A 57,671-nucleotide genomic window follows, 5' to 3' on the forward strand; every position below is an offset into this window, starting at 1 on the left:
ACTCTGGTCACCAACAAAACGGTCCGTATCATAAAAGCCATCGAAGACGGTCCGTGGATCGCCCTGATGCTTGAGATGGAAGGTGCCGATTCAGCGTCGCGTAGACCGGTAAAAATGCGCTGGCAAACGTATATGCGCATTGAAAACGGCCAGATCATCGAAAACCATCCCAGTGTGAATTTCATCACGCTTTTCGAACAATTGGGCCAACTGCCCCCTAACAGCTTCGAACTGATGCTGGCTGGCACCGAATTGAAGTAAGCTCTGCAGATTGACCGGCGCTTCAGGCTGTGGCAGCCCTATGACACCTATCGCGTATGTTGTATCGGAAGACACAGTGTCTGAATTGCTCGCTCTCTTGCTTCCCCATAACGCCGAACGGATCATGCACTGATGGGCGCGCCATCGATGCGCGAACTGGCGCGGGTCTTTGGCCGGATTGGTGTATTGTCATTCGGCGGCCCGGCGGCACAAATCAGTTTGATGCACCGAGAGCTGGTAGATCAACGCGCGTGGCTTAGCGAGGCTGTATTTTTGCGTGCTCTGTCGCTGTGTATGATGCTGCCCGGACCGGAAGCGATGCAAATGGCCACTTATGCCGGTTGGCGGTTGCGGGGCACCATCGGTGGCCTGGTTGCTGGCGTGTTGTTTGTTTTGCCAGGCGCGGCAGTCATCACAGTACTCGCCTTGCTCTACGTCACGATAGGCGACTTACCCGCCGTGCAAGCAGCCTTTGTCGGCATTAAGGCGGCCGTTGTTATCATCGTGGTCCAAGCCCTGATCCGACTTTCTGCAAAAGCCTTGTCCGGTTCTGTTGCCTGGGTCTTGGCCGCAGCTTCCTTTGGCGCGGTCTTTGTGCTCGGCATGCCCTACCCTGCAGTAGTTGTCGCAGCTGCAGCTGTCGGCGCAGTTTTCCTGAACAAAACAGCACAACCTGCGGCTCCTACCACCCACGAAAAGGCCCGTCCGTTCACCACACTGCTAATGTGGATTGCGCTCTGGTCTGCGCCAATTTTGCTTTGGGCGTTTCTTGACCAGCAGTTCTTGCTTGATATCGCTTTGTTTTTTTCAAAACTGGCAATTGTCACATTCGGTGGCGCCTATGCTGTGCTGGCTTATATGACGCAGACAATCGTTTCCGACTATGGCTGGATCAGCACCACCGAAATGATCGACGCACTGGGACTGGCAGAGACAACGCCCGGCCCACTGATCCTTGTGACGCAGTTCGTCGCACTGATCGCCGGTTACGCGCAAGATGGCATCGGCATGGCTTTTCTGGCAGCGATCACCGCGCTCTGGGTTACCTTTATCCCATGTTTTCTATGGATTTTCCTTGCAGGGCCATACGTGGAGCGGATCGCATCGCGACCACGCCTTGCCGCGGCTCTGGACGGCATAACGGCGGCGGTTGTTGGTGTGATCCTTAATCTGGCGCTTTGGTTCGCAATACATGTTCTGTTTGGCAAGGTAACGCGCATCAGCGGTCTGGCCCTGCCAGTGCCGCAGCCATCAAGCATCGACGTCGCTGCATTGCTGCTTACGGCGGTGGCCGCCGTGTTGCTTTTGTGGGCCCGCCGCGGGTTGATCGAAACGCTTGGTATTATGGCGCTGAGCGGCCTCATTCTGGGCACTGTAATCTGAGCGTGGGTTTTCCGCGCATCGCCCCTTTTATCCGGCCGGGAATCGGCTATGCTCAAACTCAGCGTTCCAGTCACCTCAGAGGACGAGAATGACCCGCTCCATTGATTACGGCAATCTGATGCATGAAGCCATGCGCGGACTTATCCGCAAGGTATTGCAAGGGGTGTGCGAAAACGGTTTGCCGGGCGAGCATCATTTTTTCATAACATTTGATACCAGTCACCCGGATGCAGAACTGGCAGACTGGTTGAGTGATCGCTACCCGGGCGAGATGACCGTTGTGATGCAGCACTGGTATGACAATCTCGAAGTGTCCGAGGACGGGTTTGCCGTCACCTTGAATTTTGGCGATGCGCCCGAGCCGCTGTATATCCCCTATGATGCAATTAAGACTTTTGTCGACCCGTCTGTAGAGTTTGGTTTGCGCTTTGAAACGCAAGGCGACGACGAAGATGAGGATGCGACCGTGACACGGGCACCAGTTCCCGCGCCTGTGCCTAAGTCGGCCGAAACCGAAGACGCAAAAGCATCGGATGCAGGGGATGGAAAAGACGCAGAGATCGTTTCTCTGGACAGCTTCCGCAAATAAACCGGCTTACATACGTTTCAGAAACGTCGACACGGTTTTCTGAATTTGCCCGTTCCGCACGCTCTTGTAGTCCAGATTCAGGCCGCCCTCGACAACAGTACGGTCGAATTGCTGAATCTCGTAACCGCCGTCTTCAGCAACGAACAGCGAATACACACTTAATGTGTCACCGTCGAACCTGCTCCAGACATAGGGTTCGCCTTTCATGGGGTCCAGTTGAACATCGTGCCCGAATACGTTGCGTTTCATTGCTGACGCAAAAACTTCGGCACGATCGCTTGGTACAAACTCGATGGAGTATGATTTTTCCTTGGCGCGGCCGTCTTTGCGGTAGGTGATAGTCGACCAGTTGACGATGAAACCCTGTTTCGTTTCCTCGATCTTGACTGACATATCTCTCATCTGCGTACCGCCATCCGCGGTTGCAACCTCAGCCGTACCCTCGTAGCTGCCGACAAAACGTTCTATCTGGGCTTGCGCCATAGACGCTGTCATAAATAACAGCGCAACGCTTATCGCCAAAAACTGATGGTATCCAAAACCGTTCACGCGCCTGAACATCTGTAAATCCTCTCTGCGAGAACTGCCACGTCCGGCAGGACGCCGGCGCATCAGTTATACCTTTATATCAAGATAATATCTTCGCGCAGAGATACAATAACCGCAATTCAAGCTGTGAGCGCTAAACGCTGCAATCGTCATCGCCAGAGTGTTGCGCCGCCCCCTCTGGCCCGTTACACCGCAAACAAACAGTCCACGAATGGAGCGCAAGATGGCCCAGACCCGCACAGAAACCGACAGCTTTGGTCCCTTGGAGGTTCCGGCAGACAAATACTGGGGTGCGCAGACTCAACGTTCTATCATGAACTTTCCCATTGGATGGGAGCGTCAGCCAATCGCCGTAGTTCGGGCGCTGGGTGTCATCAAACAGGCCTGTGCTCAGGCAAATATCGAACTGGGAAAGCTCGACTCGGAACGAGGCAATGCGATTGTGGAGGCGGCCAGCGAAGTTGTTGCAGGCAAGTTTGATGACAATTTCCCTTTGGTTGTCTGGCAAACCGGATCCGGCACGCAATCAAACATGAACGCCAACGAGGTAATTGCAAACCGCGCGATCGAAATTCTTGGCGGGGTTATCGGCTCCAAAGATCCGGTACACCCAAACGATCATTGCAATATGGGGCAGTCCTCAAACGACACCTTCCCCACAGCAATGCATATCGCAACCGCGACCATGGCTCGCGATGTGCTGATCCCGGGCCTCGATAAACTGCACGGGTCACTGGCCAGAAAGACCAAGGAATTCGAGGGAATCATCAAGATCGGGCGAACACATACGCAGGATGCGACGCCGCTGACGTTGAGCCAGGAATTCTCCGGCTATACGCATCAGGTGGCCATGGGGCTGGCACGGGTAAATGCCGCTCTCGGACGCATCTACGAATTGGCACAAGGCGGTACTGCTGTGGGTACCGGGCTGAACACACCAAAGGGATGGGACGTCATGGTCGCGGCGAACATGGCCAAGATCACCAGCCTGCCCTTTGTAACGGCACCTAACAAATTCGAGGCGCTCGCAGCGCATGATGCCATGGTCGAAATGTCCGGTGCACTGAAAACCGTTGCCGCGAGCCTGTTCAAGATCGCCAATGACATCAGGCTTCTTGGGTCCGGTCCGCGTTGTGGCCTTGGCGAACTCATCCTGCCCGAAAACGAACCCGGGTCTTCGATCATGCCAGGCAAGGTCAACCCCACACAATGCGAAGCGCTGACGCAAGTCTGCGCGCACGTGATGGGCAATGACGCAGCCGTCGGCTTTGCCGGAAGCCAAGGGCACTTTGAATTGAACGTCTACAAACCGATGATGGCGTACAACGTGCTGCAATCGATGCAACTCTTGGGCGACGCGGCCTCTGCGTTCACCGACAATCTGATGGACGGGTTGCAAGCCGATGCCACACGTATCGACAAACTGATGCGCGAAAGCTTGATGCTGGTTACCGCACTCGCCCCGGAAATCGGCTATGACAATGCCACAAAGGTTGCCAAGACCGCACACAAGAACGGCACCACACTCGTTGAAGAAGCTGTAAACCTCGGTTTTGTTACCGAAGAACGCTTTAACGAAGTGGTTCGTCCAGAAGACATGGTAGGGCCGAAATGACCAAGCCGGTGAACCTCAACAAGGTTCGCAAGGCGCGGGCGCGCGCTGAAAAGCGCGCGTTGGCAGACCAGAACGCGATCAAGTTCGGACGGTCAAAAATTGAAAAAGACGCAGATCGATCCGAAGTGCTGCGCGCCGCGCGCCTGCTTGACGCGCAAAAGCGCGAGACATGAGCGGACGCCCGGTCAAACACTCTGTAACGCTCAACGGCCACCGCACCAGCGTATCACTTGAAGACGAGTTCTGGCTGGCCTTTCGCGAAATAGCCTCCGAAAAAAACATGCCAATCAATGCGTTGGTCGCCGAAATTGATGTAGAACGCGGAGCCGAGATAGGCTTGGCTTCTGCGATCCGCCTGTTTGTCTTACGACACCTTCAGGCGCAAATCGGCTGAACGTCAGATCGAGGCGCGATAAATCTTGTCGATATTGCTGCCAAGAGCTTCTTGAAATTCGGTGTCTGACTGATTGACATTCAGCCCTTCGGTCAACGCCCTGCTGAAACTGGCAATCATCGACGTGGCCTGTGTGAGCCGCACACAGGCTTCATCTGTAGAGTATCCGCCAGACAAGGCAACCACGCGCAAAACACGCGGGTGCGCCGCCAACTTGTCGTAGCGCCACGGCTCGTCCGGCAACGTCAGTTTGAGCATTACGTCTGCACCATCTTCCAACGTGTCGAGATGCCGGGCGATTTCCGCTTCGAGTTGTACTTCTGCCTCGCCCTTGGTGGCGGAATGGATATTTATCTCAGGCTCAAGGATCGGGACCATCCCAGCAGCAATAACGGTGCGCGCTACTTCGAACTGTTGCGCTACGATCGCAGCAACACCCGCTTCATTGGCTTCATTAATGACAGAGCGTTCTTTGGTGCCGAATATGCCCTTGCCCTTGGCTTCAACCAGCAACTCTTCCAGCCCCGGCATAGGCTTGAGCATCTGCACGCCATTTGCTTCAGCTTCCAATCCCTTGTCGATCTTCAGGAAAGGCACCACGCCGCGGTCATGCCACAAAAGGTCAGCGACGGGTTTGCCGTTGATCGTATCATTCATCGTGCGCTCAAAGAGAATGGCACCAATGACCTTGTCGCTGGTAAAGGCGGCAGCAAGGATGATGCGCGCGCGCATCTCGTGCATTTTTTGGAACATCTCTTCATCACCGGAGTAGTCAGAAGGTTCCACACCGTAAAGTTTCAGCGCTTTTGGTGTTGATCCACCCGATTGGTCCAACGCTGCGATAAACCCTGCACCCGATTCCATCTGGTCGCGCATTTTCGTGAAATCTGACATGTCTGTCCCTTCTTACTAATCCTGTTCCCCTGATAAGACACCGGACAGCGGGATGGTACATGTTAGCGACGGACAATCCGCAGCCGAATGCCCCCGGCGCTCCGCACAGTAAGATGCGCAACTGGGACAGGCGAGGTATCTTCGGCAAGCTCGACTTTGAGATGCCGCAGGATGGTTGCAAGCATCAATACTCCTTCGAGCATCGCAAAACCGGCACCGGGGCAGACACGCGGGCCCGCGCTGAAAGGCATATAGGCCGTGCGCGCTGATGCCTGTCCTTCGGGCGTTTGCCAACGGGCGGGGTCAAAATTGTCCGGATGATCCCAAAGTCGGCTGTGCCGGTGCAGATGCCACGGGCTAAGAACAATCTGAGCGCCGTGCCGCACCGTACGACCTCTGAAAACCTCAGTTCGGATTGACTGGCGCACCATCATTGGCACCGGCGGATAAAGCCGAAGTGTTTCCCGGAACACGTCGCGGGTGACACGCAAACGCGACATTCCAGAGATATCTTCTGGTCCGCCCTCGCCAGCTTCTGCAGCAATCTTTTCTTGCCACTCGGGATAAAGCGCCAGCAAATAAAGTGCCCACGCAAGACCAGACGCGCTGGTTTCATGTCCTGCGAGGAAAAAAATCGCGACCTGATCCACCATTTCCGCCGCCTCAAACAATGCGCCGGTTTCGGGGTCGGGTGTCGTCATGATCTTTGTGGCGAGGTCGTCCGGTGCCTGTCCTGCATCAATCATTGTCTGACGGTCTTGCACGAGCCTTGTAATCAATTCGCGGATTTCAGCGGCACTGGCGCGCGTTGTGCGACGGAACCCACGGGGCACCCAGTGCGGCAGCGGCAAAAACGCAGCAACGTTGAGGATAGGTTGGCTGCGTTGATAGGTTTGGAACGCCGCGTAGGTGCGGGCCGCAATCGTATCGCTGATCGGTAAGGAAAATAACGTACGAAAGATGACGTCTGCGGCAGCGTGGCTGGCTTCTGCTTCGATGTCGAGAACTTGGTCCGCCTGTTTCTCTAGCCGCGCTGCGGTCGCTTCAGCAGCCGCTGCAATCGCTGCGAAACTGTCGCGCAGTCTTCCGCGCTCAAAGGCAGGGTCAATAATGCGGCGTTGACGCGCCCATATATCGCCATTGGTCAGGAACACCGAGTTGCCTAAGAGCGGGCGCAACCCCTCGCCCACCCTGTCCGATTTGGGAAAATCCTCTGGCCGGTCGCGCAGCACCCGCTGGATCAATGTTGGATCGTTTGCGAGATAACTACGAAAAAAAGGCGTTTTGAACTCGGCCATCCATGCACGATAAAGGCGCTCCGGCTGCGCTGACAGAATATCACGGCGGAACAGTCGCATGTACTGCCAGAGCGAGACACGATCCGCGCGCGAAGCAGGCTTGGGTGGCAACGACGGGTCGATCACGGGCGCACCGACGTGTACTTACTGATGGATTTTTCCAACCGAGACTTGGATGGTGGCCGTCCCGCGTACCGCGCATGAAGTGTCCTTGGGCCTGCCGTGATCTGAAAGTAGTCGTAATCGCGTGGCTGATCAAAGGCGCAAAGGTATTGAAAATGCAGCCGAAAGAAACGCCACCGCAGTGCACGCCACCGTGCCGGAGAAAGGCTTTGACTAAAGGCCGCCGAAAAAACCAGCGGCGCTCTTTTCTTTTCGGTGCTCTGGCCCGAGACCGCCACAGGATCACACAGCGCAAAGCAACACCCGTCGCCCGGTGCAGTGACATCAACCCACGTCAGTTCGGACCGTGTCGAAAGGTATCGCAGGTCTGCGCGCAGCCGCTCTCCGTGCGGCAGGAACGACAGCATTGGCACAACATGCCCCAATGTCAGTAGCGCCAGACGGGGCCTGCCTGCAGGGATTTCTCGCCGGCGGATCAGATCAGCCAGCATGCTGATGCTCAGATGCGCGCCAGACGAATGGCCCACCACGAGCACCTCGTCAAAGTCGGCATCGAGGGCGGCGGCAACCTTTTCCCGAAACACAAGCAGACGGTTTTCAAGTTCGGTCGCGTACGCGCCTTGATGTGAAGCGCTGTAGGCAAAATCATGCATCAGGTAGTAGGCAAAAAATCTGCCATCGTTCCGCTGGAACCAGCGCAGAACCAAGTAAGCGACCAGCACAGCCAGACACAACTGGCCGACAAAAGGCACAGTTGGCTGAAGTTTTGCGACGATCTGGGCAGACGCCCACCCCGCACCAAGGGCCAGCACCAGTTGCAGGATCAATCCAAACAACGGGTAAAGCGCCGCGATGACTGGTCCCTTGCGCAGCCGCATGAGACGCCAGAGCGCACCCGTGGACAGGTAGATCCATGCGGTGCGGACAAGTGCGGCATAGGTGGCAAATATTCCACGCGGTCGACTGGCTTGAACGAGGTCTGACCACGACAGGACCTCTATCTGCACGTCAACCGCTTCGTCATCGATGACCGAAGTAACCTGCCAACCATAGCCCTCCCCGGGCAGAGGGCCTGCCATTGCGATCGAGTACCCCGACACAGATGCCTGCTCCTGTGCTTCGCGACGGTAAAGTTCACGGTATCTACGCGGCGGAAACGGGTCATAGCCCGGCAGGTAAAAGACCTTGCGTCTGAAGGGGCTTGCGCTCATGTTCTGGCCTTTTGTCTCTGCCGGCGGTGCCAGCGACACAATCACCTTAGAGGGATCAGCCCAAAGTTGCCAAGGCTGGGAACTGTTCGAGAAGCCACCACGAAAACCACGTGAAGGCACCCGTCACCATTGCAATCCCCACAAGCAGAAGCAATGCGCCCATTGCCCGCTCAATCGTTTTCATATGGCGTTTCAGACGGTTCATCACATCCATTGCCCGCGTGATGAAAAGCGCAGCCAGCAGGAATGGGATGCCAAGACCCGCAGCATAAACCCCTAGTAAAAGCGTGCCACGCCCAACAGATGCCTCTGAAGCGGCCAGAGAGAGGATCGCGCCCAGTTGCGGGCCGATACAGGGTGTCCACCCAAATGCGAAGGCGAGACCGAGAATATAGGCGCCAAAACTGGACCCGCCTTTATCGCCCGCGTCCATCCGCGCTTCGCGATCTAAAAACCCGATGCGAAAAACACCCAGAAAATGCAGCCCAAAGACAATGATCACGACACCGGATATGCGGGCGAACAACAGCTGGTTCTGAAGGAAAAACGCACCGAATGCCGATGCAGTAAACCCAAGGATCAAAAAGACAGTAGACAGTCCCATCACAAAGAAGAGCGCCGCGACGAACGCCCGGCGGCGCGCGGCAGTCTCACCCGCCATGTCATTCAGGCTGACCCCGCCCATGTAGGCAAGATAGGGCGGCACAATCGGCAGCACACAGGGGCTCAGAAAGCTGATCACCCCGGCTAAAAGTGCAACCACCATCGCAGGAACCAGCCCTGCATCTATGATCTCAATACCAAACACCCTTTTCCCCTAGCTGATCTTTTGCGGGCCGTCACCCCAGCAGGCGGTCACATCCTTGTGGACAGTTTGAAACATCACTCCTATGTCAGAAACATGGAAAACAATCCCAACTTTCTAGATGCCACAGGACTGCTCTGCCCCCTGCCCGTGCTCAAGGCCCGAAAAAGGCTACAGGCGCTGGCGAGCGGGGATGATCTCACTGTTAAAGCAGACGACCCTGCAGCAATTGTCGATGTGCCGCATTTTTGCGCAGAGACCGGGCATGAACTGGTTTCAAGCGACCTAGACGGTCCGGTCCAGACCTACGTAATCCGAAAAAAGTAATTCTATTGAAAAGAGGGCGAGAGTTGCCTCCACGCCCCCTATTCAGACTTAAATGCCGCGCTTAGCTGCCGAGCGACCACCAGCCTTTGCGTTTTGGCTTCGCTGGCGTGTCGTTGGCCGGCTCTGCCGCGACGGGTTCGGGTGTGGCCAGTTCAACTGCCGCTGGCTCAGGTGCCGCTTCTTTTGGTTCCGGCTGGGGTGCCGGCTCGGATACATCGCCCTTTGGAGCAACCGCAGCTTCCGTCACTTCGGCGACCGGCGCTGCGTCAGATGGCACAGCTTCAGCAGGCGCAGCTGCGTCCTTCTCTACGGGCTTTTTAGCGCGACTGCTGCGCGTGCGTTTCGGTTGGGCAGGCTTTTCCGCCGCCACCTCATCAGTCGCTACAGGTTCAGCCGAACTCTGCCCGTCTGCTTCAGTCGCTGTTGACTGGGCCGCGTCTTCGGCTGGCGCTTTCTTTTTCCGGCTTCGCGAACGGGTGGATTTGGCTTTCACCGGCTTTTCCTCGGCGGCATCATCGGATGCCTCTTCAGGTGCGGGTGTATTCGCGCCATCAGTGCCATTTACGGAAGGCTGAGGCGCCTCAGCGTTATCAGACGACACATCCTGATTTTCGCCGTTCTGCGATTCATCCCGCGTCGCCTGCTCGGTGCCGGAGGACTTGCTGCGGCTCCGACGGCGGCGGCGACGGCGCCGTTTGGGTTTGCCTTCGCCCTCTGCTTCAGTCGGCATCGGATCACCGGGTGCGGCTGGTGCTTCGTTTGCATCAACTTCGTCGGCATCCACTTCATCCATCAAAGAGGTATCGACAGACACGACCGGTGCTGCGACCGCTGACACAACGCGTGTCGCTGTCTTGAATTTCTCCATGGAGAAGTCGGGGCTCACCAAATGCGGGTCGCCCTCGATCCTTACAGATAGCCCGTACCGGCCCTCGATCTGCGCGATATGTTCGCGTTTCTGGTTCATGAGGAAGTTGGCAATACCGACTGGTGCTTTGATAAGCACCTCACGCGAACGCTTGCGCGTGCCTTCTTCTTCGATCTGACGCAGGATCGACAGGGCAAGATTGTCATCGGACCGGATGAGGCCGGTACCGTGACAGGCCTGACAGGGTTGCGTTGTCGCTTCGATCATGCCCGGCCGCAGGCGTTGGCGGCTCATTTCCATCAAACCGAAACCGGAAATGCGACCAACCTGGATGCGTGCACGATCCGTCTTGAGTTTGTCCTTCATACGCTTTTCGACGGCGGCGTTGTTTTTGCGCTCGTCCATATCGATGAAGTCGATCACGATCAGGCCCGCAAGGTCACGCAAGCGCAACTGGCGCGCCACTTCTTCGGCGGCTTCGAGGTTTGTTTTCAGCGCCGTCTGTTCAATCGAACCTTCCTTGGTGGCCCTGCCAGAGTTCACATCCACGGCCACAAGCGCTTCGGTCACACCGATCACGATATACCCACCGGACGGCAACTGAACGGTCGGATTGAACATCGATGCCAGATAACTCTCCACCTGATAACGGGCGAACAGCGGCAAGCCTTCGGTATAGAGCTTCACGTTCTTGGCGTGGCTTGGCATGATCATTTTCATGAAGTCCTTGGCGATGCGGTATCCGCGCTCGCCCTCGACATAGACTTCATCGATCTCGCGATTGTAGAGGTCGCGGATCGAGCGTTTGATCAGGTCGCCTTCTTCATAAATCTTAGACGGCGCAATCGATTTCAGCGTCAACTCGCGGATTTGCTCCCAAAGTCGTTGCAAATACTCGTAGTCGCGCTTGATCTCGGCCTTTGTGCGTTTCGCACCTGCCGTGCGAACGATAAGCCCTGCGCCCTGCGGTACATCGATCTCGTTTGCAATTTCCTTCAGCTTCTTGCGATCAGCCGCGTTTGTGATCTTGCGACTGATGCCGCCGCCACGGGCCGTGTTTGGCATCAGGACGCAATAGCGACCTGCAAGGCTTAGATACGTGGTCAACGCCGCGCCCTTGTTGCCGCGTTCTTCTTTGACGACCTGCACCAGTAGAATCTGGCGGACCTTGATCACTTCCTGGATCTTGTAGCGCTTGGGCCGTGGTTTTCGCGCAGGCCGGATATCTTCTGAATCGTCGTCATCTGCGACGGATTCGATGCTATCATCCTTGGCAGCAGCATCCGATTTACGCGGCGTTTCATCGTCGCCGTCATCATCACCCGGCGCTGCCTCAATGGCTTCGTCGGAGTCCTCCGCCTCTGCTGCAACAGTATCATCAGCTGTATCTGCCTCTGCGGCAGAATCATCAGCTTCCGCCTCGGTGCCGACAGATGCATCAGTTGCCGTGTCTTCTTCGGGTTCTTCAACTGGCGTTTCTGTCACCCGTTCCATCGGGGACGTGCCTTCCTCATCGTCGAGGTCGATGGTCTCCATTCCCTCGATCTGATCGGCATCTACCTCTTTGGTCGCTGTTGCGTCGTCGGTAGCAGCTTCTTCAGCTTTCGGTTTAGACCGGCTGCGCGAACGGCGGCGCTTGGGTTTTTCATCCTCGTCTTCCTTGGCGCGCTGAGCTTCCGCATAGGCACGCTCCTCCTCCATCAGGGCCTGACGGTCCGCAACGGGGATCTGGTAGTAATCCGGGTGAATCTCTGAAAACGCAAGGAATCCATGGCGGTTGCCGCCATAGTCTACAAATGCCGCCTGAAGCGACGGTTCGACCCGTGTTACCTTTGCGAGATAGATGTTGCCAGCAAGCTGGCGTTTGTTTTCGGATTCAAAGTCAAACTCCTCAACCTTGTTTCCGTCCACCACCACAACGCGCGTTTCCTCCGCGTGGGTGGCATCGATAAGCATTTTCTTAGCCATATTACCAAATTGCACAGCCGCAGCCTGTCCAAACCCGGGGGATCGGACAGATGCGGAATATGTCTTGTCAGGGCGATGTGAGACACGCGGACAGGCCGGGCCGCAGGGGTCCTCGGGTATCTGCTCAATATATTTGCGCGCGTCATCGCGGTTCTTCTCCGACACGGGCGCACATACGCAGCCTCGCATCCGTTTATTAACTGCGCATCACCGGGTTATTTCCCCATGTGGCACGTCAGCGGTTCGTTAGCCGTTTCCGGCTCAATCGGTCTGCACGGGGGGCTCGAAAATATCCGGCCTTGCGCCATACAGCGAAACTCTCTTCGACGCGCTACGCAATTCGCATGCGTCGATCCCCCTAATTAATGCGGATGGGTATCAAAATACAATGGGCAATCTATGCGGCAGCGCAGCAAATCTCTCGCATAGCGGGCATTAGGGCCTTTCGATACCGGTCAACGGTCACATCCGGCACAAGTGCCTTTGTCCAAAAGTCATCGAGTTCTGCGTTCACAGGCACAAACTGGCATCAGAAAGTGGTGGCAACGTCCGCCACAGTTGCAAGCCAATACAATAAAAGCCTGCGGGATGGTTCGCTGCTGGCAGTGGCAAAATAAATCTTTGAAAAATCGGGGCTGTCTCGGGGACGTTTCCAATACGTTTCTGAGAATTATTCACCTGCTAATATTTATGATACTTGGCATGCTCATCGCCTCGATCAGCACCTCATCTGCGGCGGCGGCCCTGACCGCGTCGCCTGTAAGTTCAGGTCAAGACATAGGGTTGATCACGCTGGAATTTGCGGACAGCAACGGAAACGGCCTGCTTGATTTCAAAGAAATAACTGGTTTTCCGCCAGTCTCAACCCGGCGCGATCCTCGCTGGAAACTTGGAAGCTATTAATATTCAGCAAGTTCCGAGCATCGACGGCCTTAGCGTCGTGGGAGGCAACTTTGGCAAAGCAAATGCGGGTTTGTGGGTGTTCGGCGTCGCAAACGGAAATTCGACGCTTGTCCACAAATCCGAATGGACCTATTCGCTGTCAGGGCTGGAACCAACGGCTGTTCCGCCTCCAGCGTCTATCGTATTTCTGTTGGTTGATCTCTTGGGGTTAACGAGGTTGCGGCGGCTTCAGACTTTCTGACACCAGCAGCTAAAGATAATCCGAACGCTGTAGCCCGTATTTGGCCATTTTTTCGTTCAGCGTTCGGCGCGGGAGACAAAGTTCGTCCATCACACTGGCAATCGATCCCCTGTGCCGACGCATGGTGTTGTCGATCAGCATCCGTTCGAATGCCTCAACATATTCTTTGAGAGGTTTCCCCTCGGTCGTCATAACAGGTTGCATTTCTTCCGGATCGGTCATGAGCAGCGATGCAATTGTGCCAGAGCCACGACGCGACTGGAGAACGGCACGTTCAGCCACATTGATCAGCTGGCGCACATTGCCCGGCCACGGTGCCTGCAAAAGCTGTGCGGCCTCCTGCGCCGTAATCTTGGGTGCATCGCATCCATATTCCTCGGAGAACTGTTCGCTCAGCCGTGTAAACAACGTCAAAATATCCTCACCGCGCGCGCGCAACGGCGGCACTGTGATCCGCAGCGCGGCGAGCCTGTAAAAAAGGTCTGGGCGCAGAACATCTTCTGTAGAACGTCCCACTTCCTGTAAATTCGAAATGGCAACGATTCGAGTTTCGGCAGGCGTCCCCTGATCGTTGATAACACTGAGAAGCCGCGCCTGCATCGTTTCGCTGAGTGCTTCGACGTCCTCAAGCACCAATGTTCCACCGCGCGCCTCTTCTACTGCGGGAAGTTGCGCATCCTCTGGCATCATCGGCCCGAACAGACGTTTGGCCAACGCGTCCTCTTCAAATGCTGAGCAGCTGACCAGAACGAACTTGCGCCCCGCACGGCTGCCAACAGCGTGTAATGCGTGGGCAACAAGTGTTTTGCCTGTGCCTGTCTCACCGTCGATCAAAACATGCCCATCAGCCTGACCAAGATCCAGAATATCTTCACGCAAACGCTCCATAACCGGGCTTTGACCGATCAGCTTTTTCATCAGCGTACCGCCATCGCTCAACTCTCGACGCAATGCACGGTTATCCATGACGAGACGGCGGGCGCCCGTGGCTTTCTTCGCCAGTTCCGACATGCGGTCCGGATTGAACGGCTTTTCAAGAAAGTCAAAAGCACCGACGCGCATCGCCTCAACCGCCATCGGCACGTCGCCGTGCCCGGTAATCATGATAACCGGCAGCGCGCTATCGTTGCCCATGAGCTTTTTGAGAAACTGCATCCCGTCCATACCGGGCATTCGGATATCCGAGATAACGATGCCCGGGTATTCTGGCCCCAAAGCCTTGAGCGCGTCTTCTGCAGAGCTGAATGTTTCCGTGTCATACCCCGACAATGCCAGCCATTGGCTGATCGACTGGCGCATATCCTGCTCATCGTCCACGATCGCGATCTTCATAGCCTGTGCCATGGTCTACTCCGCTGCCTGTGTTTTGGGTTCGTCGCCGGAAATCGGCAATTGCATTTCAAAAACGGCGCCGCCATTTTGTCCGTTTCGGGCTGTCAGGCGACCGCCGAGGTCTGTCACGATCTGGCTGGAAATGGCAAGACCTAACCCAACGCCATCGCCGGGTTGCTTGGTTGTATAAAAGGGCTCAAACAGCGATTCGAGGTCTTCAATGCCGGGGCCGTTGTCACGCACGCTCAGCGTTGCGGTCTCACCAGCCGACAGCATCACTTCGATTTTCGGGTTGCGCGCGGACTGTGTGGCGTCAATGGCATTGCGCAGGAGGTTCACGATGACCTGTTCGATGCGCAACCTGTCGCCCATGACAAGAACCGCACTTTCGGGAACGATCCGGCTGATTTGCACCTGTCGCTGGCGCAGTTGCGGTTCCATCATTGCAAGACTCGAGGCAAGCGCATCGCCCATATCCACAAGGGCAAATGCCTCCTGCCCTTTGCGCGCATAAGACTTGAGTTGCCGCGTTATACCTCCCATCCGCTCGATCAGGTCATCAATTCTGCCAAAGGAACTGAGCGCCTCATCCGGCCGGTTGCGCCGCAGCAACAAGCGCGCGCCCGCGAGGTAGGTTTTCATCGCCGCGAGGGGTTGGTTCAGTTCGTGACTAACCGCCGCGGACATTTCCCCCAAAGCGGCCAGCTTGCTTGATTGCTCCAGCGTCTGCTCGGCCACGGCAAGCGTTTCCTGAACACGTTTCCGCTCGGCGATTTCTCGCTGCAGCGCCGCGTTCAGTGACCGCAATTCGGCAGATTCCCGCTGGAAAAGCGCCATCCGCAACGCTGTGCGACGGCTCAATGCATAGAATGTCAACGCAAGGAGAATCGCAAAACCCATGATCTCAAGGGCAAGGACCCCGTTCACCCGCTCGCGCACAGAGGCATATGTCGTAAAACTGACCATCTTCCATCCGCGAAACGGAATGCGGCTCTCCAGCCGCATCACCGCTTCGCCCTGAAGGTAGGCATCCGGCGGCAGTGCCGTCCAGTCGGCCGTGGCTTGGATCGCGCGCTGGATCGCGTTTTGCGGTGTCTGCCGGGCCAGTGCTTCCTCTTCGGTACGGCCTCGCCACCGTGGCTCGGTTGTTAGAATAATGGTTCCGGTACTGTCCGTAACGATCACTGCATCCGAAATGCCCGCCCAGGCCCGGCCAAACTTTTGCAGATCGACCTCTACGGTGATGACGCCAAGCACATCCGGCCCCATCTGGACACGCCGGGAATAGACAAACCCATATCCGCCACCTTCGCGTTCTGCGACGCTAAAAATAGTTGCATTGGCACGGATTGCGTCGACGAAATAAGCCTCTGATCGGTGGTTCGATCCCAGTCGATTGCGGTCTGTGGCGGCCACGGTGCGCCCGTCAATATCCAGCAGCATCAAAGATGCGGCGCCGATCTCCTCGACGAAAGAGATCAACCGGCGTGTAGACGCGGTATAGTCGGCCGAATTCAGCGCCCCAATCAATTCGGGATCCCGCGCCAGCAACTGCGGTACGATGGCCGCCTGACGCAACTCGGCCAGCAGATTACCAGAGTACAGCGCGAGGCGCAGCTCGGCGCGGTCACGCGTGCTGTCAGTAAAACGATCAGTCAGCAATTTGTTCGTGACCGACACGACAATCACGGCGACAACCAGCAACACGGCCACAACCATGCGCATCCGCCACGTACTGGCGAACGTCTCATGCCCTGAAGTGCTTTGCGCTTCCATAGCGCGAGGTTACGCCAAAGCAGCAGCCGGGCTCAAGTCACACTGACGCCAGCGACCGTGTCAATGCGCGAAAGAGCGCTTGGCCATCCGTGCCGCCATGGGTTGGGTCCGCGGCGCGCTCAGGGTGCGGCATCATCCCCAGAACTCGGCGGTTTTCTGACAAAATACCTGCGATATCGGCGCGCGCACCGTTAGGATTGTCTGTATAGGTAAAGGCGACGCGATCCTCACCCCGCAGACGCGCAACAATGTCATCGTCGGCAAAGTAGTTTCCATCGTGATGTGCGATCGGAATGTTGATTGTGTCGCCTGCGTTGTACCCTTCGGTAAAGGAGGATGCAGAGGTTTCGACCTTCAATCCCACGGTCTTGCAGATGTATTTCAGTCCTGCGTTGCGCAGCAGTGCTCCGGGCAATAGGCCGGTTTCTGTCAAAACCTGAAATCCATTGCAGATTCCGATGACATAACCGCCCCGCTGTGCATGAGCGATGACCGATTTGCAAATCGGCGAGTTCGCGGCGATGGCACCACAGCGCAGATAATCCCCGAATGAAAAACCACCCGGAATGCCAATGATGTCAACGCCTGCGGGCAAATCGGTGTCCTTGTGCCAGACACGCGACACTTTCGCGCCTGCAGCCTCGAATGCCACGGCAAGGTCGCGATCACAATTTGACCCCGGAAACACCACAACCGCCGCATGCATCAGGCGATCTCCACGCTATAGGATTCGATAACAGTATTGGCGAGCAGCTTTTCACACATCGCCTCCACGTCAGCTTCCGTTGCGCCATCCTCAAGATCAAGCTCAATCACCTTGCCCTGACGAACGCCACGCACCCCATCAAATCCCAAAGCTCCCAGCGCATGCCGAACCGCCTCCCCCTGTGGGTCCAGCACCCCGTTCTTCAGCATCACGTGCACCCGTGCCTTCATCGCGCCCACCGCTCCCTTGTCATCTTGCCAAATAAACTCAAATTCGTATCGCCCGTCATCAGTTGATCAGTGTTGGCTTACTCACTGCAGGTGTCGTTTTAGGCATCACGCCCAAACGCTGCGCAACCTCAGTATACGCGTCTGTCAGGCTACCCAGATCACGCCGGAAAACATCCTTGTCCAGCTTCTGACCAGTTTCGATGTCCCACAACCGACAGCTGTCCGGGCTTATTTCATCAGCAATGATCAAGCGTTGGAAATCGCCGTCATAGACGCGACCAATCTCGATTTTGAAATCGACCAGGCGAATGCCCACAGCCATCATTACGCCGGACAAAAAGTCGTTAACCCGCAAAGCAAGACTGAGGATATCGTCCATGTCTTGCTGACTGGCCCAGCCAAAGGCAGCAATATGTTCCTCGGTCACGAGTGGGTCGCCCAACTTGTCGTCCTTCAGGCAGTATTCCACGACAGGCCGCGGTAACTGGGTACCTTCCTCAAGCCCCAAGCGCTTTGCCATAGTGCCCGCGGCATAATTCCGGACGATCACTTCCAACGGAATAATCTCTGCCGAGCGCACAAGCTGCTCGCGCATATTCAGCCGCTTGATGAAGTGTGTAGGAATCCCGATCTGAGCCAGTCCGGTCATAAAGAACTCGCTCAGACGGTTGTTCAAAACGCCTTTGCCCTCGATCACAGCCTTCTTCTCCGCATTAAATGCGGTGGCGTCATCCTTGAAATACTGCACGATCGTGCCCGGTTCGGGGCCCTCATAGAGGATCTTTGCCTTACCTTCGTAGATTTTCTTGCGCCGGGCCATGGGCGTCCTTTCGCGATCACAGGCCCCATCCAGCGGGGGCGTGTCTGCGCTCCTCTTAGTGCAACTACCTGGGTGCTGCAAGATTGCAAGGCTTGCGTCCCTGCGCGCAAACTTCCATATGTTAGAAAATATCTCACTTACGCGCAGGAGACACGCGATGACCACCTTTGATGACCGCGAAAACGCCTTTGAGAACAAATATGCCCACGACGCAGAAATGCAGTTCAAAGCCGAAGCGCGTCGTAACAAGCTGCTAGGTTTGTGGGCCGCCACATTGCTGGGCAAGACCGGTGACGACGCACTTGAGTATGCAAAGGAAGTCGTTAAGTCCGATTTTGAAGAAGCCGGAGAGGAAGACGTCTATCGCAAAGTATCCGGTGATCTGGGCGACAAGGCCGACGAGCAGACCATTCGCAAGCAGATGGCCGCGCTGATGGTAGAGGCGAAGAACCAATTGATGAGCGAGACCTGACAACCGGCTCGGATTCACACGAAAAGATCGCGTTCCAATCGGCGCGATCTTTTTTTGTGACAATAGAATAATGGAGCTCATAAAAATGATGAATATTATGAGTTTGCCTCACAACACCCCACATGCGACATGAAAACACCGCGTTTATCGGAGAACCAGTCATGTCCAACCCTTTCGTCGCCCTGCTTGATGAAAAGCACACGCTTCTGGCAGATGGCGCCACTGGCACCAATCTGTTCAACATGGGGTTGATGTCAGGTGATGCCCCAGAGCTTTGGAACACAGAACAACCCAAAAAAATCGAGCAGCTTTATCGCGGAGCAGTCGATGCGGGCAGTGACCTGTTCCTGACGAATTCCTTTGGCGCCAATGCGTCGCGGCTCAAGCTGCACGGGGCACAGAAACGCGCTCACGAATTGTCCCGTGTCGCGGCTGAAATCGCCCGCGACATTGCGGACACTGCCGGTCGCAAGATCATCGTCGCGGGGTCAGTTGGCCCCACCGGCGAAATCATGGAGCCGATTGGTGCGCTCAGTCACGCGCTGGCAGTAGAAATGTTTCATGAAACGGCGGATGGCCTGAAAGAAGGCGGCGCCGACGTCGGCTGGTTGGAAACGATCTCCGCCCCCGAAGAGTACCGCGCCGCGGCCGAGGGCTTTGCCCGTGCCGGAATGGATTGGTGTGGTACGATGAGCTTTGACACCGCCGGCCGTACAATGATGGGCGTTACCAGCGCTGACATGGTGCGCATGGTTGATGATCTGGGCGACAGCGCACCGCTCGCCTTTGGTGCGAATTGCGGCACGGGTGCGTCTGATCTTTTGCGCACAATTCTTGGGTTTGCGGCTCAGGGAACGGAACGTCCGATCATTGCCAAAGGAAACGCGGGCATCCCGAAATACGTCGACGGCCATATCCATTATGATGGCACGCCAGCGCTGATGGCGGATTATGCCGTGATGGCGCGCGCTTGTGGTGCCAGAGTCATCGGCGGTTGCTGCGGAACGATGCCCGAACACCTGCGCGAAATGCGCGAAGCGCTCGACACACGGCAAATGGATCATCCACCTTCGCTTGAGGAAATCGTTGACCGCCTGGGGCCGTTTTCTTCGGCAGCCGACGGCACAGAGGAAGCGGTCGGGCCGACCCGTCGTAGTACTCGCCGCCGACGCCGAGCATAACCCAACAGGTATTCGTGACTGGCACAGTGACAGAAATTTCAACAACTTCGCGTCGCACCAGAGTCACTCTATGTCGCAATTTGAAAAGTGAAATCGTGGCAGTGCTGTCAAATGACCGCACGCGATCCCTGCTCGGTCAGGCCGAAGAAAAGGAATATCCATGTCGGACGAAGATGACATCATTCTCTCGGAACTGGACGACGAAGAGCTTGTCCAACAAATGTTCGACGACCTCTACGACGGTCTGAAAGAGGAAATCGAAGAAGCTGTGAACATCCTGCTCGAACGGGGATGGCAGCCGTACGACATCCTCACAAAGGCGTTGGTGGGCGGTATGACCATTGTCGGCCATGACTTTCGGGATGGTATCCTGTTTGTACCCGAGGTGCTCTTGGCGGCGAACGCCATGAAGGGCGGCATGGCCATTCTGAAACCACTTCTGGCCGAAACCGGCGCCCCCCGCGTTGGCAAGATGGTGATCGGGACCGTCAAGGGCGATATTCACGACATCGGCAAAAATCTTGTTTCCATGATGATGGAAGGTGCTGGTTTCGAAGTGGTCGATCTGGGCATCAACAATGCGGTTGAGAAATACCTCGAAGCGCTGGAGACCGAAAAGCCGGAAATCCTCGGCATGTCGGCGCTTTTGACCACGACGATGCCATACATGAAGGTTGTGATCGACACGATGGTCGAACAGGGTATCCGTGACGATTATATCGTTCTCGTTGGCGGCGCACCGCTGAATGAGGAATTTGGCAGGGCCATCGGCGCAGATGCCTACTGCCGCGATGCCGCTGTTGCGGTTGAAACGGCAAAAGAGTGGGTTGGACGCAAGCACAATCAGAAATCTGCCTGACGACTTTCGTCACCAAGGGGGGCACGCAGCCGCACATGCAACCCGATGATACAGTTCTGACAGAAGACGGCCTGCCCCTTAACCGGCAGGCCGGCTCGGTTTTGGTGATTGCTTGCGGCGCGCTCGCACGAGAGATACTTGATCTCAAAGCCGCAAACGGATGGTCTCACATCGACCTTACTTGCCTACCCGCAAAGCTGCACCTCTACCCCGACCAGATCACACAAGCCGTGCGCAAGGCCGTCGATCGCCACCGGTCGTCATACCAGCAAATTTTCGTGGCCTACGCCGACTGCGGAACAGGTGGTCAACTTCGCGCTGCATGCGATGAAATGGGGCTGGAAATGATCGCAGGCCCGCATTGCTACAGCTTTTTTGAAGGCAATGACCGGTTTGCCGAAAACGAAGACGCGCTTGGCACGTTTTACCTCACAGACTTCCTTGTGCGCCAGTTCGACGCTTTTATAGTCAAACCAATGGGTCTCGACCGGCACCCAGAGTTGCGTGATATGTATTTCAGCAACTATGAGAAACTGGTTTATCAGGCCCAGACCGACGACGAAGCCCTAACCGAAAAAGCCCGCGCTTGTGCGGACCGCTTAGGTCTCGCTTTCGAGCGCCGTTTTACAGGTTACGGCGATCTGGCTTCCGATCTGAAAAAACTCTGATCGTGACTTTGCCGGACTGCTGCATGGTGAGTTCTGTACGGCACGTGCCAGCCGTGGGCGGGCTTCTACCCGGCGGCTTCGGTGCGGATACGATCAATCATGGCGCGCAACCCGTTGGAACGCTGCGCCGACAGGTGATCGTTCAGGCCCAAACGCCCCATTTCTGCGCGGGCATCAATTTCCGAGACCTGCGGCAGAGCGACGCCGTTGTAAAGCTTGCGCAAAACAGCGATCAGGCCGTTGACGATCATTGCGTCGCTTTCGCCTTCAAAGAACATCGCGCCGTCCTTCGGCGTCACATGAAGCCACACTTGACTTGCGCATCCATCAACTTTGGTGGCAGGCACCTTCAGGGCATCTGGAAGCGGCGTCATTGACTTGCCCTCTTCGATCACCATCCTGTAACGATCTTCCCAATCGTCCAAAAACTCAAAATCTTCAACCAGCTCTTCAAATGCTGCCTGTGCCATGCGTGGCCCTCGTTGTGCGTTCGCGCAAACACCTAGGCGTCGTGCCGTGAAAGGTCCAGCCCCAAAGCGGACGCTTTTCAAACCCCGGCAATTAGGCTACGCAAAGACAAACAGCCGAAAACGAGCAGAATGATGCTGAAACCGATATCCGCTATCCTTGTCGCGACACTTGTGCTTACAGGGTGCACGACCATTCGCGAGAGCAACGCAAACCCATTTAACTGGTTTGGTGGAAGCGAACCGACCGGCGCAGTTGTTCCGCAGGATGCCTTGGAAGAAAATCCGCTGATCCCGACGCCCGGCCCGGTAAGAGCCGGCCGCCAAGAGCGCGCGCGTTACAAAGGCACGCCAATTGATGCAGTGACAGATGTGACAGTTGAAAGGATACCAGGCGGCATCTTGTTGCGGGCAACGGGTCTTGCAGCCACCCAAGGGGTGCATGACGCCCGCCTGACGCCTGAAAGCGAAGATGGCCCTGTAGACGGGGTACTGTCGTTCCGTCTCGAAGCTCTGAACGATCCCGAAAATCTTACCCAAGGACCATCGCAAACCCGCGACGTTATTGTGGCCACGCGCTTGACCGATCAAGATTTGGGTGCGACGCAAACCATCAGGGTTTCCGGTGTAAACAACACAATCGAAGTTCGCCGCCGCTAACCCTGATTTGTGCTTGAACGCAAACGCGCCGTATCAAGTCAGTGGCACCACGCGCACCGCACCATTCTCCGCCGCAAGCGCTATACGGCCGGCACAAAGCTCTAGGGCTTCTTCCCCAAAAACCTCATGCCGCCACCCCTTCAGCGCGGGGACGTCACGCACACCGGCAGCAATCGCATCGAGGTCAGCAGCCGGAGCAATCAGTTTAGCGGCAACCCCGGCACTTTCCGTGCGCGCCTTTAACAGCACGCGCAGCAGGTCCGCCAGGGCCGGGTTGACCTGAAGTTTGTCACGCGATCTGTCCGGTTTGGGCATCTCGTCGGATGGACACGACACGCCGCGCGCCACAGCCTTCAGAATACCATCGGCGATGTCACCGCGCCGCGCCTCGCGCAGCAACAGGCGCGACCGACCAAGATCGTCATTGCTTTTTGGCTTATTCGACGCCAATTCCACCAAGGCATCGTCCTTGAATACGCGGTTACGCGGAATGTTGCGCGCTTGCGCATAGGTTTCACGGAATGCCGCGAGCTCACGCACTACCGCCAGAAACTTGGGTGAATTGGTCCGGGTTTTGACACGCCGCCATGCCTCGTGCGGCTGCATGACATATGTTTCCGGGCTGGTGAGTACCGTCAGTTCCTCGGCAACCCAGCGACTGCGCCCGGTCTCTTCCAGCTTCTCAGCTAGAAATTCGTAAATACCACGCAGATGCGTGACATCTGCTAATGCATATTTCTTTTGGGCCTCTGTCAAAGGCCGCCGCGACCAATCAGTGAATCGCGAAGTCTTGTCGAGCGGATTTCGAGTTATCTTGCGCACGAGGGTCTCGTATCCAACCTGCTCACCAAAGCCGCAAACCATTGCTGCGACCTGTGTGTCAAACAACGGCTCTGGAAATACCTGCGCATCTACGTAGAAAATCTCAAGATCTTGCCGAGCAGCGTGAAAAACCTTGACCACGGACGTGTCGCGAAACAGGTCGTACAGCGGCTCAAGCGAGATGTCATTTGCAAGCGGATCAACCAGACAGGCAGAGCTGTCATCCTCTCCCGGCATGGCAAGCTGAATCAGGCACAGTTTGGAGTAATACGTCCGTTCGCGCAGGAACTCGGTATCGACGGTAACATAAGGGTGCCGGGCCGCCTCAGCACAAAAGGCGGCCAATTCCTGCGTGGTGGTCAGTGTCTTCATCCGGGTATCACTTTGGTGTTGTCGTTTTTATTATTCCGCCACCCCGTCATGATTTTGTTACACGACCATTGCGGGAATGACCAGCGCCTCATCATGCTCCCGTTCCATCTATAAAGAATGGTGTCCGGTTGCCTTCCACAAAGCGGCGAAGAACCTTTGGGTAGAGTTGATGTTCGAGTTTTAGTACGCGGGCAGCAAGACTTTCCGCAGTGTCATTCGGATGCACTGTCAGGCGCGCCTGTCCTAGGATCGGCCCGTCATCAAGTAGCGGCGTAACCTCATGAACGGTGCATCCATGGTCGGTGTCACCTGCTTCTAGCGCCCGAGCATGTGTGCGTAACCCTTTGTATTTGGGCAAAAGAGAGGGATGGATGTTTAGCATACGACCACGCCACGGATCGACAAATTCTGCCGTCAGTTTTCGCATAAATCCGGCAAGACAGATTACATCTGGCTTATGCTCGGCAAGCGCCCCCATCAAAGCATGTTCAAAGGCAATCCGATCCCCATGAAACGGCTGGTGACGTACAACCTCCGTAGCGATGCCGCGCTCTTCAGCCCGCTCCAACCCGGCAGCCGCCGGATCATTTGCAAGAACAACGCAAGGGCGCGCGGGATGATCCCCGGTCATGCTGTCGACGAGAGCAACCATATTGGACCCGCCGCCCGAAATGAAGATCGCGACGCGCTTGCTCACGAAAGCTGCCCGGAATACACGACGCCTGTCTCGGCGTCGGTCACCCGACCCAGACGCACCACCGTTTCGCCGGCTTCTTCCAACAACGAATGCAGCGCATCGGCCTCGGTCGCAGAAACCACCAGCACCATGCCGATGCCGCAATTGAATGTCTTGAGCATCTCATCGTGTGAGATCCCGCCGGCCTGTGTCATCCATGAGAACACCGGCGGCAGTTGCCAAGCGTTCAGGTCGATTTCTACACCCAAATCACCCGGCAGGATACGCGGTAGGTTTTCGGTCAATCCGCCGCCCGTAATATGGGCAAGAGCGTGGACGCCCCCTGCGCGGATCGCGCTGAGCGCCTGCTTGACATAAAGCCGTGTCGGCGTGAGCAACGCTGCCCCGACGCTTTGTCCATCGTTCCAAGGACAGGAATCATCCCAGCCCAGTCCGGAAAGGTCTACCAATTTGCGCACCAGACTGTATCCGTTCGAATGCACGCCATCTGAGGCCAGCCCCAACAGGATGTCCCCCTGCGTTACGTCTCGCGGAAGTGCGCCCCCACGCTCCATGGCACCAACGGCAAATCCCGCCAGATCAAAGTCTCCCGGAGGGTACATACCTGGCATCTCGGCGGTTTCGCCGCCGATCAACGCACACCCGGCTTTCTCACAGCCCAAAGCAATGCCTTCAATAATGCGCGCCGCCTTTTCCGTCTCGAGCGCGCCGGTAGCGAAGTAGTCCAGAAAGAAAAGTGGCTCGGCCCCCTGACACACCAGATCATTGACGCACATCGCCACCAAATCGACACCCACGCCATCCACGTGACCTGTATCGATGGCGATGCGCAGCTTGGTGCCGACCCCATCGGTTGCGGCGACCAGAACCGGATCGGTGTAGCCTGCGTCCTTTAGATCGAACAGCGCGCCAAAGCCGCCCAGACCTGCCATCACGCCAGGGCGATTGGTGCGTTTTGCCGCTGGCTTGATACGATCTACCAGCGCATTACCAGCGTCGATATCGACCCCTGCGTCCGCATAGGTGATGCCATTCTTGGGCAAAGTCATGCGCCAAACCTTCCTGTGCTGCGATGTCTTTGCGCGGGTTAGAACATTCGCGCCACAACTGCAATGCAAACCACTGCAGCATCACTCTTGACGGGCCAGATCGTTGGGCTTAGGCACAGGTTCATGGCGGGCCTGTAGCTCAATCGGTTAGAGCAGAGCGCTCATAACGCTTTGGTTGCGGGTTCAAGTCCTGCCGGGCCTACCATACCACTTATTCCTGCCAGTTTGGTTACACGTGCCGCGTCAGCGTGCAATCACGATGTCCGCTTGCAGGCCACCGAGCTTTTCCGATACTCCCAGTCGTAAAATGCCACCGTGCGCGCGCGCAATATCGGTGGCAATGGCAAGGCCAAGGCCGACACCACCGCCCTTGTCTTGATTGCGGGCCGGATCCAGCCGTGTGAACGGTCTTGTGGCTTCGGCGCGGCGGTCTTCCGGTATACCGGGGCCATCGTCTTCGACACGTATGCGTAAAGACTTCTCGCTTAGCATCACAGAGACTTCGGCCTTGGCACCGTAGCGAACCGCATTGCTGACCAGATTGTCGAGCGCGCGTCGTATCGCAACAACATTTAGCTCGACCATCCCTTCACCATCGCCGTCTTGCGCCACCAGCGTGACATCACGGCCCGCGCGCTGCGCTTTCTTGACGACATCTTCGACCAGTGCGCGTGGATCAACCGGTTCTGGCTCGCCCTCACTAGCGCCTTTGACGAAGCTGAGAAACGCGTCCAGCATGCCTTGCATGTCGTCTACGTCTTGCTCCAGCAATTCTCGGTCGGCATCCTCAAGCATTGATATGCCCAGCCGCATTCGGGTTAGCGGGGTTCGCAAGTCGTGGCTGACCCCCGACAACATGAGTGTGCGCTGTTCGATCTGTCTTTCGATGCGATTGCGCATGTCGAGAAATGCGTTACCGGCTGCGCGAACTTCTATCGCACCCGACGGCGTGTAGTGCACGTTGCGACCGCGGCCAAAGGCCTCGGCGGCACGGGCAAGACGCTTGATCGGACGAAGTTGACCACGCAGGTATAAGATCGCAACAAAAGTAATCAAAGCACCAAAAAACAACATGTTGACGAAAAGCTGGTGCGGGTTTGAAGCCGAGATTCGCGCCCGATCAAAGCTGAGCCGCATCGGACCGTATCTGCTGTCAGCATAAAGCTGCACACGCCTGTCATCGGTCAGATCAATCGCGGATATCCGGGGGACACGATCCGGAAGGTGCTGCACGATGACCCGCCCGGAAAAATCATACCAGTTGCGCAACATCTGGTCCGGTACGTCATCTTCACTGACAGGGGTCGCCGTTAACGCGAGTTGACCGGCCTGCTCTATCACGGCTGAAGGAACAGAACCGCGATCAGTCGCTTGATCGGCAATATCGAGCACCAGTCGCACTTCGCGCGCGACCGCGTTAGACATCTGTTTGGTCACGTCCTCAAAGTGGCGGGTCAGAAAAAGGACCGTTACCACCAATTGCAGCGCCACGATGGGCAGCAGCAAGATCAGCACCGCGCGTGCATACAGACTGCGCGGCATATAGTGTTTGAGCCAGCCAAAGTTCATGCGTTAAACCTATCCACGCAGCCGCCCATAAGAAAGAGCCAATCCCCGATGAACCCAGACGAATTTGACCCGCCTGTGTGCGTAGCAGAAACGTTGGAGCCCGGGTTACGTCGGATCGTTGCTCCGAACCCGTCTCCGATGACGTTTCGGGGCACTAATACCTATCTTCTTGGCACGCGTTCACTGGCCGTCATTGACCCCGGTCCGTCCAGCGATGAACATTTGACAGCGATCCTGTCTGCCGTGGGTTCTGATCAGCATATCAGTCACATCATCGTAACCCACGCACACCTTGACCACGCACCGCTGGCCGCGCCGCTGGCACGCCACACGAAGGCACCAGTGTATGCATTCGGGCCGGCGTCCGCTGGCCGATCCCCGATCATGCAAAGGCTCAGTGACAGCGGGTATGCAGGCGGTGGCGAAGGGTTGGATCACAGCTTTGCCCCAGACCGACTGCTGGCAGATGGTAGCACGTTAATCGGGGATGATTGGGAGCTGGAGGTGATACACACACCGGGCCACTTGGGCAATCACATCTGTCTGGCTTGGCAAGACCGCTGCTTTACAGCCGATCACGTCATGGGATGGGCCAGTTCGTTGGTATCGCCGCCTGACGGCGATCTGACGGACTTCATGGCGTCTTGTGACCGCCTGAAAGAACGATCTTGGCGTACCTTTTATCCAGGTCACGGCGCGCCAGTCGATAATCCTGCAGCGCGCCTGAATTGGCTGATTGCGCACCGGAATGCACGTGAAGCAGCCGTGATCGACGCGCTGGTAAATGGACACCACACTGCCTCAGAAATAACCGCGCAGGTATACCAGGATACCCCCAAAGCCATGTGGCCTGCGGCACAACGCAACGTACTCGCGCATCTTGTCCACCTGCTCGGCAAATCCAAGGTTGAAACAACTGGAAGCTTCTCTGAACAAAGCCATTTCCGCTGGGTCGGCAACCGCGACGAATAAATTGCAGATTTGCCGCAAAAGCCTCTGGACGAGTGTTTTTACCACTGCTATATCGCGCAAACCGTTCCGGCGTAGCTCAGCGGTAGAGCAGTTGACTGTTAATCAATTGGTCGTAGGTTCGATCCCTACCGCCGGAGCCATTAATCCAATTCACACATTGTTTTAATTGAACAACTTTTACTAAGTTGCCCTTTGATCCCCTCTCCTTCCCCGCCGCTCGAACGAGCCAAAAAGCACTGGAAGCCATCTACAGTGCGGGTCAAACAATGGGCTCACTGTTGATTAGATCGCTTGGGTCAATCGAACTACTGCGTTGTGCAACTTAGAAAACTGCGGAAATTCAACGCCTGTTTTAGACAACAAAGCAATTATTAGAGGTATCCACACGGACTTCGGCTCGGAATTCCGACCTGCTGTTGGGGTCCGGCGAGGATCAAGCCACCCGGCGCAATCTTTATTGAAACAGCAGCGCGAGGCCATTCTTCAGTCAAGCTGAACAATCACGCACTGAAAGGGTTCGTTCCCAATTACTTCTGCAGTCAAGTTCGGAGCAGACTCTTGCACAAACTGCCAAGTCTGCCCTCTGCTGATCACTTTGGATGCCCCTTCGGATGTAATAAACCGAACCTGCCCTGACAAACACACCCCCAGATGCCTTCGGTCCAAGTTTTCAAAAATGTGGTTGTGCCCGGCTGGCCATTCTACAAAAAGATAGCGTTTACATTCCGTATGGCGGGAGAACCTTGGCGATCTCATATCGTGATAATCGTTCGTGCGCATCTCCACTGACGATTCTGTAAATACCGTCGCGTGGTCGTCGTTGGTTTCGAAGGTTGTAACTTGGATATCCATTGAGCCGTCTCTTTTCTAAGATGTGCTTTTCTCGGTTTGTTTTTTGCTGGCAAGAACGCCATCCCATTCGCCCTCAGGAATCTTTGGTCGATCCGGATCCGCTTCATACGACGGCGTCATAATCTGGACACCATTTTCGTTGAACACGTCTACGATATTGCGGTGCAGATCAGACAGGATGCGGGGCATACTCGAACCACGTGTCGTGAATGCGTTGATTTGGTAGTTTATCGCATAATCAGCCAGTTGCGCCCAGAGCACGAAGGGTTCCGGGTTTTTCTTCAGGTCTCTGGTTCTGTGCGCCGCTTCAACAAGCATGGCCTCGACCTTGGTTTGTGGCTCCTCGTAACCGATGCCAACTGTTGTGTGTACCAGCAAGCCACGCCCATCTACCTTGCGCGAGTAATTCACGACCTCCGAATTTAAGAGTTGCGCGTTAGGGATGCTTACCATTTCATTTTTGATAGACTTGATCAGTGTTTCCATCATCTTGATTTCGACAACGTCGCCTATCTGATCGCCCACTTTGATGCGATCACCGATGTTTGTACTGCGCCGATAGATAACAAAAAGACCGGCCATCATGTTGCTCACAACGGTGTTCGATCCCAGCGACACCATCAGGCCGGCAAGAATTGTCAGCCCCTGAAATGCCCTGCTGTCTGATCCAGGTATGTGCGGGTAAGCAAAAACGATCGCGATCGCAATAATGGCGACGCGCGCAATGTTAAAAGTCGGCCTGATCCAGCTTTGTTCAAAGTCTTTCCATTCAATTGCGCCTGCTGCGACATTGTCCATCAACAGCCGCAGCCCCTTTATCAGGTAATTTGCAACAAAATAAATAATCACCAGCGTGACCAGATTGGGCAAATAACTGATGATTCCAAAAATCACATCCATAAGCGGTTGCGACACATAGGTCAGCAAGATTTGAGCGAACGGTCTGGTCTGGGCAAAGGACAAAAGAACAAGGGTCAGGTAATAATAGAGAACAAAAAGGTATCCGATCCACAGCACCATATTTGCAGCAAATCCGATGAGCCTGCCGACTGCATTTCCTTTCACGATCGCGTTTGTGGCCTCTTCCATCTGGGTAAAGCGACGCACCGTCCGTTTTTCCAGCCAGCCGATCAATCGCTTGCGACGCTTCAAAAAGAGCACGGTTAACAAAGCAAAACCGATCGTCCAGCCTACCGCCGCAATCGCGCTTTCAACCAACGCCGCTTCGGACCGTCCAATACGGTAATTCGAAACAGCTTTTTGAATAGCCTCCAAGTGGAGTTGTGCGAGGACGGAAATGTCAAGTTGTTCAAATTCGGCATCAGCTTCGGTGGCGATAGTGAGCAAACGGCCGTTCGCTAAAACGCCTACTCCGAATTCGTTATTCTCCAAATCGTACTGCAGTTCTACGAACTCGGGCAACGCGGCGGTTTCCAGAATACGTCGTTCAATATTTGCTGCACGGTCAGACGCTGGCAGTGCACTGGACCCTCTCACCAGGAATAAGGTTTCCCCGTCGACAACCACCGGTGCCGAAAACTGCCCGCTGGGCTTTATTTGTACGTCTTCGGATACAATGGCATCCGGTGCGGTTTCCTGAGCGAGCGACGCAGGTGCCAAATACAAGAACAAACTCAAAAACAGGGTCACAGGCCCGATGAATATTTTGGCTCGTGAACTCAAACAACGGATGTGATTCACTCGCTTGAGAGGCGTTTGTGGTGGCAACGCCTGATCCATGCGGTCATGCGCCATCGGTACCTCCTTTTGCATCCTGAATAAGGTGAACATCGCGCTGAGGGAACGGGATCGATATTCCTTCTGCGTCAAAACGTTCCTTCGCCTGGCCTGTTAAATCCCAGTAGACGTCCCAGTAGTCATCTGAACTCGACCACGGGCGGCAGAAAATGTTGACGGAACTATCGCCCAGTTCACCCACAAATACCTCAGGGGCAGGATCGTTCAGACATTTGGGGTGCGCCGCCACCAGTTCTTTGAGAACTTCGATGGCCTTTGCTGCACTATCGGAATATCCGATACCAAAAACCAGATCGACACGGCGCTCTGGGGAGACGCTGACGTTAGTGATAACGTCGCCCCAAATCTTGGAGTTTGGCACAACAATAATCTGGTTATCGAATGTTCGGATTTGCGTCGATACGACCGACATCTCGTTGACAAAGCCCGAAGCCCCGCTGACCTCAATGTAATCTCCGGTGTCAAACGGTTTGAGTATCATGATCATCAAACCGCTCGCCAGATTGCCCAGCGTGTCTTGCATGGCAAAACCAAGAATGAAGGACAATCCGCCAAACACGGCAAACAGAGGGGTCACGTTGACGCCGAAGAAACCCAGCACAACCAGAATGCCCAAAATAAAGGTGGCCCAATAGACCGCATTGACAATGAAGCGCTGAAGCAGGCGAGACAGATTGGGCACTCTTGCAAGACCACGCGTTGTTGCGCGCCGCGAAAGACGCGCAACATAGTACATTACCCATAGCGCGACAAAGAATCCGCCAACCTTGAGCAAGAAGCCCAATCCACCTTCGGCGGAGGTCAACCAGTTGATGGAAAGCTGCCAAAGCGTCCGCGGGTCTGTCGTGCGGACGGCTTCCAACCTGAGCGCGTTAATATATGTGTCATGCACTTTTGTTTCGTCAGCAGCAGCACCCTTTGTCCGCCATGCTTCGATGACAGTAGAGTAACTGCCTTGAACCTCGCGCTGTCTTTCCAAAGCAGCAGCCAGTTGATCGCGCAAAACCGCGTCGCGCGCATCGCTTGCCTCTTCCAATTCCAGATTCAGCAGAGCGATTTCTTGCAAAACCCCCTTAATGTGCTCCTGCCAAATTGTTGCAAGGTCTGAAAGCTCATCTGCCGTCATCGGCACTGTTAGAATTTCAAGCTCGGAGGCTGTCGTTGTGATTTCAGTCGGAACAGGGGCAGAGAAACTGGCAGCCACCTGATCCTGCGCGTTCGCGGCTGTTCCCACCCAAAGACAAAGTAAAAGTAAGCAGATGAAGTGCGCTTTCAAAACGGATCGAATGTACATGAGCGATCTCTTCTTCGTGATTCAGCGCCGTAAAACTGAAATCAATAATCTTATCTGTATGTTTGACGTTCTTGCGACTTAAGGCAACCTTGAGTTCTGTACGAACAATTTAGCCACCCATTGGACAGTTCTTACACCAGCGTAACGCTGAACATTGGGTGCTCTCAGAAAGCGCAACACAACCACGCACGTCTTGTTTTTAACTTCTTGCACATAATCTATTCGAAATTGACCGATCTAAATGTTTCATAAACCAAGATCCAATCAGGCCCAAAAGACCCGTCAACGTGGTAAGGCGTGATTATTGCCGCGTAGATCCTTGATCGTAAGCATGGCACGTGTTTCCGCGCAGCAGGTCTGCCGCGTTTCACCTCTGAACAGAAGGAACCGCACCAAGAATAAGCGGAATACGTTCATCCCCCAATCGAAAAGCCGTTTTCGGGCGGCTTTGCAGATGCAGCCTGAGAGGCAAAATAACCGCCTAGGTTTCGAACATGCCGCACTCCGGCATCGGTGCGTCGCGATTGTGATCGTAGACGAATTGACCGCTTGAGGCTCTATGCGCCATGGTGCGCCTATGCATTGTTCAGGGGCGGCCCCAGGACACGGGAAAAGCAGAAAGGCGGCCATGAAAGTTTCTCGATTTCTGCGCATCGAACAGGGCGGCGCATGAACATGGCGGGACTGCTGCTTGAAGCGGTTCGACTTTGGTTGTTGGCCGGCACCGCTGTGGCGGCCTTATTCCTGACAATTGGCATGGACCGCATCGACGAGGACGCGCGGGACGCCTACGTTTTCCGGCCCCTGTTGATCCCCGGTGTATTACTGATCTGGCCGCTCGTCCTTTGGCGCTGGTATCTCTACGAAACAGACCGCGAGAACTGGCAAAAGCGATACCGCCCACCGCGTCGTGCCCACCAGTTGGTTGGCTGGGCGCTCTGCCTTGGTATCTGCGCGATAGTACTGACGGGGCTTTCTCTGCGCCAACCATGGCCCGCTGCAATCGCACCTGTCCAACTCACTGACCCGACGGAGGCGGCGCAATGAGCGTCAAATACATCCCCGTTCAATGGAACAAGAACAAGTATATCTACGACGCGGTCATGTTGGCCGGTACCGCATTGTTTTTGATCGCGTTTTTGAATCTGACGCCACCGGTTCTGGACCACGAACGTCCGATCACGCCGCAAATCCACAATGCCCGCGCTTTTGGCGCTTGTGCGTTCATGATGCTGACGGTCATTTTGTGCATCGGGCCGCTTGCGCGACTTGATGAACGCTTTCTGCCACTGCTTTATAACAGGCGACACTTCGGTGTCATGACAGCTTTTGTCGCGCTTACGCATGCGTCTTATATTGTGGATTGGTATTTCGCGTTTTCGCCCACGGGAAAATATGAGGCTTTGCTGTCGGCCAACACATCCTTTGGTCAGCTTGCCGGTTTTCCATTTGAGATTTTCGGCATTTTCGCCCTTCTCGTTTTGATGATCCTTGCAGCAACCAGCCATGATTTCTGGATGAAGTTTCTAAGCCCACCTTTATGGAAGCGGATTCACTACCTGATTTATCCTGCATACCTCTCGGTCGTCGCTCATGTTTCACTGGGCATCCTGCAAGACCAGAAAAATCATCTGTTTACTGTCATCTTCATATCTGGGAGCGCCACTGTCGGCCTGCTGCACGTGCTGGCGGCCCTGAAAGAGCGCAAGCGAGACGCGCAAAATGCGGCAGCTGATGCGGATTGGGTGCGAGTTTGCGACGTCACTGAAATGCGGGACGGCTTTGCCAAGATCAAGTTGCTGGCCGATGGCAATCGGGTCGCAGTCTACCTTACGGATGGCAAGCTGAGCGCGATCTCGAACGCCTGCGCGCACCAGAACGGGCCTTTGGGCGAAGGTCGCGTGATAAATTGTCTGGTGACTTGCCCGTGGCACGGGTTTCAGTACGAAGTGGCCTCAGGACGCTCGCCCGCACCGTTTACCGAGAAAGTTCCCACTTACAATCTTCGGCTGGAGGGCACCGCAGTGCTGGTTGACCCCACGGCCAACGCGCCGGGCACCTTCGTCGAACCAACGCCTGTGCCGAATTCCATCGGGGTAACGCCGTGAGGGACCGCAAGCCCCCGTTCTTTGTCGGATATCTGGCGGTACCAGCTGCTTTGCGCCAGTTTTTGCTGCTGGCGTGTGTGATGTTCGTGGCGGGTTTGGCCGGTGTCGGCTTTGCCCTCGGCGTCGCCCAAGACGACCCCGGACCCGGTGCGTTTCGGTTTGATTACGGCCGTCAGACCGTCACCGGTGTGATCGAACTCACGCCTTATCCAATACTCCGCGTGACCGAAGGGAATGACCGCATCAAGCCGGGCGATACCTTGCTGATGTCCGGCGGCGGCAAAAACGGTGTCGATGACCGCGCAATGCCACTTTCGGGAAAGCTTGCGCGCGTGTCCGGTGTTGTTCTTGAGCGGGGCGACTTGAACATGCTGCAACTGCGGGGCGGCGGACAGGGCATCGCGGCTGTTGAGGGCGCGCCCCCCGAACAATCGGTACAACCCTTGGGCCGCTGGCGGTTGGCGGGCGAAATATGCGACGGAAAGTGCCTAGCAGGTGCAATGCGGCCCGGGACTGGCCTTGCACATAAAGCATGTGCCAACTTGTGCCTGCTGGGTGGCGTGCCACCTGTGTTCGTCTCTTCCCAACCTGTCGATGGCGAGACATTTCTGTTGATTACTGGCCCCGATGGTCGCGCCCTGCCCACAGAGGCCTATGACTACGTCGCCCGGTATGTTTCACTTGAAGGCGAGATCGAAAGACGCGGCAATCTGCTAATCATCGCAATTGATCCGCAAACGATGGAGGTTTTGCCGTAATGCGTCGCTGGGGAACGCTTTGCATAGTTGCGGTGTTGACGACTGTTTTCTTTTACGTCTCGCGGTTCTGGGATTTCCGGTGGTGGTCTCGTGAGGGACTTTTCGGGATCGAAGCGCTGCGTCCGCAGGGGGGCTTGCTGGCCAGTTGGCTACGCGGCACAGAGGCGGCACCGTTTGAACTTTTGATCTGGGCGGTAGGGATATTCGCGATCCTGACAGTCGTCCAACGGATTTACGACCGGCTCACGCGCCCCAAGGGGTGATGGCACGGGCACCCCAAGGCGTTGCAAGGAACAGAAAATGACCCGCAAGACCTACGACAATCTACGATCAGCACGGTGGTTCGCCCCAGATGATCTGCGCTCTTTCGGGCATCGGTCGCGGGCCATGCAGATGGGCCTTTCGCTTGATGATTGGGACGGCAAACCTGTAATCGCCATCCTGAACACCTGGTCTGATCTGCAACCCTGCCATATGCATTTTCGCGACAGGGTGGAATTTGTCAAAAAAGGCATCCTGCAGGCAGGAGGCATGCCGGTCGAGATCCCTGTGCATTCGCTGGGAGAACAACTGCTGAAACCGACATCAATGCTTTATCGCAACATGGTGGCGATGGAGGTCGAAGAGGTGCTGCGCTCTAATCCCGTTGATGGCGCAGTACTGATGGGAGGCTGCGACAAATCCACGCCAGCACTGGTGATGGGCGCGGTATCGATGGGCTTGCCTTTCATCTACTTACCCGCAGGCCCAATGTTGCGCGGCAACTATGCGGGTCGTGCGCTCGGTTCTGGCGCTGATGCATGGAAGTATTGGGATGACCGGCGGTCAGGCCAGATCACAAAAGACGAATGGCAAGGCGTTGAGGCAGGCATCGCGCGGTCTTACGGACATTGCATGACCATGGGTACGGCAAGCACAATGACAGCTATTGCCGAAGCATTCGGACTATGCCTGCCCGGCGCATCTTCTATCCCAGCGCCAGACGTCAATCACCAGCGGATGAGCGCTGCCTGCGGGCGACGGATTGTCGAAATGGTTTGGGAGGATCTGACACCCGATCAGATCATCACAGCCAAAAGCACCCGAAACGCTGTGACCGTTGCGATGGCGACGGGCTGCTCGACCAATGCGATAATTCACCTGATCGCCATGGCCCGCCGTGCGGGTGTGCCTCTGACGCTTGACGATCTGGATGCAGTGGGCCGCACAACACCGGTGATCGCCAACATAAGACCTTCAGGCGACACCTATCTAATGGAGGACTTTTATTACGCCGGCGGTTTGCCAGCACTGATGAAAGAGCTTGGTGACAAGCTCGATCACAGCGCGCTTACTGTGACCGGTACTTCGATCGGAGATAGCTTGAAGGACGCGCGGAATTATAATCAGGATGTGATCCGCCCGCTGTCCAACCCAGTATATCACGAGGGCTCGCTGGCGGTGCTCAAGGGAAATCTTGCACCAGATGGTGCGGTTATCAAACCGGCCGCGATGGACCCGAAATTCATGTCACACAGCGGGCCTGCTTTGGTAGCGGACAGCTATGCAGACCTGAAATCAATCATCGATGATCCAGAGGCTGCCATAACGGCCGACCACGTACTGATCCTGCGCAATGCCGGACCGTTAGGAGGGCCCGGTATGCCCGAATGGGGCATGATCCCGATGCCACAAAAACTCTTGAACGAAGGACACCGGGATATGGTGCGTCTGTCGGATGCCCGGATGAGTGGCACCAGCTATGGCGCGTGTATACTGCATGTGGCCCCCGAGGCTTTTGTCGGAGGTCCGTTGGCACTTGTCCAAACCGGCGACATCATTTCGCTGGACGTGCCCAATCGAAGCCTGTCGGTGGACATCAGCGACGAAGAACTCGCGCGACGTCGCGGCGCTTGGACAGCGCCGGAACCTCGCTACCAACGCGGGTACGGATGGGTATTCTCAAAGCATATCGAGCAGGCCGACAAAGGCTGTGATTTCGACTTCTTGCGGACCGAATTCGGCGACCCCGTGCCAGAGCCTGAAATCAACTAATTATCCCTCAACCACCCGGCAATCGGCGCATCAGGTAAATCTCGGCCCCTTCCGGCAAAGGTTGTGACCAGTCATCACGCCAGATGGTGCCGTCTACGGCAACGGCGACGTCGCCCTTGATCGGGCCTGCGAGACCGGGGTATCGATCCGACAGCTTGCGTAACAGCTCTCGGATCGTTTTTGCTTCGACTTCGACTGTCTTTTGCCCGTCTGCAAGCGGAACCAGCCCGCCCCAAAGTTTGACGTCAAACTTCACGAGTCCTTCGCGGCATCAATGGCTGCGAGAATGCGTGGAGGTGACATCGGGATATGAGACATGCGTACACCCGCCGCATTCGACACCGCATTCGCAATCGCCGCCAGCGGCGGAACAATTGAAGTTTCGCCGACACCGCGCACGCCGTAAGGGTGGTTCGGGTTCGGGATTTCGAGGATTTGCGTATCGATCATCGGCAGGTCAGAACAGACTGGAATCCGGTAATCGAGGAACCCCGGGTTCTGCAATCGCCCGTCTTCGCCGTAGATGTATTCCTCGTTCAGCGCCCAGCCAATGCCCTGCGCGGCCCCGCCCTGGTACTGACCTTCCACGTAGGACGGGTGCACCGCCTTGCCGGCGTCCTGAATGACGGTGTAGCGCACGATGCGTGTTGAACCGGTCTCTGGGTCCACTTCCACGTCACAGATGTGCGTTGCAAAAGAAACGCCAGCGCCGTCTGCCACCAATTCGCTATGCCCGGCGATCGGGCCACCCGTATTGCCGGCTTCGGCGGCGATGTCTTTTACAGACAAGGGCGCAAGGTTTCCATATTTCGAACCCATCGCCTTGGCGTGTCCGTCCTCCCAGTATACATCCTCAACCGGTATATCCCAGGTTGTTGCGGCGCGTTGCTTCATGACCTCGATGGCATTTCGCGCTGCAGAGATCGTTGCCATCGAAGATGAGAATGTTCCGCGGCTGCCGTCTGTCATGTCGTTGTAGCCAAGTGTCGCTGTGTCAGCGACCACCGCTTTGACGTCGCTGTAATCGACCCCCAACTCTTCAGCGGCGATCAACGACAACGACGCGCGCGACCCGCCTACGTCTACCGTGCCGACCGCCAGCGTTACAGTGCCATCAGCACTTACATTGAGGTCGGTACAGGTCTGCCCACCAAAGTTGAACCAGAAACCGCAGGCCATACCACGACCCTGATTTTCACCTAACGGCGCACTCATATGCGCGTGCGCCTTGGCCGCTTGAAGCGTTGGTCCAATCCCGATCGGACCATAGACCGGGCCGTATGACGACCGCGTTCCTTCTTTCGCCGCGTTCTTAATGCGCAGTTCAACCGCATCCATGCCAAGCTTTTGAGCCAGTTCGTCTACCGCACTTTCCACAGCAAAGGCTGCCATTGGTGCCGAGGGCGCGCGGTAAGCGGCGACCTTGGGCCGGTTTACAACCACCTCAAGGCCGACGGTTTTGACATTCTTGAGATCATAGCACGCAAAAGACGTCATTGCGCCGAAAGACGCCCACGAGTCGGGATATGGTCCGCTGGTATACCGCAGCGTCGATGTTGCCGCCGTGATCCGCCCGTCTTTAGTCGCGCCGATTTTCACATCAATCGATGTAGCACTGGTGGGGCCAGATGCGCGAAAGACTTCCTGACGGGACATGACCAGCTTGACGGGCCTGCCGGATTTGCGCGACAGCGCAAGCGCCACGGGCTCGGCCCAGACATGCGTCTTGCCACCAAAACCACCACCAATTTCGGATGAGGTTACGCGCAGCTTTGACACTTCGAGGCCGAGTAAATCTGCGCAGTTCTGCCGGTACACAAAGTGACCCTGTGTGCAGACCCATAGCTCGGCAGTTCCATCGGGGTTGCAGCTTGCAACACATGCATGTGGTTCAATGTATCCCTGATGCGTTTGTTCGGTTTTGTAACTACGCTTAACGATGACTTCCGCCTCGGCGAAACCCTTTTCGGTATCTCCGTGACCGAACTCTGATTGCGCCGCAAGGTTTGAAGGCTTCGATGGTTTAGGCTCCACCCCTTGCGTAAAAATCTGATCGTTGAGCACAGGCGCATCGTCCCGGATGGCAGCATCGACATCCACCACATGGGGCAGAACTGTGTAGTCAACCTTGATCAGTTTGAGCGCGGCCTTGGCGGTTTTTTCGTCAATTGCGGCAACGGCAGCCACCGCGTGACCGTCGTACATCGCTTTTTCACGCGCCATGCAGTTGTCTAGGATCGCATATAGTCCGGCGTCGCCATCGGTCAGGTCGGGTAAGTCTGCAGCCGTCACCACAGCCTTGACGCCCTTCAGCGCTTCGGCTTTCGACGTATCGATCCCGTTTATTTTCGCATGCGCATGCGGGCTGCGCAAAACACGCGCAATCAGCTGTCCCGGCATATTGTAGTCCGCGCCATACCGCGCGCGCCCGGTGACTTTGTCCACACCGTCAGGCCGGTTCGGGCGCGTCCCAACTGATTTCAATTGTTGCTTTTGATAGGTTGCGTCGAAACTCATGCCGTCTCTCCCCGCATTTCCAAAGCGGCATCCTGAACCGCTCGAACAATCTTATCATAGCCTGTGCACCGGCAGAGATTTCCTGCAAGCCAAAAGCGGATTTCCTCTTCGGTCGGATCAGGGTTGGTATCCAAAAGGGCCTTGGCCGCTATCAGGAAACCGGGTGTGCAAATCCCGCATTGCAACGCGGCGTGCTCTATGAATTTGCGCTGCAGAGGGTGTAATTCGCTGCCCTGAGCCATCCCTTCGATGGTATCGATCTCGCGCCCTTGCGCTTCTGCACCAAGCACGAGGCATGAGCAGACAACACGTCCATCCATGATCGCGCTGCACGCTCCGCAATCGCCGGTACCACAGCCTTCTTTTGCGCCCATCAAACCGAGACGGTCGCGCAATACGTCCAGCAGGCTTTCATCTGGCTGGCACAGATACTCTACATCGTCACCATTGATCGTGGTGGATACTGCAATCGCGCTCATGATTGATCTCCTGCCCTTGCGTAAGCGGTTTGCGCCGCACGCCTTGCCAGCACGCCGGCAACTTTCTTACGAAACGCGACCGTTCCGCGCTTGTCATCAATTGGGGTACTTGCGGCTGTCGCAGCCTCTGCCAGTGCTTCGAGCGCCGCTTCATCAAGCTTTGTTCCAACGATAGCCTGCGCAGCCTCTTCGCTGAGAATGACCTTTGGCCCAACCGCACCCAGAGCAACCCGAGCCGTCGAGATGCCACCATCGCTGTCTCGTGTAATCGACACACCAACGCCGACCACGGCGATATCCATTTCCGTACGCGGGATGAAACGAAGGTACGCATCACCCGTATGACCTGATGGCGTATCCAACAGGATCGCTTCGACAATCTCACCTTTTTGTAGCGAAGTCTTTCCTGGGCCGGTCGGAATATCCTCTACCGGCACTTCGCGGCTCCCGTTTGGTCCGGTCACCCGTACCCTAGCACCCGCCGCGACCAGTGCAGGTACGCTGTCTGCTGCCGGTGACGCGTTGCACAAGTTGCCAGCCATGGTGCACCGGCTCTGAATTTGGGTGGACCCTATAAGGTTGGCAGCTTCAACCACGCCCGGATAGGCCGCCAACAATGCCGCATTCTCGGCCAGCGCGGCACAGGGTACCCCTGCCCCGATCTCAAATCCGCTGCCGGTTTCAGAGATTTCACAGGCACCTGCGATAGACTTGATATCCACCACAAGGTCAGCTTCGAAATCGTCCCCGTGCATCCGCACCAAAAGGTCGGTACCGCCCGCGAGTACGTAGGCCCGCTCTGTGGTCGCGTCCAACAGAGCAGCGGCTTGTGCTATCGTTTCAGGTCGTTCGTAACGCATGCGCAGTTCACCCCCAATGCTTGAAATCCTTAGCCCATCTGTCCACGTCGACGACGGGTGATGTCAAGCCGAATCCGTCAAGCAATCGCCGCGCAGAGCAAAATTTGATCAAATGTTTGCCAACGCATTTCGCCCGCAGCGCGTGTTGGAACCACACGAACTGGCCCCATGATCAAACCCCAAGAAATCCGCACCCCGCCTCGCAATAGACAGTCAAAGAGGTTTCGCCTATCCAAAAGCAAAGGGAGTGCAAAATGACGGGTGCACCGGCACATGTAACGGCCTTCAACGCGCTTGCTGCGTATCTCAGGCAGACAGCGTTGCAGGCAAAAAGATTTGACGACGCGCTTGTACTTGCAACGTTGTACGGCAGGCTGCACTGGGACAATATATCAGGAAAATTTGCGGATGATGCGTTTGAGATCGAACTGTTTGATCGGTGGCAGCATGAGTTTGGCGCCAGACCGGCGTTTGCTGAACAAAACACTTCTATCTGCCACGTGTTGTCCGAACTTTACACACACGGTGGCCATAGCAGGTTGTTCCGCATGCTCGCAGAAGGCTTTGCTAAAGAAGGATTTGAGCAGAGCCTGATTATAACCGAACGTGCGAAGGATGCGGCACTGGCGCTGGTTCCGCCTTCTTGCAAGGCAAACATTCTCACAGGTACCGCCGGCGCACGAGCGCGCACGATCCACACACGTGCCATGGCAGCGGGTGTCATGCTGATGCAGACGCACCCTTATGAGATTGGCGCCGCTCTTGCCGCCAGAGCCGTCCGACGTGATGGCGGTCGCGTAATCTTCCTGAACCATGCCGATCACGTATTCAGCTTTGGACCCGGTGCCTCTGAAACGGTACTGGAAATATGTGGCACTGGCTGGCGTACCACACAGGAACGGCGCGCAGCCAACAACCAGCATTTTATCGGTTTGCCGATCGCAAAAGCGGGCGCCGCGCCGGTCCCGCTACGCACAGACCGAAGCGGCACCATCCTGTCGATCGGTAGCGGTTCTAAATACAAACCTTCAGCAGCACTAAATTTTCCGGATTTTCTTGGTGCGCTGCTAGATCGCGTCCCCAATCACGCGATCATCATCGGGCCTGACCCGTCCAAAGACTACTGGTGGCAGCCAATTCTGGAAAAGTACGGCGACCGAATTCAGATGCCGGGAATCCAGCCGTTCGAACGCGTTGAGGCGGAATTCGCTCGCGCGGCCTGTTATCTCGACAGCTTTCCGATGGATGGCGGCACCATTTTTTCCGAAGCATTGCTGAACGGTGTTCCGATTTTTGGTCCTAACCGCGACTGCAATCTGGGCATCAGTCCTGCAGACGACCTGCGCTGTATCGGCACTGATGTATTGCTTGAACAGGTGTCGGAGTACTTGCGCGGGGCCCCTTTGTCGTCACGACAGGCCGACATACAGTCCCAAATCCGCAATGACTTTACCGAAGCGACAACCGTCTCGCGGGTATTGCAAGCGATGGACGGTCAAGTTGTACCTCTGCCGGCGCTATTGGCTGAGCTTAGCAACCGCGGACCAGACTATAATGCTGAAAACTGGATCGAACGGGGGCACCTCACTGCACCCAAACGACTGTGGAAGCGGTTGTCTCTATTGGAAAAGCTGCGTGTATGGAGCGGGCTTGGAACAGTTGAGATTGATCAGAATTTACGACGTAATCTGCGCCGTCGCCTCATCGCCGGGTGACGCAAGTTCGCAGATACTGCGTGACCGCCTCGTTCAATACCACGATAACAACCGCGCGCAGCCGAACCCTGCGCGACCATAGTTGTTGCCATTATAAAACAAAAAGACAGTTTCGCCCACGGCGACGACCGCAGGGTACGCGACCATTTCGCTGTCCCAGCCACTGTCCGACGGTACAAGGCCAATGTCATCATCATGCCGTTCCCACGTCACACCATCGGTCGATGAGGCATAGGTCAGCAGATAAGGTTCAGCCTCGGTGCCCCGGCCAAAAAACATCAAATATCGTTCACCTTCTCGGATTACATAGGGTCGCCCCACGCGGTGTTCTCCCGGCGCGTTGTCTACCGCGACACGACCTGTAGTTGGAAAGTTGATGCCGTCTGCCGACTCCATATAACGAATGTTATAGACCGGCAGCGTTTTTGACTTTCCGGGGACAAAATCGCTTCCACCACCATACCAAGCGCGCCATACTCCGTTTTCCTCGCGGATTGAATGGATAGCGCGGAACAGCCTTTCCTCTTTTGTGCGGGGCAGCACCGGCGTCTCGGAGTATCTGTCAAAACTTGCGCCATCGTCTGCGCTGATCGCTAGACCGCAAAAAGCTTCAAAGCGCACAGCCTCACCGCGGGTGTAACCTGCATAATACATACGCAATTCATCCCCGGCACGCACAACTGCACATGGCACCACGCCGTGCTGGTCAAATGCCCCGGGCGCCCCCACGTCCAACACCGGCCGCGTGCTTACGCCCAGAACCTGCCGCGGATCATCGCGGTCGACATCCACGTACCCTGCACGGCTAACCCCATCTTCGTCCCGGAAGCCACAAAAGACCCGAATACGATCATCCAGTACAACCGGCGTGGGTTGCAGAGCCGAGTGACGCGCCCAGTCAGAACTGCCATCCGGACCATAAATCAGCCCAAGTTTTTCCCACTGCATGGCGGCCCCCTTTTAGGAATTTCAGCGCAGCTTTATGAGCGACCGGTCTGGCAAAAACCGCGACCGGCGGATATCGTATTGCTTGCCTTTAAGCCATTCGCGCACTGCTACAGTCTCTCCCGGGTAACGCGCGTCGTTGAGTTCGTCAAACACAAGTACGCTGCCCGACACAAGACGTTCATCCATGGCGTCGAGAGCAGCTTTTGTTGGCTCGTAAAGCGCCATATCGAAGAACGCCAGCGCCACAATTGATTCCGTGTGTTCTTGGAAGTAGCTGGCCACCGTTTCGCAGGCATCACCCTCGACCAGTACATGCTTTACCGCGTGTCCCATGGCATTCTCGGAACGATGATAGGCAAGCAGAGCCTCCAAGTATTCCTTGTAGTTCTTCGGCACCGTGTAGCCGTCATCCTTGACGGTCTCAGAACGGGCATCGGCATCGGTGATACCTTCGTATCCATCGAACGTGTCAAAGCCGACCAAGCTCCTCGACGCGTTATATGGCTCGAGCATGGCGCGCATCGATTCAAACACCACAAGGTCCTGACCAAGCCATGTGCCAAACACCATAACGTCTCCCGGCGTCTCAAGTGCTGCGCTGTATGCCTCGTAAAGAAAGAAAATCTTTGCCAAGGCCGAAGAGCGCGCGAAAAGACCAAAGTTCGTCAGCAGGGTTGCATCATCGAAGGGACGGTTCTCGAACAGCTGGTATAATGCCTGACGCGCATCATACTGTTTATCTGATGTGTTGTTGTGAGGCACGAAATCGGTGCTTTTCATCATTCAGGTCCTTTCGCGGTGCTCGGACGAGGAATGTCCGAAATCCGTCCGGGTTGCAAATGCGCCATTGTTGGCGCGTGATACGTTTCCGGTCAAAGCGTCAACTCATAAGTCAGGCACGTCGTACTTCGCGCGCCGAACATTTCTTTTTGTGCCGCCAGACCAGTGTTCAGGTTGCGGCCTGCATCAGTTGTTGAGATACCAAAGTCAAACCACTCGTGGTCAGCAAAATCAACTTCGAGCAGGTGGTTCACGATAGCGTCTACACCGCCATGCGCCCGACCGTCGTCCGAGCTTGCAATGTATTGCACATGTGCCGTTTGCCCGCAGTCGAAAACGACCAGCGCCGAAAGCATCTGCTCGGCATCATAAGCCCCGTAGAGCCGTATGGCATCAGGGAAACGCCCAGCGAGCAACTTGATCTCGTCCAGACTGTGTACTGGCGCTGTATCATGACGCTCGGCAAGTACGGCCGTAATCAATTGCCAGCACCCCGCCCAATCGTCGGTTTCGCGCACGGTGAGCTCGGCTTTCCGAGCCTTGCGTAACCCGTCTTTTTTTCCTTTTGAAAAGGTTAGCCTGCGTTTGACCGGAATACTCGCGGCGACATCGACCCGGACGAGTTCGGCACCGAGCCGAAAAAGAGCATAGATATCCTCTTCGGCTGGCTGCCTGTGGTAGATCGCGGGCACAACCTTGTATCGTAGTGTGGCAAAGTCGCGGGCGCGCAGCCAATCGACCAGCGCTCCAAAGATATCAAGCATGCGCGCCGCGGACATCTTGTCGTCCGTGACAAATCCACCATAGCTCAGCCCGGCATGGCTAATCAGCGCTTGATCTGACTGGTTCGCCGGTAACACCGCGCAGACTTTCCCATCTAGGCGCACCATCAGTGAATGGTCTTGAAACCGATCCGCGTGATACTCCATAAATCCGCGCTTGAACAGAAAGGTGCCGTTCTTGGAGCAATCGATAAACGCATCCCAAGCCGCCGCATCTTTGGAAGTATACCGCGCGATCTGTATCTTGCTATCCGAAGAAGGCATCCGCGTTACGCCTCCGGAGGCGTAATTTTGAAATATCTATATGCCGAAACCCGTGACGGCTCTGCGTGGTGACCGGACAAGACCAAGCCGTTGTCTTTGAAAGATTTATTCACCACCGAACCTAACGCGACGAAGCAGTCGTCGCCGATGACCACATTATCGGCAAAACTGGCGTTCACGCCCAGAAAGCAGCTTTTACCAATCTGTGTATAGCCAGAAATCACGACATGAGAGGACACGAAAGTGAAGTCGCCAATATGCGACTGATGCCCAACGTGGTTTCCACTCCACAAGACCACGCCATCACCAATAGTTACTTCATGCTGCACGACGTTCATCTCAAAGATAAACACGTTCTCGCCAAGCTTGGCCGTACGCCAGACAAAGGCACGAGAGCTAACATAGTTGGCCAAGCGATAGCCGGCATCGCGGGCCAGACCAACAAGGCGGGCACGTACGCGATTGAGCTTGGTCGATGTCACGGCCACATGTGCCTCGACCTCATCCGGAGCAAAGGTTTCAGCCGCACTTTCCAGAGCGACCACAGGCAAGCCGAACTTTTCTGTTTCGCTCAGGTACTCGGCCTCGACAGCAAAACCAACGACTTCGTAATCTGAATCATGCGTGAAATACTCGTATGCAATATCCGCAAACTCTCCGGCACCGATCAGAAGGAGTTTTCTAGACTTGCTCATACCGGTTTCCTACTATTTGTTGCACAAAGGGTGTTGCCCGGTGGCGCAGTTCTGGGTCTTGCCTTTTAACGGTGATACTGACTAGGAAACCGGATTACCAGCCCTGCAAGATCGGGCGCGGGGTCGGTCCACGCGCAGAACTACGGCAAAGGAGAAAACAGGTGCCGCTGAAGGACTGTCGGTTGATAGATCTCCCCAAAATTGAGGATGCTCGAGGCAATCTGACCTTTATCGAGGGCAACAATCATATCCCTTTCGATATCAAGCGCGTCTACTACCTCTATGATGTGCCCGGTGGTTCAGATCGTGGCGCACATGCACACAAACGACTGCACCAGTTCATGATTGCAATGTCAGGCAGCTTCGATGTGCTGCTGGATGACGGGAATGAAAAAAAACGTATTCACCTCAACCGGTCCTACTTTGGCGTTTATATCTGCCCGATGATGTGGCGCTATCTCGACAATTTCTCTTCAGGGGCTGTGTGCATGGTTCTCGCCTCTGCCCCTTACGATGAGAACGAATATATCCGCGACTACGACACCTTTCGCCAGCGCACGACGTCAAAATGAGCACAAATCAGGTACCGTTCCTCGACCTAAAGGCCGCCTATGACGAATTGGCGGACAGGGCGGAGCCTGCGATGCTGCGAGCGCTGCGCTCGGGCTGGTATATCCTGGGCCCCGAGGTCGACGCATTCGAGCGGAAATTCGCAGCATACTGTGACACGGCTCACGCTGTCGGCGTGGCAAACGGGCTGGATGCGTTACGTCTGGCGCTTATGGCTTGCAACATCGGACCGGGCGACGAGGTGTTGGTCCCGTCGAATACATTTGTCGCAACTTGGCTGGCGGTAAGCCAATGCGGGGCGACGCCGGTGCCGGTCGAACCCGATCCAAAAACCTATAACATCACTGCCGAAGGCATCCGTGCGGCACTGACCCCAAACGTGCGTGCTGTGATCCCGGTTCACCTATACGGGCAGCCCGCAGAGATGCCCCCAATCATGCAGGTTGCGCGCCGCGCTGGCATTGCGGTGATCGAAGATGCCGCACAAGCACATGGCGCAAGGTGGAACGGCCAGCGCATTGGCGGACATGGCGATGCCGCCTGCTGGAGCTTTTATCCTGGCAAAAACCTTGGCGCTCTCGGCGATGCAGGCGGTCTCACGACAAACGATCGCGCACTTTCAGACCGCGTGGCGCTGCTGCGCAACTATGGGTCGCGCGAAAAATATCGAAACGAAGAAACCGGCCTGAACAGTAGGTTGGACCCGGTACAAGCGGCCTTTCTGACGGTCAAGATTGATGTGCTCGACAAATGGAATGCACGACGCGCTAGTATTGCCGAGATGTACCTCGATACCTTGTCTGACTGCGACTTGGTCTTGCCAACGGTCGCACAAGACGCTGATCCAGCGTGGCACCTGTTTGTGATCCGTCATGAGGATCGCGACGGGTTAGCAGCAAGGCTGTCTGCCGCCGGCGTTCAAACGCTCGTGCACTACCCTATTTCACCGGACGCCCAACCGGCCTATGCCAACCTGAAAGTAGATCCCGACCGGACGCGCCTTGCTCACCAGTTGGCGCGCGAGGTTATTAGCTTGCCGATCGGTCCGCATATGGACGCGGCGCAGGTCGAGACGGTGATCAAGGCAGTTCGGAGCGCCGCTTAGTTCCCTCCGGCCAATTCCGGATGGGCGTAAGCTTCGGGGTAAGGCATAGGGCGGATCGGTCCCTTTGGCACCACCCCATTCCACGAGCGTCCAAAATACCCTTGCCGGCAGTGGATCAGCGAGCTTGCCTCAGCGACCCCATCGAGCGCATAAACCCGGCAGAGCCAGCGCCACAGATTGGGAAAATCCAAAATACGCGCACCGTTTAGCTTCATTCGTACGAAGTAGACAGGATCATGGCGGTAGAGCGTTGGAAACAAGCGCAAATCTGCTTCGGTGAAGTTCTCGCCGACAAGAAAAGGGCGTCCGTCGGACAACAGAGCCTCAAGGTCGTTCAAAGCGCCGAAATAGGCGTCAAACGCCGCGCTATAGATCGTCTGGTCAGAGGAAAATCCGGCCTTGTATGCCCCGTTGTTGATCGCGACATACACCTTTTCATTCAAGGCATCGATCTGCCGTTGCAGTGCCGTATCTTGCGGAACGAGGCGTAGGAGTTCACGCCCCTCACGCCCCAACGCGTCAGCATGCATATCCAGCATTCGAATGATCTCTGCACTTTCATTGCTGACGATCCGCTGTGCCTGCTTGTCATACAAGATGGGCACGGATTGCTCTTCAGAGCCTTCACGCTGGTAAATTTGCTTTGCCAGGCGGAGCCCCTGCCCTGTTGCGGTTTCTCCGGTGCATTCTAACAAGGCATCACCAGTTAGCGAGGCTCGACGATCAGGCGCAAATTCCCACAGGTTTGGACCTTCGGGGTCGTCGTCACCGGTACGGTTTGGAAAAGCCACATCCATAGACAGGCTGTTCTGCAAGCCAAGAACACCGCGCGCCAGAGTTACGCGATGACACCACGGGCAGTTCAGCGCCACGTAGAGGTGATAGCGTCCGGGTTGAGGCGGAAAATCCTTATCCCCGATGGAATGGCGAAAACCGCTCACACCTCGGACAAACTCGCCGCCCGCTCTACGTTGCCCAACGTTGGTTTGATCTTCTTGGGTAGATGTATTTTTGGTCATGCTGCTAATGTGACGCCTGCGGACATGAAAGCAAGCAGGCGGTCCCAAGACACACAGCAATCAGATTACATCAGTTCGCGGGCGAGAGAACCCAGCCGCGCCTGCGCAAATCAGCTATTCGACCGCACCACCCTCACACACGCTTTTACCGGTGCATGCGCCCGCTTATTCTAATGAGGCGCAACGCTTTACATACCGGGTGCAAACAGCGCTTTCGACCCAGGCAGAAACTCAGCAGAAAATGCGTTTTTGCTTCCGGCAGCTTTTTGAGCCTAGCGGCAACCATCAAACAAAAATAAAGTCCGCCTCTCCGAGATCGCTCAGCGATACGTTTCTGATCAGGATGGTATCGGCGCCTGCGGTGAGCAGGACGTCGCTGCCCTGGGTGCTCAGGTGGGTGGCGGCAAAGCTGGCGTAGTCGGTGAAGGTGATCGCGCTCACCGCGCTCACGTCCAGTTTCTCCGCATCATCCAGTGCGTCGAAGTCCGTCACCTCGTCGGCCCCGAACCCGTCCTGGAAGATGAACACATCCGCGCTGTCAGACCCGCCGGTCAGCGTGTCATTGTCCGCACCGCCCAAAAGCACGTCAAACGACGAGCCCCCAAGCATCAGGTCCGCGCCTGCGCCGCCGTTCATGATATCTTCACCCGCAGCGCCTATCAGGTAGTCGTCGCCGCCGCGCCCCACCAACGTGTCATCGCCGCCCTCGCCAAACAGCCGGTTCGCCGCTCCGGTGCCGTATAGTTCGTCGTCAAAGCTCGAGCCTGTCAGGTTCTCGACGCTGGCATAGATATCGCCTGCGGCATCGCCCGTGTTGGTGCCGGCAAACTGCAGATCCCCCCGCAGCCCACTGCCCGCGCTGGCGTAGCTTGCCGTGTCGCTGCCGGCCCCGCCCGACAGCGTGTCCGCCCCGCTGCCGCCGTCCAGCGTGTCAAAGCCTCCGCCGCCCAGAAGCTCGTCGTCGCCACCCGCGCCGTTGATCAGGTCAGCCCCGCCCACGCCCTGCAGCACGTTGCCCTGCGCGTCGCCGGTGATCGTGTCGGCCAGGAACGAGCCGTAGAGGTTCTCGATCCCGTCGTAGGTGTCGCCCGCCGCCTCGCCGGTGTTGTTGGCCGCGGTGCCCAGATCAATCACCATACCCAACGTCGCCTGGCTGTATTGCGCCCGGTCGATGCCCGCGCCACCGATCAGGCTGTCCGCCCCCAGTCCGCCCAGCAGGATGTCGTCCTGATCGCCGCCATCCAGCGTGTCATTGCCCGCCCCTGCGATCACGTAATCCGTGCCGCCGCGCGCCTCGATCAGGTCGCCGCCGTCCTTGCCGAGGAAGTAGTTAAAATTGTCATCCCCCCGCAAGGTATCGCCAAATTGCGAGCCAAAGAGGTTCTCGATCGATACGTAGCTGTCGCCCGCCGCCTCGCCGGTGTTGCCGCTGGCATCCACCAGATCCGCCGTCACCCCGGTGGTGGCAAGGTTGTACTGCGCCCAGTCGCCAAAGGCGCCCTCGGCCCCGCCGTCGAGGTGATCCGCGCCCAGACCGCCGTTCAGAAAGTCATCGCCCGCGCCACCGATCAGCGTGTCGTCACCGCCCCGGCCCGTCAGCAGGTCGTCCGCTTCGCCGGTCGATATCTCATTGGCCTGATCGTTGCCGTAAAAGAAGTCGCGCTGCGCCGAACCCAAAAGGTTCTCGATCTGGACCAGCACATCGCCCGCCGCAATCCCGGTGTTCGTGCCGCCAAAGGACATGTCCACCCGCTGCGCCTGCACCGCATCCGCGTAATCCGCCCAGTCGGTGCCGGACCCGCCATTCATGATGTCGCCGCCAGCCCCCCCGGACAACGTGTCGCCATCGCCGCCACCCAGCAACGTGTCAACGCCCTCGCCGCCCATCAGAACGTCAGCGCCGCCAAAGCCGTTCAGGCTGTCAAAACCAGCGCCCCCCTCAACGTGATCTGCCCCAGCACCCGCATCAACCGTGTCACCACCTCCACCACCAATAATCGTGTCAGAGCCCGTGCCGGTGACCAGCAAGTTGCTTCTCTCGCTGCCTTGTAAATCAACGTCAGACGATGTCATGACTTCAAGGTATTCGACGCCCACAACAGTGTCCGTGCCGCTTTCCTCAGCTCCGACCGCGTTGATCCGGCTCTCGACAAGGTCGATGGACAAAGTTGTGCCCGACGTCAACGAGCGCGCATCGTAGTAGAGCGTATCCTTGCCACCGTCACCGCTGACCAGATCGCCATACGCACTAAAGGAGACTTCGAAGGAATCATTCCCTTCACCGCCGAACAACGTATCGCGACCAGTACCATCACGAAGAGTGTCTTCGCCTTCACCGCCCTCAATGCGGTCATTACCACCGTCACCTTGCAACAGATCATCGCCGTCGCCGCCTTTGATCTGGTCGTCGCCATTCAGTCCAAGGATTTCATCCGCACCTTCCAGACCCAAAAGGATATCGGTAAATTCACTTCCGGATAAAATCTCGTCGAAGGGTGTACCCTCAAAAATGTTGCTGAGGTTAACGCTGTAGGGCACAGACACTTTCGAAGTGACTACCCAATCCAAAGACGTATCTGCCTCTGCCAAAACGGTCTGCTTAACGCCCAACGACGTCATAGGTACAAGCAGAACGTCTGCAACACCTGCGCGTTCAAACGCCATTAGCGTTATTTGGTCGCCGCCGGCTTTCGGTTCGATGCTCAGCAAATACCGACCTGTTACCAATCCCTGATCGTCGTCACCGACAGACAGTGGTGTGATTTCCTGAACTGCAGACAACACACCGTCTTCGTCGCGCAAAGTAATCTCGACCGGCGTCGAGAGATTGAATGTGTACCCAAAGTCCACCAAAGCCTCGGACAAGATCAGCGCCCCAATGGGGACGGAATAGGCCTGTACCGTGAAACTTGGCACTTCCGGCGGCTGGGCGCTTTGGAAACTACTCGTCGCCGGCGCTGCCGCAAATGTCCCGGCCTCGCTGTTTACTAGGTTTGTTGGTTCTGCTTCAACGATGACCTCAATATCAATTTCACTAAACGTCTCGGTCGCGGTAAACCCTTCGAGAATTAATCCCCGCCCCCCTCCGAGATCAAAACGCAAACCTTCTGCCGTGTTTTCCCGTGCGATGTTTTCGAGCGTGGTCAGACCGGGCAGCTCGTCGAGAATGATCTTGTCTACGCCGAGTTCAAAGTCTGTGATGATATCCAGCGTCGCTGAAGGGTTCGACACATTCCCGAGCAAAAACGTGTCAATACCTCCGTCACCTGTCAGGATATTGACACCTTCACCACCATCCAGGACATCCCTGTCCGCGCCCCCAGACAGTGTATCGTCACCGCCCATCCCTGAAAGCGTATCATTGCCAGGGCCGCCAGCAAGCACATCTGCCTTTGAAAAACCGGTGAGTGCCGTGTTGCCTGCGTCTCTGGTGACGTAGTTATTTTCCACATCCGGCAAGAGGAAAGGCTCAAAGTTCAACGCCAGACTATCCCTGAAGTCCGGGAATTCGTTGAATGTATAATCTCGGTCGGGGATACGAGGAATGCGAGGGTTTTGGTCCAGCAACAAAACGCCCCGGTGATCGTTGGATGGCAAAACAAGAATGCTGCCATTGATGTGGATATCTGTTAGTCCGCGTTCGGTCGTTGTTTCAGTGCCAAAGCCATAGAACTGAAGCTTATCTGACGTAGAGACAAAATCGGTAACAACCTTGATGTCGAGGGCTTGGTTCGGATCATCCGTTGGGGCTGTAAAATCAGAAGCGTCAAACACGAAGAAATCTGACTTGGCACCCCCTGTCAGCACGTCTATCCCGCTGCCACCGTGCAACGTATCACCTCCCGCGCCAGCGACAATAACATCATCGCCAGCCCCGCCTGAAACGTAACCAAATATGTCGCCGATCGCGAGGAAATCCGACCCGCCCTTTCCAAAGAACGAAAACGATGTTGTTCCACCCTCAGAGACAAGGCGGTCTTCGCCTTCCAAAAGTGAGACATTGCCCACACCGCCCAACGAGATAAGTGTACCCTCGTCCGAGAACTCGCTGTCAAAAGCGAAACTTTGCAAAATGCCAGCCTGCTTACTGTCGGCGCCCATCCGAATTGTTGCACTTCGATCGCCATCGGTCAGGGTCAGGAGCCATTCAGCGCCCTCTTGGACAACTGACATTTCAGGCATAACAGCATCTGTGACAAGCAGACGTGTTGCGTCGAAATTAAGAATGGTATCGCCATCTAGTTCTGCAAGAGAGCCAACCACCCAATCGCCGGAACTACCCTCCCCAAGGATATCCGTGCCCAAGCCGGGAAAAACAGTGTCGTCAAAGTACGACGTAAGAATAATGTCGTTGCCGTCGTTACCCGCAACACGAATACGTTCCGCCGTCAGGCCATCACTGTAGTCAATAAAGTCGTCGCCCGCCGAACCGTTGAGCGGGTCGTCCGCAATGGCGAGATTTACGGTTGTTGCATTACCAGCGTCTTGGCCATCGGTAGCAACATAGGTAAACCGGTCGTCGCCGCTGAAATCGCGATCTGGCGTGTAGACAAAACTGCCGTCTGCCTGAATCGCCAAAGTGCCGTATAGCGGATCGGTGACCTTAGTCAGATCGACCTCAAAAGCGTCGCCGTTTTGGTCTGTGTCGTTGTCCAAGACGTTGCCGATAATCGTCGGGGCAGCATCGCCATCAAATCTGGTGTATTCGCGTCCTTCATACATATCCACAACACTCAAGGGGGCGATGTTGTAGAAATCCGCAAATCCGGTGACGCCGTTCAAACCTAGCTCAGACCCGTTTGAAAATATAACGCGCGTGTCGAGCGTGTCGTCGGCAATGCCATCCTCAAGCGCTTCAAAGGCAATTTCCTCAATCGCTTGGACGATCGTCATGCCGCTGATTTGCAACGTGTCGGTGCCCAGTACAAAGTCTTCTATGTAATTGTAGGCACCGCTTTCTTCATCAAGAATGTAGGTGTTGCTGCCACCACCACCGTCCATAAGGTCAATACCGCTACCCGGTGTAAAGGTGTCGTCCCCTTCTCCGCCAAGATAGGTGCCGTAGCCTGCATTGGCATTAAAAGGCACGCGGTCAAAGAAATCGGTCCCTTTCACAACTACGGTCTGTCCGCCGTTGCCATCGTCGACCAATTCCTTGTCTTCGCGGACAAAAATTCTGAATGAGTTTGTCGTGACAGAACCAGTGGAAGCCTCAAGATTATACGGGAAGAAGTTAAAGCCAGCTTGGTAGTTCCGTTCACCTATCTCCGCGTAGTCCGGATCAAGCGTAAATGTCAGCGACGTCCATTGCTCCATCGTCAATCGTTGCCCAGCTTCGACCACGGTACCGTCCGCCAAGCGCAATTCTCCATCGAAAACGCCATTGCTCGATATTTGCGCTTCGAATTCCGGTTGGGCATCGTCTGGATAGTCGGGGTCGAATAATTCGGTCAGGTTCAACGGGATCGTACCAACATCCGGTGTCACGTGCAGCGATTGCCCTCGTTGGAAGAAAGGTTGGTTTACGCCTTCAATAAATTCCGTCTCGATGACCCATTCGCCTTGAAATTCTTCACCATCGGGCACAACCAACGTGCCGTCCTCACGATCTGCGATGTCACCAGTGACTTTGAACAGTTTATAGGAAAACGGCACTTCGCTGACGAAATTCGTATTGCTGGCATGCTGAATTTCGCCCAGCACTTCGTTGAGTTGATCGAAAGTCCCAGAATAAGACCGGACTCCATACGATAGCAGGATTTCGTCTGTCTCTTCGTCCCGAATGTATTCCCGCTGATAGATACCCTCCAAGGTACCATTATCGGCCACAAGGTTGGCAGAACCATCAAACACCAGATTCCAATTTGACGCACGAACCCCTGCGACGCCACTTTCCTTGTCATTGAAGGGGAATGGAAAGGACACTTCCAGACGATAAAACGTTTCAGCTTCGTCATCGACACTGGCGATCTGCAAGTCTGGATGCGCTAAAGCGCTGCGGTTTTCTTCGATTTGCTGCACTTCGGTCGGAAAACCGACAAGAGTTTCAAGATCATCCACCGCTTGCAGCACGATGTCTTGCTCGAATATCGCCGTTTGAATGGTCAGCTGGTTTTCGCGCTGCAGCTCAAACGAGATTGTGCCATTCGCATTCTCGTCGGCATTCAAGACGATGCTGTCCAGGAAGGGTTGCAGCAGCGTGATATCCATCTGCCCAAAGAACGTGCCGGACCCAAAGTTTGTGTCTATCGTCGCACCTGTTGTGCCGGGGTCAAAAAGCAGCGTGAACAGTTCAGCCGAGCTGGAGCTGTCTACATCAGAGTAAGCAAACTGCAGCCCCGCCAGACTATCCCCTTCGATCAGTTGCAAAGGCGCACCGGAGGCCGCTCCCTCCAATCCAAAGAACGTCGGGTCTTCGACCGCCGTAATTTCGATAGAGACGTCGCGCCTGTCCAAGGGACCGCGATCATCGAAATATTCGATTTCCAATAGCGCCACACCATCAGGACCAAACACGTTGTCTGCAGGATCAAAGATTATTGTGTCGATTTGTGCCGCGTCGAAAACCATTCCGTCGGCTAAAATGGTGCCATCCGCATCCAGTATGAACTGGCCCGTGCCCTCACTGACGCGAACCCGCGCCAACGCACCGGCCGGCAGTCCCGTTGGCGCATCCACGCTAAACGTCAGGTCGGTGTCTTCCAGTGTGAGCAGTGACTGTTTTGGGGTCACAATGTTCAACGTGTCGTAATCAAATTCCACCGGATTCAAATTTTGATCACGGAATAATATCCTCGTGACATCTCCTGTCAGTGTGTTCAGGTCGTTTGTAACCGTGTTGAAGAACGATAACTGGTCGAACCCGTCCACCATCCGGTAGTGCTCATAAAGGCCCGCGTTAAAGAATGAGAGTGTGGTGTTTCCTACCGATGCCCCGGTCGTTACAACCTGATCATTGCCAAACCCTACGTTGATAAAGTGGCTGACAGAGTCGTTGGGGCGGTTGAGATAGATGATGTCATCGCCGTGACCGCTGGTGATACCTGTATTGTTATCGTTCACCAAAAACAGGTCTGACTCTCCGGTCCCGGCAATCGAATATCCCAGGAAATCAGGCCCAACAATTTGCGCAATCGGTCCGACAGGAATATCATCACCTATAGAGATTAGCTTGCGCGATATCCCATCCGTCCAGATCAGGTTCGGCAAAGGTCCAGCGAAACTGAGACTAAGCAAAACGGCCTCGTTCTCGATCTGCAGACTGCTGCCAGACGTTCCTACCGGCGTCAGATCGTCGCCGATCTGCGACAAATCAACTATGTCTTCTGCATCAAACTGTAAAACAACATTTGATCGCGCCTGCGCACCGCCGTCTGGGCCTTCGCCTTCTGGTGCAAGAGCGCGGAAGGTATCGACGCCTTCGCCGCCAATAATGTACAAGCCACGGTATTCCGAAGTCGACAAGAGGGGTAACTCAAAAACATCCGCACCCGATTGTCCGTCCAAAAAGCTGCTACCAGCCGTGATCCTGACCAGATCTGCGCCGCCGCCCAACTCTGCTGAGTTAATCGACCCGACCAGATCAACAACTTGATCGTCGTCATCTGCGACGAGGAAACCACCGTCCTCAATGGAAACCTTAACAGCACCTTGAAGAACGGTCGTATCAATATTCGCTGAATGGATTGTCATACTGCCGACGTCAGCCGCATCCACAAACAAAATGCTATTTACCGCAGTGCCACCATTTTCGAACTCAATTCCCCTGAAACCTATCGGCTGATCCACATCGGTTAGATCGCTCAAGTCTATCGAGGGCTTTGCGAAAACGTTTTTGGTGTTGAATGTCAGGGTTCTTTGAAATCCGGCTTCGGCGACCGCATCAAAGGATTCTTGGGCCGTCAGAATGTCATCAATGCCAGTCAAGGAGGCGATCAGATCATTTCGCAACTCAATTTCAAACGGCACTTGAGAGATCGGCAAAACATGACCGGTGCGGAAACCGCCCGTTGCACCATCACTCGTCAGCGTGCTTTTGAACCGGGATTTACCATCCAGTTCGAACCGTTCGATCTGCAGCGTACCGCCGTCGACGGCCAAGATCTGACCGCCCTCTCCAACGGCCACCTGAGGCGCACCATCGTAGACTTCACCATCCAACAGATTTTCAAGGCCAGCTTTGCCTGTGGACGACGCGCCTGGCTCTACTGAGGCGAGCGTTTGGAAATACGTATCAAGCGCACTTTCGAAAGAAACGAGTGTGTCACCGTCATCCGACTGAGCATCCTGTTCAGGATCAAAGTTGTCGTAAAAGAACAGATCTTGGTATCCGTCCTCTGCCTGCAACAACACCTCAAGCTGCGCAATATCATTCGCAATCTCATTGCCCAACGCGTCTCCATCGACTTGCGCATCATTGTTGACTAACGCCGAAGCAGCAAGCTCGGTCAGAGACAGCGTTTGGTCCGGTCCGAACGGATTGCGCAAGATCAGTGTTTCAACCTGACTGCTCGCCTCATACTGATCGAGAATTACAGTCATGGACTTTACTTCGGCGTCGGCCCCACTGGACATAACCTTAATCAGCAAGTCATTTGCAGAGCCGTCTAAACGTCCGTCAATCTGTTCAAATATCAGGTTAGCTTCGGTCAGCGTTTGCCCTTCAAAGCTGAAAATGTCGGTGGCGTAGGCGCGAATTTCCAAAGAGTCCTCGCCACCTTCACCCTCTTCATCAATGATCGTGACGCGTTCGCCGACGGCCTTGCGGTAGCTGTCATTTCCAGAGCCACCAAGCAGCATGGACTGCCCCAGACCAGCCGATATGACATCGTTGCCGGCGCCACCTGAATATATCGGTGCCAGCGGCGCGGCCAAGACAAACACAGAAACATCAATAAGATCGCCGGTACCAACGTATCGCGACAATGACGCCGTCTGCGCATAGGGGCTGGCCAAAGCAACTGCTGCCTGTGCCACATCGCCTGCGATTGTATCGTAGCTTGGGGCAAATGCCGTGACGCTTGGATCAGCAAGTTCGGCCAAGGCAGTGCCC

At 55.9% G+C, this 57,671-nt stretch carries 50 protein-coding genes and 2 tRNA genes (2 of these 52 only partly in view); 24 read left to right on the forward strand and 28 right to left on the reverse strand.

Features of this window, described 5'->3' with window-relative positions:
- The 3 genes from AC2D8V_RS07045 to AC2D8V_RS07055 form a co-directional block, all read left to right on the forward strand.
- A protein-coding gene (locus AC2D8V_RS07045) for an ester cyclase (protein ID WP_484732826.1) crosses the window boundary here: on the forward strand, window positions 1-261 show its 3' portion. It extends 168 nt beyond the left edge of the window; only the last 261 of its 429 coding nucleotides appear in the window; its start codon lies off the left edge, out of view; the stop codon is at window positions 259-261.
- A gap of 132 nt (window positions 262-393) precedes the next feature.
- Complete coding sequence (gene chrA / locus AC2D8V_RS07050) at window positions 394-1,644, forward strand: chromate efflux transporter (protein ID WP_484732827.1); 1,251 nt, start codon at window positions 394-396, stop codon at window positions 1,642-1,644.
- Window positions 1,645-1,732: 88 nt separating this feature from the next.
- Window positions 1,733-2,233 (forward strand): SspB family protein, encoded by a 501-nt coding sequence (locus AC2D8V_RS07055; RefSeq protein WP_484732828.1) that lies wholly within the window; start codon window positions 1,733-1,735, stop codon window positions 2,231-2,233.
- A gap of 6 nt (window positions 2,234-2,239) precedes the next feature.
- Here the strand turns inward: AC2D8V_RS07055 and AC2D8V_RS07060 are convergent, their stop codons facing one another.
- Window positions 2,240-2,794 carry a hypothetical protein gene (locus AC2D8V_RS07060; protein ID WP_484732829.1) on the reverse strand — a complete coding sequence of 185 codons (555 nt, stop codon included), beginning with the start codon at window positions 2,792-2,794 and terminating at the stop codon, window positions 2,240-2,242.
- 211 nt (window positions 2,795-3,005) lie between these two features.
- Here AC2D8V_RS07060 and fumC point away from each other — a divergent pair, with 211 nt between their 5' ends.
- The 3 genes from fumC to AC2D8V_RS07075 are packed head-to-tail and all read left to right on the forward strand — an operon-like array spanning window position 3,006 to window position 4,791.
- A complete protein-coding gene (fumC, locus tag AC2D8V_RS07065; RefSeq protein WP_484732830.1) occupies window positions 3,006-4,397 on the forward strand; it encodes a class II fumarate hydratase in 1,392 nt (463 codons plus the stop codon).
- Complete coding sequence (locus tag AC2D8V_RS07070; RefSeq protein ID WP_484732831.1) at window positions 4,394-4,570, forward strand: DUF4169 family protein; 177 nt, start codon at window positions 4,394-4,396, stop codon at window positions 4,568-4,570. The genes fumC and AC2D8V_RS07070 overlap by 4 nt, the downstream gene beginning before the upstream one ends.
- Entirely contained in the window at window positions 4,567-4,791 is a 225-nt protein-coding gene (locus AC2D8V_RS07075; protein ID WP_484732832.1) for a ribbon-helix-helix domain-containing protein, read from the forward strand. The genes AC2D8V_RS07070 and AC2D8V_RS07075 overlap by 4 nt, the downstream gene beginning before the upstream one ends.
- A gap of 3 nt (window positions 4,792-4,794) precedes the next feature.
- Here the strand turns inward: AC2D8V_RS07075 and AC2D8V_RS07080 are convergent, their stop codons facing one another.
- From AC2D8V_RS07080 to AC2D8V_RS07095, 4 genes are all read right to left on the reverse strand, one after another.
- Window positions 4,795-5,685, reverse strand: a complete 891-nt coding sequence (locus tag AC2D8V_RS07080; RefSeq protein ID WP_484732833.1) for a fructose bisphosphate aldolase — start codon at window positions 5,683-5,685, stop codon at window positions 4,795-4,797.
- Window positions 5,686-5,747: 62 nt separating this feature from the next.
- Window positions 5,748-7,043: a cytochrome P450 gene (locus AC2D8V_RS07085; protein ID WP_484733870.1), complete on the reverse strand. Its 1,296-nt coding sequence runs from the start codon at window positions 7,041-7,043 to the stop codon at window positions 5,748-5,750.
- Window positions 7,044-7,105: 62 nt separating this feature from the next.
- Window positions 7,106-8,317, reverse strand: a complete 1,212-nt coding sequence (locus tag AC2D8V_RS07090) for a hypothetical protein (RefSeq protein ID WP_484732834.1) — start codon at window positions 8,315-8,317, stop codon at window positions 7,106-7,108.
- Window positions 8,318-8,372: 55 nt separating this feature from the next.
- The gene (locus tag AC2D8V_RS07095; RefSeq protein WP_484732835.1) at window positions 8,373-9,125 is read right to left on the reverse strand and encodes a cytochrome c biogenesis CcdA family protein; all 753 of its coding nucleotides are present in this window, start codon (window positions 9,123-9,125) and stop codon (window positions 8,373-8,375) included.
- A gap of 93 nt (window positions 9,126-9,218) precedes the next feature.
- On the opposite strand from AC2D8V_RS07095, the gene AC2D8V_RS07100 reads away from it, so the two are divergent.
- Complete coding sequence (locus tag AC2D8V_RS07100; RefSeq protein ID WP_484732836.1) at window positions 9,219-9,449, forward strand: sulfurtransferase TusA family protein; 231 nt, start codon at window positions 9,219-9,221, stop codon at window positions 9,447-9,449.
- 61 nt (window positions 9,450-9,510) lie between these two features.
- Here AC2D8V_RS07100 and AC2D8V_RS07105 read toward each other — a convergent pair whose 3' ends face one another.
- Window positions 9,511-12,285: an Rne/Rng family ribonuclease gene (locus AC2D8V_RS07105; RefSeq protein ID WP_484732837.1), complete on the reverse strand. Its 2,775-nt coding sequence runs from the start codon at window positions 12,283-12,285 to the stop codon at window positions 9,511-9,513.
- A gap of 558 nt (window positions 12,286-12,843) precedes the next feature.
- Between AC2D8V_RS07105 and AC2D8V_RS07110 the strand changes: the two genes are divergently transcribed.
- Window positions 12,844-13,188: a hypothetical protein gene (locus AC2D8V_RS07110; protein ID WP_484732838.1), complete on the forward strand. Its 345-nt coding sequence runs from the start codon at window positions 12,844-12,846 to the stop codon at window positions 13,186-13,188.
- Window positions 13,189-13,438: 250 nt separating this feature from the next.
- Here AC2D8V_RS07110 and AC2D8V_RS07115 read toward each other — a convergent pair whose 3' ends face one another.
- Genes AC2D8V_RS07115 through purC form a run of 5 tightly spaced genes read right to left on the reverse strand, consistent with a single transcriptional unit; the run spans window position 13,439 to window position 18,293 of the window.
- On the reverse strand, window positions 13,439-14,773 hold the full coding sequence (locus tag AC2D8V_RS07115) for a sigma-54-dependent transcriptional regulator (protein WP_484732839.1): 1,335 nt from the start codon (window positions 14,771-14,773) through the stop codon (window positions 13,439-13,441).
- Window positions 14,774-14,776: 3 nt separating this feature from the next.
- Window positions 14,777-16,537, reverse strand: a complete 1,761-nt coding sequence (locus AC2D8V_RS07120; protein ID WP_484732840.1) for a sensor histidine kinase — start codon at window positions 16,535-16,537, stop codon at window positions 14,777-14,779.
- A gap of 37 nt (window positions 16,538-16,574) precedes the next feature.
- Window positions 16,575-17,243, reverse strand: a complete 669-nt coding sequence (gene purQ, locus AC2D8V_RS07125; protein ID WP_484732841.1) for a phosphoribosylformylglycinamidine synthase subunit PurQ — start codon at window positions 17,241-17,243, stop codon at window positions 16,575-16,577.
- The gene (gene purS, locus AC2D8V_RS07130) at window positions 17,243-17,473 is read right to left on the reverse strand and encodes a phosphoribosylformylglycinamidine synthase subunit PurS (protein ID WP_484732842.1); all 231 of its coding nucleotides are present in this window, start codon (window positions 17,471-17,473) and stop codon (window positions 17,243-17,245) included. Before purS ends, purQ begins: the two co-directional genes overlap by 1 nt.
- Before the next feature lie 58 nt (window positions 17,474-17,531).
- On the reverse strand, window positions 17,532-18,293 hold the full coding sequence (purC, locus tag AC2D8V_RS07135) for a phosphoribosylaminoimidazolesuccinocarboxamide synthase (RefSeq protein ID WP_484732843.1): 762 nt from the start codon (window positions 18,291-18,293) through the stop codon (window positions 17,532-17,534).
- 157 nt (window positions 18,294-18,450) lie between these two features.
- Between purC and AC2D8V_RS07140 the strand changes: the two genes are divergently transcribed.
- The 4 genes from AC2D8V_RS07140 to AC2D8V_RS07155 all read left to right on the forward strand — a co-directional run bounded on the left by AC2D8V_RS07140 (window position 18,451) and on the right by AC2D8V_RS07155 (window position 21,473).
- The gene (locus AC2D8V_RS07140; protein ID WP_484732844.1) at window positions 18,451-18,765 is read left to right on the forward strand and encodes a DUF1476 domain-containing protein; all 315 of its coding nucleotides are present in this window, start codon (window positions 18,451-18,453) and stop codon (window positions 18,763-18,765) included.
- A gap of 161 nt (window positions 18,766-18,926) precedes the next feature.
- Entirely contained in the window at window positions 18,927-19,946 is a 1,020-nt protein-coding gene (gene bmt / locus AC2D8V_RS07145) for a betaine--homocysteine S-methyltransferase (RefSeq protein ID WP_484733871.1), read from the forward strand.
- A gap of 160 nt (window positions 19,947-20,106) precedes the next feature.
- Window positions 20,107-20,805, forward strand: coding sequence for a corrinoid protein (locus AC2D8V_RS07150; protein WP_484732845.1), 699 nt, complete (start codon window positions 20,107-20,109; stop codon window positions 20,803-20,805).
- Window positions 20,806-20,840: 35 nt separating this feature from the next.
- Entirely contained in the window at window positions 20,841-21,473 is a 633-nt protein-coding gene (locus tag AC2D8V_RS07155) for a DUF1638 domain-containing protein (RefSeq protein WP_484733872.1), read from the forward strand.
- A 65-nt stretch (window positions 21,474-21,538) separates the two neighbouring features.
- On the opposite strand, the gene AC2D8V_RS07160 is transcribed toward AC2D8V_RS07155, so the two are convergent.
- Window positions 21,539-21,943 (reverse strand): SufE family protein, encoded by a 405-nt coding sequence (locus AC2D8V_RS07160; protein WP_484732846.1) that lies wholly within the window; start codon window positions 21,941-21,943, stop codon window positions 21,539-21,541.
- Between the two features lie 129 nt (window positions 21,944-22,072).
- Here AC2D8V_RS07160 and AC2D8V_RS07165 point away from each other — a divergent pair, with 129 nt between their 5' ends.
- A complete protein-coding gene (locus AC2D8V_RS07165; RefSeq protein WP_484732847.1) occupies window positions 22,073-22,600 on the forward strand; it encodes a hypothetical protein in 528 nt (175 codons plus the stop codon).
- Window positions 22,601-22,633: 33 nt separating this feature from the next.
- On the opposite strand, the gene rnd is transcribed toward AC2D8V_RS07165, so the two are convergent.
- From rnd to purM, 3 genes are all read right to left on the reverse strand, one after another.
- Window positions 22,634-23,794 (reverse strand): ribonuclease D, encoded by a 1,161-nt coding sequence (gene rnd, locus AC2D8V_RS07170; RefSeq protein ID WP_484732848.1) that lies wholly within the window; start codon window positions 23,792-23,794, stop codon window positions 22,634-22,636.
- 91 nt (window positions 23,795-23,885) lie between these two features.
- Entirely contained in the window at window positions 23,886-24,491 is a 606-nt protein-coding gene (gene purN / locus AC2D8V_RS07175) for a phosphoribosylglycinamide formyltransferase (RefSeq protein WP_484732849.1), read from the reverse strand.
- Window positions 24,488-25,540: a phosphoribosylformylglycinamidine cyclo-ligase gene (purM, locus tag AC2D8V_RS07180; protein ID WP_484732850.1), complete on the reverse strand. Its 1,053-nt coding sequence runs from the start codon at window positions 25,538-25,540 to the stop codon at window positions 24,488-24,490. The genes purN and purM overlap by 4 nt, the downstream gene beginning before the upstream one ends.
- 128 nt (window positions 25,541-25,668) lie before the next feature.
- Here purM and AC2D8V_RS07185 point away from each other — a divergent pair.
- Window positions 25,669-25,745: transfer RNA gene (locus AC2D8V_RS07185), tRNA-Ile, on the forward strand.
- Between the two features lie 38 nt (window positions 25,746-25,783).
- Here AC2D8V_RS07185 and AC2D8V_RS07190 read toward each other — a convergent pair.
- Complete coding sequence (locus AC2D8V_RS07190; RefSeq protein WP_484732851.1) at window positions 25,784-27,109, reverse strand: ATP-binding protein; 1,326 nt, start codon at window positions 27,107-27,109, stop codon at window positions 25,784-25,786.
- A 48-nt stretch (window positions 27,110-27,157) separates the two neighbouring features.
- Here AC2D8V_RS07190 and AC2D8V_RS07195 point away from each other — a divergent pair, with 48 nt between their 5' ends.
- Together AC2D8V_RS07195 and AC2D8V_RS07200 are read left to right on the forward strand one after the other, a co-directional pair.
- On the forward strand, window positions 27,158-28,081 hold the full coding sequence (locus AC2D8V_RS07195) for an MBL fold metallo-hydrolase (RefSeq protein WP_484732852.1): 924 nt from the start codon (window positions 27,158-27,160) through the stop codon (window positions 28,079-28,081).
- A gap of 65 nt (window positions 28,082-28,146) precedes the next feature.
- Window positions 28,147-28,221: transfer RNA gene (locus AC2D8V_RS07200), tRNA-Asn, on the forward strand.
- Between the two features lie 727 nt (window positions 28,222-28,948).
- Here the strand turns inward: AC2D8V_RS07200 and AC2D8V_RS07205 are convergent.
- Window positions 28,949-30,763, reverse strand: a complete 1,815-nt coding sequence (locus tag AC2D8V_RS07205; RefSeq protein ID WP_484732853.1) for a mechanosensitive ion channel family protein — start codon at window positions 30,761-30,763, stop codon at window positions 28,949-28,951.
- Window positions 30,678-31,985 carry a mechanosensitive ion channel family protein gene (locus AC2D8V_RS07210; protein WP_484732854.1) on the reverse strand — a complete coding sequence of 436 codons (1,308 nt, stop codon included), beginning with the start codon at window positions 31,983-31,985 and terminating at the stop codon, window positions 30,678-30,680. Before AC2D8V_RS07210 ends, AC2D8V_RS07205 begins: the two co-directional genes overlap by 86 nt.
- 669 nt (window positions 31,986-32,654) lie before the next feature.
- Between AC2D8V_RS07210 and AC2D8V_RS07215 the strand changes: the two genes are divergently transcribed.
- From AC2D8V_RS07215 to araD, 5 genes are read left to right on the forward strand one after another with little or no spacing between them, the layout of a single operon-like run.
- Window positions 32,655-33,032: a hypothetical protein gene (locus AC2D8V_RS07215; RefSeq protein ID WP_484732855.1), complete on the forward strand. Its 378-nt coding sequence runs from the start codon at window positions 32,655-32,657 to the stop codon at window positions 33,030-33,032.
- The gene (locus tag AC2D8V_RS07220) at window positions 33,029-34,093 is read left to right on the forward strand and encodes a Rieske 2Fe-2S domain-containing protein (RefSeq protein WP_484732856.1); all 1,065 of its coding nucleotides are present in this window, start codon (window positions 33,029-33,031) and stop codon (window positions 34,091-34,093) included. The genes AC2D8V_RS07215 and AC2D8V_RS07220 overlap by 4 nt, the downstream gene beginning before the upstream one ends.
- Window positions 34,090-34,851, forward strand: a complete 762-nt coding sequence (locus AC2D8V_RS07225) for a hypothetical protein (RefSeq protein ID WP_484732857.1) — start codon at window positions 34,090-34,092, stop codon at window positions 34,849-34,851. Before AC2D8V_RS07220 ends, AC2D8V_RS07225 begins: the two co-directional genes overlap by 4 nt.
- Window positions 34,851-35,114, forward strand: a complete 264-nt coding sequence (locus AC2D8V_RS07230; RefSeq protein WP_484732858.1) for a hypothetical protein — start codon at window positions 34,851-34,853, stop codon at window positions 35,112-35,114. Before AC2D8V_RS07225 ends, AC2D8V_RS07230 begins: the two co-directional genes overlap by 1 nt.
- A gap of 37 nt (window positions 35,115-35,151) precedes the next feature.
- Entirely contained in the window at window positions 35,152-36,885 is a 1,734-nt protein-coding gene (gene araD / locus AC2D8V_RS07235; RefSeq protein ID WP_484732859.1) for an L-arabinonate dehydratase, read from the forward strand.
- A 7-nt stretch (window positions 36,886-36,892) separates the two neighbouring features.
- Here araD and AC2D8V_RS07240 read toward each other — a convergent pair whose 3' ends face one another.
- From AC2D8V_RS07240 to AC2D8V_RS07255, 4 genes are read right to left on the reverse strand one after another with little or no spacing between them, the layout of a single operon-like run.
- Complete coding sequence (locus AC2D8V_RS07240) at window positions 36,893-37,141, reverse strand: MoaD/ThiS family protein (protein ID WP_484732860.1); 249 nt, start codon at window positions 37,139-37,141, stop codon at window positions 36,893-36,895.
- Entirely contained in the window at window positions 37,138-39,402 is a 2,265-nt protein-coding gene (locus AC2D8V_RS07245) for a xanthine dehydrogenase family protein molybdopterin-binding subunit (RefSeq protein ID WP_484732861.1), read from the reverse strand. Before AC2D8V_RS07245 ends, AC2D8V_RS07240 begins: the two co-directional genes overlap by 4 nt.
- Window positions 39,399-39,881: a (2Fe-2S)-binding protein gene (locus AC2D8V_RS07250; RefSeq protein ID WP_484732862.1), complete on the reverse strand. Its 483-nt coding sequence runs from the start codon at window positions 39,879-39,881 to the stop codon at window positions 39,399-39,401. The genes AC2D8V_RS07245 and AC2D8V_RS07250 overlap by 4 nt, the downstream gene beginning before the upstream one ends.
- Complete coding sequence (locus AC2D8V_RS07255) at window positions 39,878-40,741, reverse strand: FAD binding domain-containing protein (protein ID WP_484732863.1); 864 nt, start codon at window positions 40,739-40,741, stop codon at window positions 39,878-39,880. Before AC2D8V_RS07255 ends, AC2D8V_RS07250 begins: the two co-directional genes overlap by 4 nt.
- A gap of 254 nt (window positions 40,742-40,995) precedes the next feature.
- Between AC2D8V_RS07255 and AC2D8V_RS07260 the strand changes: the two genes are divergently transcribed.
- Window positions 40,996-42,456: a hypothetical protein gene (locus AC2D8V_RS07260; RefSeq protein ID WP_484732864.1), complete on the forward strand. Its 1,461-nt coding sequence runs from the start codon at window positions 40,996-40,998 to the stop codon at window positions 42,454-42,456.
- 33 nt (window positions 42,457-42,489) lie between these two features.
- Here the strand turns inward: AC2D8V_RS07260 and AC2D8V_RS07265 are convergent, their stop codons facing one another.
- The 4 genes from AC2D8V_RS07265 to AC2D8V_RS07280 all read right to left on the reverse strand — a co-directional run bounded on the left by AC2D8V_RS07265 (window position 42,490) and on the right by AC2D8V_RS07280 (window position 45,925).
- Complete coding sequence (locus tag AC2D8V_RS07265) at window positions 42,490-43,404, reverse strand: glycoside hydrolase family protein (RefSeq protein WP_484732865.1); 915 nt, start codon at window positions 43,402-43,404, stop codon at window positions 42,490-42,492.
- Window positions 43,405-43,425: 21 nt separating this feature from the next.
- Entirely contained in the window at window positions 43,426-44,184 is a 759-nt protein-coding gene (locus AC2D8V_RS07270; RefSeq protein WP_484732866.1) for a TylF/MycF/NovP-related O-methyltransferase, read from the reverse strand.
- A 92-nt stretch (window positions 44,185-44,276) separates the two neighbouring features.
- The gene (locus AC2D8V_RS07275; RefSeq protein WP_484732867.1) at window positions 44,277-45,230 is read right to left on the reverse strand and encodes a GNAT family N-acetyltransferase; all 954 of its coding nucleotides are present in this window, start codon (window positions 45,228-45,230) and stop codon (window positions 44,277-44,279) included.
- Between the two features lie 5 nt (window positions 45,231-45,235).
- The gene (locus tag AC2D8V_RS07280; protein WP_484732868.1) at window positions 45,236-45,925 is read right to left on the reverse strand and encodes an acetyltransferase; all 690 of its coding nucleotides are present in this window, start codon (window positions 45,923-45,925) and stop codon (window positions 45,236-45,238) included.
- 161 nt (window positions 45,926-46,086) lie between these two features.
- On the opposite strand from AC2D8V_RS07280, the gene AC2D8V_RS07285 reads away from it, so the two are divergent.
- Together AC2D8V_RS07285 and AC2D8V_RS07290 are read left to right on the forward strand one after the other, a co-directional pair.
- Window positions 46,087-46,497, forward strand: a complete 411-nt coding sequence (locus AC2D8V_RS07285; protein ID WP_484732869.1) for a sugar 3,4-ketoisomerase — start codon at window positions 46,087-46,089, stop codon at window positions 46,495-46,497.
- Window positions 46,494-47,600 carry a DegT/DnrJ/EryC1/StrS family aminotransferase gene (locus tag AC2D8V_RS07290; RefSeq protein ID WP_484732870.1) on the forward strand — a complete coding sequence of 369 codons (1,107 nt, stop codon included), beginning with the start codon at window positions 46,494-46,496 and terminating at the stop codon, window positions 47,598-47,600. The genes AC2D8V_RS07285 and AC2D8V_RS07290 overlap by 4 nt, the downstream gene beginning before the upstream one ends.
- Here the strand turns inward: AC2D8V_RS07290 and AC2D8V_RS07295 are convergent.
- Both AC2D8V_RS07295 and AC2D8V_RS07300 read right to left on the reverse strand, forming a co-directional pair.
- Window positions 47,597-48,619, reverse strand: coding sequence for a glutathione S-transferase C-terminal domain-containing protein (locus tag AC2D8V_RS07295; RefSeq protein WP_484732871.1), 1,023 nt, complete (start codon window positions 48,617-48,619; stop codon window positions 47,597-47,599). The two genes, AC2D8V_RS07290 and AC2D8V_RS07295, sit on opposite strands and share 4 nt — an antisense overlap.
- 285 nt (window positions 48,620-48,904) lie before the next feature.
- A protein-coding gene (locus AC2D8V_RS07300; RefSeq protein WP_484732872.1) for an Ig-like domain-containing protein crosses the window boundary here: on the reverse strand, window positions 48,905-57,671 show its 3' portion. The gene runs 4,256 nt beyond the window's last position; only the last 8,767 of its 13,023 coding nucleotides appear in the window; its start codon lies off the right edge, out of view; the stop codon is at window positions 48,905-48,907.

It is taken from the genome of Roseobacter sp. YIN89 (assembly GCF_057219365.1).

Coding starts and splice junctions, on each gene's coding strand:
- AC2D8V_RS07105 (WP_484732837.1), bottom strand. CDS start 12,285: ATGGCTAAGAAAATGCTTATCGATGCCACCCACGCGGAGGAAACGCGC.
- AC2D8V_RS07090 (WP_484732834.1), bottom strand. CDS start 8,317: ATGAGCGCAAGCCCCTTCAGACGCAAGGTCTTTTACCTGCCGGGCTAT.
- AC2D8V_RS07070 (WP_484732831.1), top strand. CDS start 4,394: ATGACCAAGCCGGTGAACCTCAACAAGGTTCGCAAGGCGCGGGCGCGC.
- purS (WP_484732842.1), bottom strand. CDS start 17,473: ATGAAGGCACGGGTGCACGTGATGCTGAAGAACGGGGTGCTGGACCCA.
- AC2D8V_RS07155 (WP_484733872.1), top strand. CDS start 20,841: ATGCAACCCGATGATACAGTTCTGACAGAAGACGGCCTGCCCCTTAAC.
- purM (WP_484732850.1), bottom strand. CDS start 25,540: ATGACTTTGCCCAAGAATGGCATCACCTATGCGGACGCAGGGGTCGAT.
- araD (WP_484732859.1), top strand. CDS start 35,152: ATGACCCGCAAGACCTACGACAATCTACGATCAGCACGGTGGTTCGCC.
- AC2D8V_RS07150 (WP_484732845.1), top strand. CDS start 20,107: ATGTCGGACGAAGATGACATCATTCTCTCGGAACTGGACGACGAAGAG.
- AC2D8V_RS07195 (WP_484732852.1), top strand. CDS start 27,158: ATGAACCCAGACGAATTTGACCCGCCTGTGTGCGTAGCAGAAACGTTG.
- AC2D8V_RS07260 (WP_484732864.1), top strand. CDS start 40,996: ATGACGGGTGCACCGGCACATGTAACGGCCTTCAACGCGCTTGCTGCG.
- fumC (WP_484732830.1), top strand. CDS start 3,006: ATGGCCCAGACCCGCACAGAAACCGACAGCTTTGGTCCCTTGGAGGTT.
- AC2D8V_RS07055 (WP_484732828.1), top strand. CDS start 1,733: ATGACCCGCTCCATTGATTACGGCAATCTGATGCATGAAGCCATGCGC.
- AC2D8V_RS07190 (WP_484732851.1), bottom strand. CDS start 27,109: ATGAACTTTGGCTGGCTCAAACACTATATGCCGCGCAGTCTGTATGCA.
- AC2D8V_RS07220 (WP_484732856.1), top strand. CDS start 33,029: ATGAGCGTCAAATACATCCCCGTTCAATGGAACAAGAACAAGTATATC.
- AC2D8V_RS07270 (WP_484732866.1), bottom strand. CDS start 44,184: ATGAAAAGCACCGATTTCGTGCCTCACAACAACACATCAGATAAACAG.
- chrA (WP_484732827.1), top strand. CDS start 394: ATGGGCGCGCCATCGATGCGCGAACTGGCGCGGGTCTTTGGCCGGATT.
- AC2D8V_RS07140 (WP_484732844.1), top strand. CDS start 18,451: ATGACCACCTTTGATGACCGCGAAAACGCCTTTGAGAACAAATATGCC.
- AC2D8V_RS07215 (WP_484732855.1), top strand. CDS start 32,655: ATGAACATGGCGGGACTGCTGCTTGAAGCGGTTCGACTTTGGTTGTTG.
- AC2D8V_RS07290 (WP_484732870.1), top strand. CDS start 46,494: ATGAGCACAAATCAGGTACCGTTCCTCGACCTAAAGGCCGCCTATGAC.
- AC2D8V_RS07075 (WP_484732832.1), top strand. CDS start 4,567: ATGAGCGGACGCCCGGTCAAACACTCTGTAACGCTCAACGGCCACCGC.
- AC2D8V_RS07275 (WP_484732867.1), bottom strand. CDS start 45,230: ATGCCTTCTTCGGATAGCAAGATACAGATCGCGCGGTATACTTCCAAA.
- AC2D8V_RS07060 (WP_484732829.1), bottom strand. CDS start 2,794: ATGTTCAGGCGCGTGAACGGTTTTGGATACCATCAGTTTTTGGCGATA.
- AC2D8V_RS07160 (WP_484732846.1), bottom strand. CDS start 21,943: ATGGCACAGGCAGCATTTGAAGAGCTGGTTGAAGATTTTGAGTTTTTG.
- AC2D8V_RS07165 (WP_484732847.1), top strand. CDS start 22,073: ATGATGCTGAAACCGATATCCGCTATCCTTGTCGCGACACTTGTGCTT.
- rnd (WP_484732848.1), bottom strand. CDS start 23,794: ATGAAGACACTGACCACCACGCAGGAATTGGCCGCCTTTTGTGCTGAG.
- AC2D8V_RS07280 (WP_484732868.1), bottom strand. CDS start 45,925: ATGAGCAAGTCTAGAAAACTCCTTCTGATCGGTGCCGGAGAGTTTGCG.
- purC (WP_484732843.1), bottom strand. CDS start 18,293: ATGGCCCGGCGCAAGAAAATCTACGAAGGTAAGGCAAAGATCCTCTAT.
- AC2D8V_RS07295 (WP_484732871.1), bottom strand. CDS start 48,619: ATGACCAAAAATACATCTACCCAAGAAGATCAAACCAACGTTGGGCAA.
- AC2D8V_RS07250 (WP_484732862.1), bottom strand. CDS start 39,881: ATGAGCGCGATTGCAGTATCCACCACGATCAATGGTGACGATGTAGAG.
- AC2D8V_RS07210 (WP_484732854.1), bottom strand. CDS start 31,985: ATGTACATTCGATCCGTTTTGAAAGCGCACTTCATCTGCTTACTTTTA.
- purQ (WP_484732841.1), bottom strand. CDS start 17,243: ATGCATGCGGCGGTTGTGGTGTTTCCGGGGTCAAATTGTGATCGCGAC.
- AC2D8V_RS07080 (WP_484732833.1), bottom strand. CDS start 5,685: ATGTCAGATTTCACGAAAATGCGCGACCAGATGGAATCGGGTGCAGGG.
- AC2D8V_RS07120 (WP_484732840.1), bottom strand. CDS start 16,537: ATGGAAGCGCAAAGCACTTCAGGGCATGAGACGTTCGCCAGTACGTGG.
- AC2D8V_RS07245 (WP_484732861.1), bottom strand. CDS start 39,402: ATGAGTTTCGACGCAACCTATCAAAAGCAACAATTGAAATCAGTTGGG.
- AC2D8V_RS07115 (WP_484732839.1), bottom strand. CDS start 14,773: ATGGCACAGGCTATGAAGATCGCGATCGTGGACGATGAGCAGGATATG.
- bmt (WP_484733871.1), top strand. CDS start 18,927: ATGTCCAACCCTTTCGTCGCCCTGCTTGATGAAAAGCACACGCTTCTG.
- AC2D8V_RS07255 (WP_484732863.1), bottom strand. CDS start 40,741: ATGCGTTACGAACGACCTGAAACGATAGCACAAGCCGCTGCTCTGTTG.
- AC2D8V_RS07265 (WP_484732865.1), bottom strand. CDS start 43,404: ATGCAGTGGGAAAAACTTGGGCTGATTTATGGTCCGGATGGCAGTTCT.
- AC2D8V_RS07100 (WP_484732836.1), top strand. CDS start 9,219: ATGGAAAACAATCCCAACTTTCTAGATGCCACAGGACTGCTCTGCCCC.
- AC2D8V_RS07085 (WP_484733870.1), bottom strand. CDS start 7,043: ATGCGACTGTTCCGCCGTGATATTCTGTCAGCGCAGCCGGAGCGCCTT.
- AC2D8V_RS07230 (WP_484732858.1), top strand. CDS start 34,851: ATGCGTCGCTGGGGAACGCTTTGCATAGTTGCGGTGTTGACGACTGTT.